Source organism: Pseudomonas sp. 22082 (assembly GCF_052046055.1).
Taxonomy (GTDB): domain Bacteria; phylum Pseudomonadota; class Gammaproteobacteria; order Pseudomonadales; family Pseudomonadaceae; genus Aquipseudomonas; species Aquipseudomonas pharyngis.
Genome location: NZ_JBQEQB010000006.1, coordinates 1 through 54,632, shown reverse-complemented (window position 1 = coordinate 54,632; position 54,632 = coordinate 1). Strand labels below are relative to the sequence as shown.

Annotated in this window: 59 protein-coding genes and 2 tRNA genes (1 of these 61 running past the window's edge); 32 read left to right on the top strand and 29 right to left on the bottom strand. The window is 60.9% G+C overall.

What is annotated here, in order from left to right; genetic code table 11:
• From ACTJK9_RS09035 to ntrC, 4 genes are all read left to right on the top strand, one after another.
• Window positions 1-444, top strand: partial view of a DUF4124 domain-containing protein gene (locus tag ACTJK9_RS09035; protein WP_085611165.1) — the 3' portion only. Its footprint begins 66 nt before the window's first position; only the last 444 of its 510 coding nucleotides appear in the window; its start codon lies off the left edge, out of view; its stop codon occupies window positions 442-444.
• On the top strand, window positions 441-1,064 hold the full coding sequence (locus ACTJK9_RS09030) for a DUF4124 domain-containing protein (protein WP_440813417.1): 624 nt from the start codon (window positions 441-443) through the stop codon (window positions 1,062-1,064). Before ACTJK9_RS09035 ends, ACTJK9_RS09030 begins: the two co-directional genes overlap by 4 nt.
• Window positions 1,065-1,294: 230 nt before the next feature.
• Window positions 1,295-2,380 carry a nitrogen regulation protein NR(II) gene (glnL, locus tag ACTJK9_RS09025; RefSeq protein WP_007952516.1) on the top strand — a complete coding sequence of 362 codons (1,086 nt, stop codon included), beginning with the start codon at window positions 1,295-1,297 and terminating at the stop codon, window positions 2,378-2,380.
• Window positions 2,377-3,813 (top strand): nitrogen regulation protein NR(I), encoded by a 1,437-nt coding sequence (ntrC, locus tag ACTJK9_RS09020; protein ID WP_007952518.1) that lies wholly within the window; start codon window positions 2,377-2,379, stop codon window positions 3,811-3,813. The genes glnL and ntrC overlap by 4 nt, the downstream gene beginning before the upstream one ends.
• 410 nt (window positions 3,814-4,223) lie before the next feature.
• Here the strand turns inward: ntrC and ACTJK9_RS09015 are convergent, their stop codons facing one another.
• Window positions 4,224-4,664: a hypothetical protein gene (locus ACTJK9_RS09015; RefSeq protein WP_440813414.1), complete on the bottom strand. Its 441-nt coding sequence runs from the start codon at window positions 4,662-4,664 to the stop codon at window positions 4,224-4,226.
• On the opposite strand from ACTJK9_RS09015, the gene ACTJK9_RS09010 reads away from it, so the two are divergent.
• Entirely contained in the window at window positions 4,663-5,118 is a 456-nt protein-coding gene (locus ACTJK9_RS09010) for a tRNA (cytidine(34)-2'-O)-methyltransferase (protein WP_007952520.1), read from the top strand. The two genes, ACTJK9_RS09015 and ACTJK9_RS09010, sit on opposite strands and share 2 nt — an antisense overlap.
• Window positions 5,119-5,236: 118 nt before the next feature.
• Here ACTJK9_RS09010 and secB read toward each other — a convergent pair whose 3' ends face one another.
• Genes secB through ACTJK9_RS08995 form a run of 3 tightly spaced genes read right to left on the bottom strand, consistent with a single transcriptional unit; the run spans window position 5,237 to window position 6,445 of the window.
• Window positions 5,237-5,722 (bottom strand): protein-export chaperone SecB, encoded by a 486-nt coding sequence (gene secB / locus ACTJK9_RS09005; protein WP_007909233.1) that lies wholly within the window; start codon window positions 5,720-5,722, stop codon window positions 5,237-5,239.
• Window positions 5,723-5,775: 53 nt separating this feature from the next.
• Complete coding sequence (grxC, locus tag ACTJK9_RS09000) at window positions 5,776-6,030, bottom strand: glutaredoxin 3 (RefSeq protein ID WP_007952522.1); 255 nt, start codon at window positions 6,028-6,030, stop codon at window positions 5,776-5,778.
• 1 nt (window position 6,031) lies between these two features.
• Window positions 6,032-6,445 (bottom strand): rhodanese-like domain-containing protein, encoded by a 414-nt coding sequence (locus tag ACTJK9_RS08995; protein ID WP_007952524.1) that lies wholly within the window; start codon window positions 6,443-6,445, stop codon window positions 6,032-6,034.
• A gap of 152 nt (window positions 6,446-6,597) precedes the next feature.
• Between ACTJK9_RS08995 and gpmI the strand changes: the two genes are divergently transcribed.
• The 5 genes from gpmI (at window position 6,598) to ACTJK9_RS08970 (ending at window position 13,167) form a co-directional block, all read left to right on the top strand.
• A complete protein-coding gene (gene gpmI, locus ACTJK9_RS08990) occupies window positions 6,598-8,124 on the top strand; it encodes a 2,3-bisphosphoglycerate-independent phosphoglycerate mutase (RefSeq protein WP_064592833.1) in 1,527 nt (508 codons plus the stop codon).
• A 136-nt stretch (window positions 8,125-8,260) separates the two neighbouring features.
• On the top strand, window positions 8,261-9,547 hold the full coding sequence (locus ACTJK9_RS08985) for a murein hydrolase activator EnvC family protein (protein WP_440813410.1): 1,287 nt from the start codon (window positions 8,261-8,263) through the stop codon (window positions 9,545-9,547).
• Window positions 9,548-9,578: 31 nt separating this feature from the next.
• The gene (locus ACTJK9_RS08980; protein WP_011332024.1) at window positions 9,579-10,898 is read left to right on the top strand and encodes a S41 family peptidase; all 1,320 of its coding nucleotides are present in this window, start codon (window positions 9,579-9,581) and stop codon (window positions 10,896-10,898) included.
• Between the two features lie 2 nt (window positions 10,899-10,900).
• On the top strand, window positions 10,901-11,677 hold the full coding sequence (locus ACTJK9_RS08975; RefSeq protein WP_085647987.1) for a divergent polysaccharide deacetylase family protein: 777 nt from the start codon (window positions 10,901-10,903) through the stop codon (window positions 11,675-11,677).
• Window positions 11,678-11,793: 116 nt separating this feature from the next.
• A complete protein-coding gene (locus tag ACTJK9_RS08970) occupies window positions 11,794-13,167 on the top strand; it encodes a Vps62-related protein (protein WP_440813407.1) in 1,374 nt (457 codons plus the stop codon).
• Here ACTJK9_RS08970 and ACTJK9_RS08965 read toward each other — a convergent pair.
• From ACTJK9_RS08965 to ACTJK9_RS08935, 7 genes are all read right to left on the bottom strand, one after another.
• Window positions 13,148-13,903 (bottom strand): substrate-binding periplasmic protein, encoded by a 756-nt coding sequence (locus ACTJK9_RS08965; protein WP_440813405.1) that lies wholly within the window; start codon window positions 13,901-13,903, stop codon window positions 13,148-13,150. The two genes, ACTJK9_RS08970 and ACTJK9_RS08965, sit on opposite strands and share 20 nt — an antisense overlap.
• Before the next feature lie 76 nt (window positions 13,904-13,979).
• Entirely contained in the window at window positions 13,980-14,750 is a 771-nt protein-coding gene (gene hisF / locus ACTJK9_RS08960) for an imidazole glycerol phosphate synthase subunit HisF (protein WP_007897430.1), read from the bottom strand.
• 9 nt (window positions 14,751-14,759) lie between these two features.
• On the bottom strand, window positions 14,760-15,497 hold the full coding sequence (gene hisA, locus ACTJK9_RS08955; RefSeq protein ID WP_440813403.1) for a 1-(5-phosphoribosyl)-5-[(5-phosphoribosylamino)methylideneamino]imidazole-4-carboxamide isomerase: 738 nt from the start codon (window positions 15,495-15,497) through the stop codon (window positions 14,760-14,762).
• A gap of 42 nt (window positions 15,498-15,539) precedes the next feature.
• Window positions 15,540-15,800 carry a DUF2164 domain-containing protein gene (locus tag ACTJK9_RS08950; RefSeq protein ID WP_011332018.1) on the bottom strand — a complete coding sequence of 87 codons (261 nt, stop codon included), beginning with the start codon at window positions 15,798-15,800 and terminating at the stop codon, window positions 15,540-15,542.
• Window positions 15,801-16,439, bottom strand: a complete 639-nt coding sequence (gene hisH, locus ACTJK9_RS08945; RefSeq protein WP_440813401.1) for an imidazole glycerol phosphate synthase subunit HisH — start codon at window positions 16,437-16,439, stop codon at window positions 15,801-15,803.
• Entirely contained in the window at window positions 16,439-17,032 is a 594-nt protein-coding gene (gene hisB, locus ACTJK9_RS08940) for an imidazoleglycerol-phosphate dehydratase HisB (protein ID WP_039764670.1), read from the bottom strand. The genes hisH and hisB overlap by 1 nt, the downstream gene beginning before the upstream one ends.
• A gap of 279 nt (window positions 17,033-17,311) precedes the next feature.
• On the bottom strand, window positions 17,312-18,976 hold the full coding sequence (locus ACTJK9_RS08935) for an OFA family MFS transporter (protein WP_039764668.1): 1,665 nt from the start codon (window positions 18,974-18,976) through the stop codon (window positions 17,312-17,314).
• A gap of 354 nt (window positions 18,977-19,330) precedes the next feature.
• Here ACTJK9_RS08935 and ACTJK9_RS08930 point away from each other — a divergent pair, with 354 nt between their 5' ends.
• The 5 genes from ACTJK9_RS08930 (at window position 19,331) to ACTJK9_RS08910 (ending at window position 23,541) form a co-directional block, all read left to right on the top strand.
• Window positions 19,331-21,553 carry an AsmA family protein gene (locus ACTJK9_RS08930; protein ID WP_440813399.1) on the top strand — a complete coding sequence of 741 codons (2,223 nt, stop codon included), beginning with the start codon at window positions 19,331-19,333 and terminating at the stop codon, window positions 21,551-21,553.
• A complete protein-coding gene (mutY, locus tag ACTJK9_RS08925) occupies window positions 21,550-22,617 on the top strand; it encodes an A/G-specific adenine glycosylase (protein WP_085611174.1) in 1,068 nt (355 codons plus the stop codon). Before ACTJK9_RS08930 ends, mutY begins: the two co-directional genes overlap by 4 nt.
• On the top strand, window positions 22,614-22,886 hold the full coding sequence (locus ACTJK9_RS08920; RefSeq protein WP_007952551.1) for an oxidative damage protection protein: 273 nt from the start codon (window positions 22,614-22,616) through the stop codon (window positions 22,884-22,886). Before mutY ends, ACTJK9_RS08920 begins: the two co-directional genes overlap by 4 nt.
• 104 nt (window positions 22,887-22,990) lie before the next feature.
• Window positions 22,991-23,066 (top strand) — tRNA-Phe (locus tag ACTJK9_RS08915).
• Between the two features lie 136 nt (window positions 23,067-23,202).
• Window positions 23,203-23,541 (top strand): hypothetical protein, encoded by a 339-nt coding sequence (locus ACTJK9_RS08910; RefSeq protein WP_221398504.1) that lies wholly within the window; start codon window positions 23,203-23,205, stop codon window positions 23,539-23,541.
• On the opposite strand, the gene ACTJK9_RS08905 is transcribed toward ACTJK9_RS08910, so the two are convergent.
• A complete protein-coding gene (locus ACTJK9_RS08905; RefSeq protein WP_440813394.1) occupies window positions 23,538-23,987 on the bottom strand; it encodes a carboxypeptidase regulatory-like domain-containing protein in 450 nt (149 codons plus the stop codon). The genes ACTJK9_RS08910 and ACTJK9_RS08905 overlap by 4 nt on opposite strands.
• 264 nt (window positions 23,988-24,251) lie before the next feature.
• Between ACTJK9_RS08905 and ACTJK9_RS08900 the strand changes: the two genes are divergently transcribed.
• Genes ACTJK9_RS08900 through ACTJK9_RS08890 form a run of 3 tightly spaced genes read left to right on the top strand, consistent with a single transcriptional unit; the run spans window position 24,252 to window position 26,095 of the window.
• Window positions 24,252-25,202, top strand: coding sequence for an alpha/beta hydrolase family protein (locus tag ACTJK9_RS08900; RefSeq protein WP_085611177.1), 951 nt, complete (start codon window positions 24,252-24,254; stop codon window positions 25,200-25,202).
• 20 nt (window positions 25,203-25,222) lie between these two features.
• A complete protein-coding gene (locus tag ACTJK9_RS08895) occupies window positions 25,223-25,636 on the top strand; it encodes a hypothetical protein (RefSeq protein WP_064592813.1) in 414 nt (137 codons plus the stop codon).
• A gap of 6 nt (window positions 25,637-25,642) precedes the next feature.
• Window positions 25,643-26,095: a hypothetical protein gene (locus ACTJK9_RS08890; protein ID WP_039764661.1), complete on the top strand. Its 453-nt coding sequence runs from the start codon at window positions 25,643-25,645 to the stop codon at window positions 26,093-26,095.
• A gap of 70 nt (window positions 26,096-26,165) precedes the next feature.
• On the opposite strand, the gene gabP is transcribed toward ACTJK9_RS08890, so the two are convergent.
• Window positions 26,166-27,557, bottom strand: coding sequence for a GABA permease (gabP, locus tag ACTJK9_RS08885; RefSeq protein ID WP_085611178.1), 1,392 nt, complete (start codon window positions 27,555-27,557; stop codon window positions 26,166-26,168).
• A gap of 552 nt (window positions 27,558-28,109) precedes the next feature.
• Between gabP and ACTJK9_RS08880 the strand changes: the two genes are divergently transcribed.
• The 7 genes from ACTJK9_RS08880 (at window position 28,110) to ACTJK9_RS08850 (ending at window position 33,631) form a co-directional block, all read left to right on the top strand.
• Window positions 28,110-28,883, top strand: a complete 774-nt coding sequence (locus ACTJK9_RS08880; RefSeq protein ID WP_007897462.1) for an ABC transporter ATP-binding protein — start codon at window positions 28,110-28,112, stop codon at window positions 28,881-28,883.
• Window positions 28,884-28,896: 13 nt separating this feature from the next.
• Window positions 28,897-29,643, top strand: a complete 747-nt coding sequence (locus tag ACTJK9_RS08875) for an ABC transporter substrate-binding protein (protein ID WP_064592811.1) — start codon at window positions 28,897-28,899, stop codon at window positions 29,641-29,643.
• A gap of 78 nt (window positions 29,644-29,721) precedes the next feature.
• A complete protein-coding gene (locus tag ACTJK9_RS08870; RefSeq protein ID WP_085611179.1) occupies window positions 29,722-30,417 on the top strand; it encodes an ABC transporter permease in 696 nt (231 codons plus the stop codon).
• Window positions 30,414-31,103, top strand: coding sequence for an ABC transporter permease (locus ACTJK9_RS08865; RefSeq protein WP_039764656.1), 690 nt, complete (start codon window positions 30,414-30,416; stop codon window positions 31,101-31,103). The genes ACTJK9_RS08870 and ACTJK9_RS08865 overlap by 4 nt, the downstream gene beginning before the upstream one ends.
• Window positions 31,084-32,319, top strand: a complete 1,236-nt coding sequence (locus tag ACTJK9_RS08860; RefSeq protein WP_440813388.1) for a methyltransferase — start codon at window positions 31,084-31,086, stop codon at window positions 32,317-32,319. Before ACTJK9_RS08865 ends, ACTJK9_RS08860 begins: the two co-directional genes overlap by 20 nt.
• Before the next feature lie 344 nt (window positions 32,320-32,663).
• Complete coding sequence (locus ACTJK9_RS08855) at window positions 32,664-33,479, top strand: FkbM family methyltransferase (RefSeq protein ID WP_440813385.1); 816 nt, start codon at window positions 32,664-32,666, stop codon at window positions 33,477-33,479.
• A gap of 76 nt (window positions 33,480-33,555) precedes the next feature.
• Window positions 33,556-33,631 (top strand) — tRNA-Thr (locus ACTJK9_RS08850).
• Window positions 33,632-33,760: 129 nt separating this feature from the next.
• On the opposite strand, the gene ACTJK9_RS08845 is transcribed toward ACTJK9_RS08850, so the two are convergent.
• Both ACTJK9_RS08845 and ACTJK9_RS08840 read right to left on the bottom strand, forming a co-directional pair.
• The gene (locus ACTJK9_RS08845) at window positions 33,761-34,186 is read right to left on the bottom strand and encodes a type II toxin-antitoxin system HicB family antitoxin (RefSeq protein WP_440813382.1); all 426 of its coding nucleotides are present in this window, start codon (window positions 34,184-34,186) and stop codon (window positions 33,761-33,763) included.
• 31 nt (window positions 34,187-34,217) lie between these two features.
• Window positions 34,218-34,400 carry a type II toxin-antitoxin system HicA family toxin gene (locus ACTJK9_RS08840; protein WP_027611238.1) on the bottom strand — a complete coding sequence of 61 codons (183 nt, stop codon included), beginning with the start codon at window positions 34,398-34,400 and terminating at the stop codon, window positions 34,218-34,220.
• 454 nt (window positions 34,401-34,854) lie between these two features.
• Here ACTJK9_RS08840 and ACTJK9_RS08835 point away from each other — a divergent pair, with 454 nt between their 5' ends.
• A complete protein-coding gene (locus tag ACTJK9_RS08835) occupies window positions 34,855-35,121 on the top strand; it encodes a DUF3077 domain-containing protein (protein WP_440813379.1) in 267 nt (88 codons plus the stop codon).
• A gap of 58 nt (window positions 35,122-35,179) precedes the next feature.
• Here ACTJK9_RS08835 and ACTJK9_RS08830 read toward each other — a convergent pair whose 3' ends face one another.
• From ACTJK9_RS08830 to ACTJK9_RS08820, 3 genes are read right to left on the bottom strand one after another with little or no spacing between them, the layout of a single operon-like run.
• Window positions 35,180-35,890, bottom strand: a complete 711-nt coding sequence (locus tag ACTJK9_RS08830) for an SDR family NAD(P)-dependent oxidoreductase (protein ID WP_085608639.1) — start codon at window positions 35,888-35,890, stop codon at window positions 35,180-35,182.
• A gap of 33 nt (window positions 35,891-35,923) precedes the next feature.
• Window positions 35,924-36,568, bottom strand: coding sequence for a DsbA family oxidoreductase (locus ACTJK9_RS08825; protein WP_440813376.1), 645 nt, complete (start codon window positions 36,566-36,568; stop codon window positions 35,924-35,926).
• Complete coding sequence (locus ACTJK9_RS08820; protein WP_007952610.1) at window positions 36,565-36,783, bottom strand: tautomerase family protein; 219 nt, start codon at window positions 36,781-36,783, stop codon at window positions 36,565-36,567. Before ACTJK9_RS08820 ends, ACTJK9_RS08825 begins: the two co-directional genes overlap by 4 nt.
• 670 nt (window positions 36,784-37,453) lie before the next feature.
• Here ACTJK9_RS08820 and ACTJK9_RS08815 point away from each other — a divergent pair.
• Entirely contained in the window at window positions 37,454-38,380 is a 927-nt protein-coding gene (locus tag ACTJK9_RS08815; RefSeq protein ID WP_085647967.1) for a LysR family transcriptional regulator, read from the top strand.
• On the opposite strand, the gene ACTJK9_RS08810 is transcribed toward ACTJK9_RS08815, so the two are convergent.
• From ACTJK9_RS08810 to ACTJK9_RS08770, 9 genes are all read right to left on the bottom strand, one after another.
• Entirely contained in the window at window positions 38,297-38,614 is a 318-nt protein-coding gene (locus ACTJK9_RS08810) for an AzlD domain-containing protein (RefSeq protein WP_007952614.1), read from the bottom strand. The genes ACTJK9_RS08815 and ACTJK9_RS08810 overlap by 84 nt on opposite strands.
• On the bottom strand, window positions 38,593-39,309 hold the full coding sequence (locus ACTJK9_RS08805; protein WP_074689485.1) for an AzlC family ABC transporter permease: 717 nt from the start codon (window positions 39,307-39,309) through the stop codon (window positions 38,593-38,595). Before ACTJK9_RS08805 ends, ACTJK9_RS08810 begins: the two co-directional genes overlap by 22 nt.
• Window positions 39,306-39,683, bottom strand: a complete 378-nt coding sequence (locus ACTJK9_RS08800; protein WP_007952618.1) for a GNAT family N-acetyltransferase — start codon at window positions 39,681-39,683, stop codon at window positions 39,306-39,308. Before ACTJK9_RS08800 ends, ACTJK9_RS08805 begins: the two co-directional genes overlap by 4 nt.
• A 79-nt stretch (window positions 39,684-39,762) precedes the next feature.
• A complete protein-coding gene (locus ACTJK9_RS08795; protein WP_011331995.1) occupies window positions 39,763-40,509 on the bottom strand; it encodes a 2OG-Fe dioxygenase family protein in 747 nt (248 codons plus the stop codon).
• A 232-nt stretch (window positions 40,510-40,741) separates the two neighbouring features.
• Complete coding sequence (locus tag ACTJK9_RS08790) at window positions 40,742-42,028, bottom strand: OprD family porin (RefSeq protein WP_064592776.1); 1,287 nt, start codon at window positions 42,026-42,028, stop codon at window positions 40,742-40,744.
• A 299-nt stretch (window positions 42,029-42,327) separates the two neighbouring features.
• Window positions 42,328-42,996, bottom strand: a complete 669-nt coding sequence (locus ACTJK9_RS08785; RefSeq protein ID WP_221398497.1) for a DsbA family protein — start codon at window positions 42,994-42,996, stop codon at window positions 42,328-42,330.
• Between the two features lie 243 nt (window positions 42,997-43,239).
• On the bottom strand, window positions 43,240-43,452 hold the full coding sequence (locus tag ACTJK9_RS08780) for a hypothetical protein (RefSeq protein WP_065257771.1): 213 nt from the start codon (window positions 43,450-43,452) through the stop codon (window positions 43,240-43,242).
• Window positions 43,453-43,697: 245 nt separating this feature from the next.
• Window positions 43,698-44,804 (bottom strand): agmatine deiminase, encoded by a 1,107-nt coding sequence (gene aguA / locus ACTJK9_RS08775; protein ID WP_007952634.1) that lies wholly within the window; start codon window positions 44,802-44,804, stop codon window positions 43,698-43,700.
• 177 nt (window positions 44,805-44,981) lie between these two features.
• On the bottom strand, window positions 44,982-47,894 hold the full coding sequence (locus ACTJK9_RS08770) for an aminotransferase (protein WP_440813371.1): 2,913 nt from the start codon (window positions 47,892-47,894) through the stop codon (window positions 44,982-44,984).
• A gap of 180 nt (window positions 47,895-48,074) precedes the next feature.
• Here ACTJK9_RS08770 and rfbC point away from each other — a divergent pair, with 180 nt between their 5' ends.
• From rfbC to ACTJK9_RS08750, 4 genes are all read left to right on the top strand, one after another.
• Window positions 48,075-48,620, top strand: coding sequence for a dTDP-4-dehydrorhamnose 3,5-epimerase (gene rfbC / locus ACTJK9_RS08765; RefSeq protein ID WP_221398496.1), 546 nt, complete (start codon window positions 48,075-48,077; stop codon window positions 48,618-48,620).
• A gap of 106 nt (window positions 48,621-48,726) precedes the next feature.
• Window positions 48,727-50,535 carry a sensor histidine kinase gene (locus tag ACTJK9_RS08760; RefSeq protein WP_440813368.1) on the top strand — a complete coding sequence of 603 codons (1,809 nt, stop codon included), beginning with the start codon at window positions 48,727-48,729 and terminating at the stop codon, window positions 50,533-50,535.
• The gene (locus ACTJK9_RS08755) at window positions 50,532-51,920 is read left to right on the top strand and encodes a sigma-54-dependent transcriptional regulator (RefSeq protein WP_074689475.1); all 1,389 of its coding nucleotides are present in this window, start codon (window positions 50,532-50,534) and stop codon (window positions 51,918-51,920) included. Before ACTJK9_RS08760 ends, ACTJK9_RS08755 begins: the two co-directional genes overlap by 4 nt.
• 40 nt (window positions 51,921-51,960) lie before the next feature.
• On the top strand, window positions 51,961-52,416 hold the full coding sequence (locus ACTJK9_RS08750; protein ID WP_085611190.1) for a thioesterase domain-containing protein: 456 nt from the start codon (window positions 51,961-51,963) through the stop codon (window positions 52,414-52,416).
• Window positions 52,417-52,429: 13 nt separating this feature from the next.
• Here the strand turns inward: ACTJK9_RS08750 and cysQ are convergent, their stop codons facing one another.
• Both cysQ and nudE read right to left on the bottom strand, forming a co-directional pair.
• A complete protein-coding gene (gene cysQ, locus ACTJK9_RS08745; RefSeq protein WP_085648154.1) occupies window positions 52,430-53,263 on the bottom strand; it encodes a 3'(2'),5'-bisphosphate nucleotidase CysQ in 834 nt (277 codons plus the stop codon).
• A 1-nt stretch (window position 53,264) separates the two neighbouring features.
• Window positions 53,265-53,834, bottom strand: a complete 570-nt coding sequence (nudE, locus tag ACTJK9_RS08740; RefSeq protein WP_064592763.1) for an ADP compounds hydrolase NudE — start codon at window positions 53,832-53,834, stop codon at window positions 53,265-53,267.
• 88 nt (window positions 53,835-53,922) lie between these two features.
• On the opposite strand from nudE, the gene yrfG reads away from it, so the two are divergent.
• Entirely contained in the window at window positions 53,923-54,585 is a 663-nt protein-coding gene (gene yrfG, locus ACTJK9_RS08735) for a GMP/IMP nucleotidase (RefSeq protein ID WP_440813365.1), read from the top strand.
• Window positions 54,586-54,632: the final 47 nt, after the last annotated feature.

Sequence of the window (54,632 nt, the reverse complement as noted above, 5' to 3'; positions counted from 1 at the left end):
TACACCGACGCCAGCGGCAACAGGGTGTACAGCGATCACGCGCCGGACGGCGTGCAGGCGCAGCCGGTGGAGTTGCCGCCACTCAACAGCGTCCAGCCCCAGGCACCGAGCCCGCCCTCTTCAGTCACCCCCAGTCCTGCGCCAGCACGCAATGCCTACGAAGCGCTGGAGCTGACCGGCCTGCCCACCGAAGAAGCCCTGCGCGCCAACAACGGCACCTTCACGGTCAGCGTGCTGATCAAGCCGCGCCTGCAACCGCCGCATCAATTGCGTCTGCTGCTGGATGATGCGCCTTATGGCCAACCGAGCAATGTACCGATCCTGCAACTGGTGAACGTTGACCGGGGCGAGCATCGGCTGGCGGTGCAGGTGATCAATGGCGAGGCGATCATTCAGCAGAGTCCGGCGGTGGTGTTCACCGTGCAGCGGGTGCACAGGCCATGATGCGAGGATTGATTGCCTTGTGCCTGTCGCTGATCGCGTTTGGCGCATCGGCCGAGGTGTTCACTTACGTCGACGCACAGGGCAATCGGGTCTACACCGATCAACCACGGGGCAACGCCAAGCGTGTGCCGCTGGCCACCAGCAATCGCATGGCCTCGAACCCGACCGCCGCTGCACCGGTCACGCCGTCGAAGCAATCAGCTGAGCCGCCGCTGCTCCACTACGACATGCTGCGGGTGCTGATCCCCGAGCCGGACGCGACCATTCGCAGCAGCGCCGGCGAACTGATCGTCAGCGTCACCAGCGAGCCGGGCCTGCAAAAAGGTCATCGGTATCGCCTGCTGCTGGATGGCCAGGCCGTCGGCGAACCCGGCCCAAGCCCGGTGTTCCCGCTGAGCAACATCGATCGTGGCAGCCACAACCTGTCGGTGGAGATCCTCGATGCTCAGGGTCGAACGGTGGAGAAAACCGCCAACCAGCCGTTCCACATGCAGCGCATTTCCCTGGCACAGAAGCGTCAGGTCAAACCCTGCGTCAGCGCCGACTACGGCGTGCGCCCGGAATGCCCGCTGAAAGACAAACCCGCCGAACCGAAAAATCCTTTCCTGCGTTTCTTCTGACGCCGTTCAGCTTTGCGCACTATATTGGTGCAATACATTGCACCGTACTCACATTCCAACCCATTTTGGTTCGAAAGTACCCGCCAGAGCGGTTTGACTGCCACGCAAACGAGCGTCAAACGCCCGTTTCAGGGGTTGAACGCTTCTTTTCGGAGCCTTGGTTTGGTTTTTGCATTTTCCTCGCATCAGCGCTGTATCCCTGCGCGCGCCATGCTCCAAAAGAGGTCCTCATGACCATCAGTGACGCACTGCATCGCTTGCTACTCGACAACCTGACCACCGCCACCATCCTGCTCGACAGCGAATTGCGCCTCGAGTACATGAACCCGGCGGCGGAGATGCTGCTGGCCATCAGCGGCCAGCGCAGCCATGGGCAGTTCATCAGCGAGCTGTTCACCGAGTCCACCGAGGCGCTCAATTCGTTGCGCCAGGCGGTGGAGCAGGCGCACCCGTTCACCAAGCGCGAAGCGATGCTCACTGCCCTCACCGGCCAGACCCTGACCGTGGATTACGCGGTGACGCCGATCCTCAGCAACGGCGCGACCCTGCTCCTGCTGGAGGTCCATCCCCGTGACCGCCTGTTGCGGATCACCAAGGAAGAGGCCCAGTTGTCGAAGCAGGAAACCAGCAAGATGCTGGTGCGCGGCCTGGCCCACGAGATCAAGAACCCGCTGGGCGGCATTCGTGGCGCCGCGCAACTGCTGGCCCGGGAACTGCCGGAAGACAGCCTGCGCGACTACACCAACGTGATCATCGAAGAGGCCGACCGCCTGCGCAATCTGGTCGACCGCATGCTCGGTTCGAACAAACTGCCGTCGCTGGCCCTGTGCAACGTCCACGAAGTGCTGGAGCGGGTCTGCCAACTGGTCGAGGCCGAAAGCCAGGGCTGCATCACGCTGGTGCGCGATTACGACCCGAGCATCCCCGATGTCCTGATCGACCGCGAACAAATGATTCAGGCGGTGCTGAACATCGTGCGCAACGCGATGCAGGCCATCAGCAGCCAGAACGAACTGCGCCTGGGCCGCATCAGCCTGCGCACCCGCGCCATGCGCCAGTTCACCATCGGCCACGTCCGTCATCGCCTGGTGACCAAGATCGAGATCATCGACAACGGTCCGGGCATTCCGGCGGAACTGCAGGAAACCATCTTCTTTCCCATGGTCAGCGGCCGTCCGGACGGTACCGGGCTCGGCCTGGCCATCACCCAGAACATCATCAGCCAGCACCAGGGCCTGATCGAGTGTGACAGCCATCCAGGCCACACCACGTTCTCGATCTTTCTGCCACTGGAACAAGGAGCCACATCGACATGAGCCGTAGTGAAACCGTGTGGATCGTCGATGACGACCGTTCTATCCGTTGGGTTCTGGAAAAAGCCCTGCAACAGGAAGGCATGACCACCCAGAGCTTCGACAGCGCCGATGGCGTGATGAGCCGCCTCGCGCGCCAACAGCCGGACGTGATCATCTCCGACATCCGCATGCCCGGCGCCAGTGGCCTGGACCTGCTGGCACGGATCCGCGAGCAGCACCCGCGGCTGCCGGTGATCATCATGACCGCTCATTCCGATCTGGACAGCGCTGTCGCCTCCTATCAGGGTGGCGCGTTCGAGTACCTGCCCAAGCCGTTCGACGTTGACGAGGCGGTTTCGCTGGTCAAACGCGCCAATCAGCATGCTCAGGAACAACAGGGCCTGGAAGTCGCCCCGACCCTGACCCGCACCCCGGAAATCATCGGCGAAGCGCCGGCGATGCAGGAAGTGTTTCGCGCCATCGGGCGCTTGAGCCACTCCAACATCACCGTGCTGATCAACGGCGAATCCGGCACCGGCAAAGAACTAGTGGCTCACGCCCTGCACCGCCACAGCCCGCGCGCGGCCTCGCCGTTCATCGCGCTGAACATGGCGGCGATCCCGAAAGACCTGATGGAATCCGAACTGTTCGGCCACGAGAAAGGCGCGTTCACCGGTGCGGCCAACCTGCGTCGCGGCCGTTTCGAACAGGCCGACGGCGGCACGCTGTTCCTCGATGAAATCGGCGACATGCCGGCGGACACCCAGACCCGACTGCTGCGGGTGCTGGCCGATGGCGAGTTTTATCGCGTCGGCGGGCATGTACCGGTCAAGGTCGATGTGCGGATCATCGCGGCGACCCACCAGAATCTGGAAACCCTGGTTCACGCCGGGAAATTCCGTGAAGACTTGTTCCACCGCCTCAACGTGATCCGCATCCACATCCCGCGCCTGTCGGACCGTCGCGAAGACATCCCGACCCTGGCCAAGCACTTCCTCAGCCGCGCCGCGCAAGAACTGGCGGTGGAGCCGAAGCTGCTGAAAAGCGAGACCGAGGAGTACCTGAAGAACCTGCCGTGGCCTGGCAACGTGCGCCAGCTGGAAAACACCTGCCGCTGGATCACCGTGATGGCGTCCGGGCGCGAGGTGCACATCAGCGATCTGCCGCCGGAACTGCTGAGCCTGCCGCAGGACTCGGCGCCGGTGACCAACTGGGAACAGGCGCTGCGCCAATGGGCCGATCAGGCCCTGGCACGCGGGCAGTCGAGCCTGCTCGACAGCGCGGTGCCGGCGTTCGAGCGAATCATGATCGAAACGGCTCTGAAGCACACCGCCGGGCGTCGTCGCGACGCTGCCGTGCTGCTGGGCTGGGGCCGGAACACCCTGACCCGCAAGATCAAGGAACTCGGCATGAAGGTCGATGGCGGGGATGATGACGAGGGCGATGAAGGCTGAGATTCAGCGCCAACCTGCACCGCCGCAAGGCACCGTGACCCTTAATCGGGCACGGTCACCGGTCCAGGCTTGCACTGTAAACAGCTGAAAATCCCAACCTGTAAAAAGACGAAGGCCCCGTACTACGGGGCCTTCGTCATTGTGCCGGGCTTTTTTGTTTCAAAACGAGAAAAACTGGCACGCCCCCTGCAGTAACTCCATCAGGTGATTCGATTCACCCACCCTTTCGGGGGCCTTGGTACAGGCAGGCCGGGGATTCCCCTCTTTACACCGGACTCATCGAGTCCACCCTTTTGGGGCCCTTGATACAGGCAGGTCAGGGGTTCCTTCTTTACACCGGCTCAGAACGCGATGCGATGAGCCCGCCCGTTTCGGGAACCTTGGTACAGGCAGGCCGGGGATTCCCTCTTTTATTGCTCCCGGAGATGGATCTCCAGCCGCCAGCGGTCATTGACCGCCTGGCCGGCCCAGTCGCCCTGCAGCGGCCGCGCCGCCACCAGCGTCAGCAACAATCCCCCGTCACTCAACCGCGTCCGCCAGTTCACGTCCTTGCCGTTGAACTTGAGCTGGCCTTTCTGCGCCTGGCCTTCGGCCTCGAACAACAGCGCAACGCTGCCATCGACGATCTCGCCATGCAGCTTCGGCTCGTTGTTGAACCAGACCGCCAGCCCGCCATCGATCACCTCGACCTGCTGCAAAACGGTCGGGTCAGGCGTGGTCAAACGGCCGATCATCATCCCGACCATCACACCGACGATCGCCAGTGAGGCCATCACCCGCGGGAATAGTTTCGAACGCGGATCCGCTTGCGGCGTAGAATGCGCGTCATCTTTACCTTCGGAGCCGTGCATGTTTCACGTCATCCTTTTTCAACCGGAAATTCCGCCGAACACCGGCAACGTTATCAGGCTGTGCGCCAACAGCGGCTGCCACCTGCATTTGATCGAACCGCTGGGCTTCGAGATGGACGACAAGCGCTTGCGCCGCGCCGGTCTCGACTACCACGAGTATGCCACTTTGCAGCGCCATGCCGACCTCGCCAGCTGCCTGGAAAGCCTCGGTCATCCACGGCTGTTCGCCTTCACCACCAAGGGTTCGCGGCCGTTTCACGATGCCGCGTTCGTCCCCGGCGATGCGTTCATCTTCGGCCCGGAAAGCCGTGGCCTGCCGCCGGAAGTGCTCGACGCCTTGCCCGGCGAACAGCGCCTGCGCCTGCCGATGCGCGAAGGCTGCCGCAGCCTGAACCTGTCCAACACCGTGGCAGTGGCCGTTTACGAAGCGTGGCGGCAGAACGACTTCAAATAACACCGCATAACAAATGTGGGAGCGGGCTTGCTCGCGAAGGGGCCNTTATGCCACCTGACACACCGCTTTCGCGAGCAAGCCCGCTCCCACATTGGACTTGCGTCAACGCTCAGATCATTTACTGAACGGTCGGAGTCTCGCCGGACTCCTGCATGCGCTGCAGCTCTTGCGCGTACAGGGCGTCGAAGTTCACCGGGGCCAGCATCAGGGCCGGGAACGAACCGCGGGTCACCAGGCTGTCCAGGGTTTCGCGAGCGTACGGGAACAGGATGTTCGGGCAGAACGCACCCAGGGTGTGGCTCATGGAAGCCGCGTCCAGGTTCTTGATCAGGAAGATACCGGCCTGTTGCACTTCAGCGATGAAGGCCACTTCTTCACCGTTTTTCACGGTGACGGACAGGGTCAGCACGACTTCGTAGAAATCACCTTCCAGGGCTTTCTGGCGGGTATTCAGATCCAGAGCGACCGCCGGATCCCACTGCTGGCGGAAGATCGCCGGGCTTTTCGGGGCTTCGAAGGACAGGTCGCGTACGTAGATGCGCTGCAAGGAGAATTGCGGTGCGGTTTCTTCTTCGCTGGCTGCAGTGTTCTGTTGGTCAGTCATCTCAGATCCTTTCTGATCTTGGGTCTTTTAGGGTTCTTTACGTGTGCAGCAGGTCAGGCCTTGAGCAGCGCGTCGAGCTTGCCGGCGCGCTCCAGGGCATACAAATCATCACATCCGCCGACGTGGGTGTCGCCGATCCAGATCTGCGGCACGGACGTGCGTCCGGCCTTCTGGGCCATGGCGGCGCGCACCTGCGGCTTGCCATCGACCTTGATCTCTTCGAAGGCCACGCCTTTGTTCGCGAGCAGGTACTTGGCGCGCGAGCAGTAAGGGCAGTAATCGCTGGAGTAGACGATGACGTCGCTCATGTCACTTCACCAACGGCAGGTTGTCGCCTTTCCAGCTGGAAATCCCGCCGGACAGCTTGGCGGCGGTGAAGCCGGCTTTCATCAGCTCGCGGGCGTGGGTGCCGGCGGTCTGGCCCAGGGCGTCGACCAGAATGATGGTCTTGGCCTTGTGTTTTTCCAGCTCGCCGATGCGGGCGGCCAGTTTGTCCTGGGGAATGTTCACCGCGCCAACGATGTGACCGGCGGCGTAGTCCTTGCTCGGACGGATGTCCACCACCACGCCGGCTTCCTTGTTGACTAGTGCGGTCAGCTCGCCCGTGCTCAGGCTTTTACCGCCGCCCTGCACCGTATGCGCCAGCAGCAAAGCCAGCAGTACGACGAAGATACCGACAAGAATGTAGTGGTTAGTGGCAAATTCAATCAGGTGAGCAACCATCGAAGGAGGTTCCAGGGCGTTAAAATGTCGGCCAGTATACACAGCCACTATGGTCGGCCAAACCCCGTCCGGCGGTGACGCCGCCGGAACTTCGCTTTAAACTCCAACTCCCTTTTCCATCGCCCTCTTCTTATTAGCCACGAGTGGATTCCATGACTACCACGCCTAAACCTTTGGTCCTGATGATTCTCGACGGCTTCGGTCACAGCGACAGCCCCGAATCCAACGCCGTCTATGCGGCCAAAAAGCCTGTGCTGGATCGCCTGTGGGCCACCGTGCCGAACGGCTTGATCTCGGGCAGCGGCATGGACGTCGGCCTGCCGGACGGCCAGATGGGCAACTCTGAAGTCGGCCACATGAACCTCGGCGCCGGGCGCGTGGTGTATCAGGACTTCACGCGCGTGACCAAAGCGATCCGCGACGGCGAGTTCTTCGAGAACCCGACCATCTGCGCCGCCGTGGACAAGGCCGTGGCTGCCGGCAAGGCCGTGCACTTCATGGGCCTGCTGTCGGATGGCGGCGTTCACAGCCACCAGGATCACCTGATCGCCATGGCCGAACTGGCCTTCAAGCGCGGCGCCGAAAAGATCTACCTGCACGCCTTCCTCGACGGCCGTGACACGCCGCCGAAAAGCGCCGCCTCGTCGATCGAACTGCTCGACGCGACCTTCCAGGCCCTCGGCAAGGGCCGCATCGCCAGCCTGATCGGCCGCTATTACGCCATGGACCGCGACAACCGCTGGGATCGCGTGGCCCAGGCCTACAATCTGATCGTTGACGGCAAGGGAGAATTCAACGCCGCCACCGCCCAGGAAGGTCTGGAAGCCGCTTACGCCCGTGGCGAGAGCGACGAATTCGTCAAAGCCACCAGCATCGGTGAGCCGGTGAAAGTCGAAGACGGCGATGCCGTGGTGTTCATGAACTTCCGCGCCGACCGCGCCCGCGAGCTGAGCCGCGTGTTTGTCGAAGACGGTTTCAAGGAATTCGAGCGCGCACGCCAGCCAAAAGTGCAGTACGTGGGCCTGACCCAATACGCCGCCAGCATCCCGGCCCCCGCAGCCTTTGCCCCCGGCAGCCTGGAAAACGTGCTCGGCGACTATCTGGCGAAAAACGGCAAGACCCAGCTGCGCATCGCCGAAACCGAGAAGTACGCCCACGTGACCTTCTTCTTCTCCGGCGGTCGCGAAGAGCCGTTCCCGGGCGAAGAGCGCATCCTGATCCCGTCGCCGAAAGTCGCTACCTACGACTTGCAGCCGGAAATGAGCGCGCCGGAAGTCACCGACCGTATCGTCGAGGCCATCGAGAACCAGCGCTACGACGTGATCGTGGTCAACTACGCCAACGGCGACATGGTCGGCCATAGCGGCGTGTTCGAAGCCGCAGTGAAAGCCGTGGAATGCCTGGACACTTGCGTCGGCCGCATCGTCGAAGCCCTGGAAAAGGTCGGCGGCGAAGCGCTGATCACCGCCGACCACGGCAACGTCGAGCAGATGGCCGACGAATCCACCGGCCAGGCGCACACCGCGCACACCACCGAACCGGTGCCGTTCATCTATGTCGGCAAGCGTGACCTGAAAGTCCGCGAAGGCGGCGTGCTGGCGGACGTGGCGCCGACCATGCTGAAACTGTTGGGCCTGGAAAAACCGGCGGAAATGACTGGCACTTCGATTCTGGTCTGATATCAAAAACGCCCTGTAATCAGCCTGAAACGGCTTTTTATGACGAACGCCTCAAAGCAGTTGGCTTTGAGGCGTTTTTTTTGCCGCGTCGGGCGGGCATACTAGGCCGTCCCTTACCCTGGTGCCGCCCGCCTCTATGCTTCGCGTCCTGATCGCCCTCGCTCTGACATGCCTGCTCCAACCGGCCTTCGCGGATGAGCGCGCGCAAACCCAACAGCAACTGGACGCCACGCGCCAGGACATTGCCGAGCTGAAAAAACTGCTGGGCAAGCTCCAGGAGGAAAAATCCGGGGTACAAAAGGAGCTCAAGGGCACCGAAACCGAGATGGGCAAGCTCGAGAAGCAGGTCGAAGCCCTGCAGAAAGAGCTCAAGAAGAGCGAGTCCGAGCTGCAGCGGCTCGATGCGGAGAAAAAAAAACTCCAGAGCGCGCGCACTGAACAGCAGCGACTGATCGCCATCCAGGCCCGCGCCGCCTACCAGAACGGTCGCCAGGAATACCTCAAGCTGCTGCTCAACCAGCAGAATCCCGAGAAATTCGCCCGCACCCTCACCTATTACGACTACCTGAGCCAGGCTCGCCTGGAACAGCTGAAGAGCTTCAACGAAACCTTGCGCCAATTGGCCAATGTCGAAAAGGACATCGGCGTGCAGCAGGCGCAGTTGCTGGCGCAGCAAAGCGATCTCGACACTCGGCGCGAAGCGCTCGACAAGGTCCGCAAGGAGCGCCAGCAGGCCCTTGCCAAACTCAATGACGACGTGAAAGCCCGGGACCAGAAACTGGCCGCCCGCGAGCAGGATCAGGCAGATCTGTCTAAAGTCCTTAAAACCATTGAAGAAACCCTGGCCCGCCAGGCTCGTGAGGCAGAAGAAGCGCGACAGAAAGCGCTCATCGCCCAGCAGGAAGCCGAAAAAAAGCGCTTGCGTGAGGCCGAGGCGGAAAACTCCGACGCCCCACGCAAACCTGCCAGATCGACACCCGGCGCCCTGGTATCCAGCGGCGGCGAGACCTTCGGTGGCCCTTTTGCATCAAGTCGGGGAAAACTTCCATGGCCGGTTGATGGTCGACTGCTGGCACGCTTCGGCGAAACCCGTGGCGACGATGCCCGCACCAAGTGGGACGGCGTGATGATCAGCGCCTCCGCCGGCAGCCAGGTGCATGCCGTACACGGCGGGCGCGTGGTGTTTGCCGACTGGCTGCGCGGCGCCGGGCTGCTGGTGATCCTCGATCACGGCAACGGTTTTCTGAGTCTTTACGGTCACAACCAGACGCTACTGAAGTCGGCAGGTGACGTGGTAAAAGCCGGTGAGTCCATCTCCACTGTGGGTAACAGTGGCGGCCAGGACACACCAGCGCTGTATTTCGCAATTCGTCAGCAGGGTCACCCGAGTGATCCGGCGCAATGGTGCCGTGCGCAAGGATAAGCACGCCATCTAATTCAGGAGTTCGTTCGACATGCTGCATTTGTCCCGCCTTACCTCGCTGGCCCTGACGATCGCCCTGGTGATCGGCGCGCCTCTGGCGTTTGCCGCTCAACCGGCTCCGGCCGTCGCTCCGGCAGGTACTGCCGCGACTTCCAAGGCGCCGTTGCCGCTGGAAGAGCTGCGCACCTTTGCCGAGGTCATGGACCGGATCAAGGCCGCCTATGTCGAGCCGGTGGACGACAAGACCCTGCTGGAAAACGCGATCAAGGGCATGCTCAGCAACCTCGATCCGCACTCCGCCTACCTCGGCCCTGAAGACTTCGCCGAGTTGCAGGAAAGCACTAGCGGTGAGTTCGGTGGTCTGGGCATCGAAGTCGGCGCCGAAGACGGCTTCATCAAGGTCGTGTCGCCAATCGACGACACCCCGGCGTCGAAGGCCGGCATCCAGGCCGGCGACTTCATCGTCAAGATCAACGGGGCGCCGACCCGCGGCCAGACCATGACCGAAGCCGTGGACAAGATGCGCGGCAAGATCGGCCAGAAGATCACCCTGACCCTGGTACGCGACGGCGGCACGCCGTTCGACGTGACCCTCGCCCGCGCGGTGATTCAGGTGAAGAGCGTCAAGGCACAGCTGCTCGAATCCGGCTATGGCCTGATCCGCATCACCCAGTTCCAGGTCAAGACCGGCGAGGAGGTCTCCAAGGCCCTGGCCAAGCTGCGCAAGGACAACGGCAAGAAGCTCAACGGCATCATCCTCGACCTGCGCAACAACCCGGGTGGTGTGCTGCAAGCGGCGGTGGAAGTGGTCGATCACTTCATCACCAAAGGCCTGATCGTCTACACCAAAGGCCGGATCGCCAACTCCGAACTGCGCTTCTCCGCCACCGGCAAGGACGAAAGCGAAGCGGTGCCGATGGTCGTGCTGATCAACGGTGGCAGTGCCTCGGCTTCGGAAATCGTCGCCGGCGCCCTGCAGGATCAGAAACGCGCCGTGGTCATGGGTACCACCAGTTTCGGCAAGGGCTCGGTGCAGACCGTGCTGCCGCTGAACAACGACCGCGCGCTGAAGATCACCACGGCGCTGTACTTCACGCCGAACGGCCGCTCGATCCAGGCCCAGGGCATCGTCCCGGACATCGAAGTGCGCCGCGCCAAGATCACCAACGAGGCGGACAGCGACTACTTCAAGGAAGCCGACCTGCAAGGTCATCTGGGCAACGGCAACGGCGGCGCGGACAAACCGACCGGCTCCGGCGGCAAGGCCAAGGCGATGCCGCAGGATGACGATTACCAGTTGGCCCAGGCCCTGAGCCTGCTCAAAGGCCTGAGCATCACGTCCGGCCGTTGAGGATGTCTTTGCGTTTCCTCTTTGTCCTGCTGTGCTGTCTGGCGGGTGCTGCTTACGCAGAACCTGCCAGACCCACACCTCAAAAAGCCTACCTGACGCTGATCATCGACGACCTGGGGCAGAACCTGCCCCGGGATCGCCGCGTGCTGGCCCTGCCCGGCCCGGTCACCACAGCGATCATGCCCGACACCCCGCACGCCACCGAATTCGCCCGCGAAGCCCATCGCGCCGGCAAGGTCGTGATCCTGCACATGCCGATGGACCCGGCCACCGGCCCGTTCGCCTGGCATCCCGAACTGCCCATCGAAGAACTCGAAAAACGGCTGAATGCCGCGTTCAAAATGGTCCCCTACACCGCCGGTATCAACAACCACATGGGCAGTCGCATGACCGCACAGCCGGTGGCCATGGCGTGGTTGATGGGCGAGTTGCAGCGCCGCCACAAGTTCTTCGTCGACAGCCGCACCAGCGCGCAGACTGTGGCAGCGCAGCAAGCGCAAAAGATCGATCTGGCGAGTGTTTCGCGGGATGTGTTTCTCGATGACGAGCGCACAGAAGCGGCGATCCTGACTCAATTGCAGACAGCGATCAGTCTGGCGCACAAGCAGGGTTCGGCCGTGATGATCGGGCACCCTTATCCACAGACGCTGGCAGTGCTGGAGCGGGAACTGCCGAAGCTGAAAGCCCAAGGCATCGAGTGGATCGACATCAAGCAGATGATCAGTGTGCGCAGCAATCGCGCCACGGCCGCGCATGGCAAAGACGGGATTTATCGGTAACAAACCGACACACGCCCATAAATAGTTACCGCCTGACGCCTGCCCTCTTTCCGGATAGTCAGACCTGCCACAGGTCGCAACTCTTTCGAGTTGCCATTCAATTATCAGGATTGACTATGACTACCAACGACAATGCTTCATTGCGAGACAGGCCAATGGAGCCGATCAGGCTCGACAACCTGCTGATCAACTTCACCAGCGAATTCAACCGTATCTGGAACAGCAACGGCACACGGGCCAGGCCCGCCACCTTCTGGCGCCCTGCGCCGGCCCCCGATCTTCTGCCGGGATACTTTCCGCTGGGAGACATCCTCATCCCCAACACCACCTCCATCAACGGCGAAATTGTCGCCGCAGTGGTCTGCGAGGCAACGTTACAAGACGACGGTAACACCAGGGGCAAAGCACTCAGCCGCCCCACCGACTTCGAACTTGTCTGGAAAGAATCCGGATCGGGAGCCGCCACGCGCACTTCAATCTGGCGCCCGATTGCGCCGCAAGGCTATGTCGCCCTGGGTATGACCTGCTCCAGCGATCACGGCAAACCCTCACTCAACGCCATCCGTTGCGTCAGGGCCGATCTGGTCGTTGCTGCCGACCTCGGTGATCTGCTCTGGGATGACAAAGGCAGTGGTGCAACGCTGAACTTCAGCGCCTGGAGCATTGATCCCCCGACCGCCGCGGCGGGCGAAATCTGCTTTGCGCCCGGTACCTTCATTGGCGCCCCGAGCCGCAACAAACCGACAACCGGCCCTTTCGCGTATGCATTACGGATACCGATTCCGGTTCAAGTGAGCGCACCTGCAGAAGCTCCAGTACTGACTGCACACATCAATCCCGAAAGCGCAGTGGCGAAGGTCACGCAGACTGCCCGCCTGCCATGGTTCGCAGTCAGGGATTACACTCAACCCAATGATGGATTTCACCATTCGCGTTACTACGATCTGAAAAGAACCGACCAATATGTGTTGGTCGGGTACGGCCGAAATGCCACGGAACAGGCTCAGTCGATCAAATGGAAAGCGCCAAGGGCGCAAAATGCCGCGGCCATGCGGTTATTCAATCGCCATACCGCCGTCGAATTCACCAAGGCCTGGCCGGCTGCGATGCTCAGTGATATCCGGGCAACAAAGTTTTCGGCGTGCCTGCCGCGGGATTTCACTCACACCGAAACGTCCTCCAGCGAGTGGAGCGAATCGGGCCCTCGGGTCATCATCGCCATGGCGGCGAAACTCAAATCGGTCGCGGTGTATCAGATGGAAAGTCGATACGAGCTGTTCCGGGAGGATGGCACTGAAGTCACCGTCCCGCTTGGTTACACCGATGACACCCGTCTTGTCATGAGTGAATACCCGCCAGAAGCCGTCGAGACAGCAACCCCGATGCCTGTCATGGCGGCAAACCCGTCGACGGAAACCATCACGAGCGGCGCCGGCGTTGTTGCACAATCGTCGCCGGGCTCGTCGACTGCTACAGATAGCGCCCCATGATTTCGTCGACCACGCCTTCCTTGCGCATCTGATCGAGCGCGGTTTGAAGCTTGGCAACGGCTTCGTCCGGTACGTCCTTGTTCAGTGCCAGATACAACTCGGCGCTGTTGAAGCGCAGTACGGTTTTCAGCCCGGTCACGCCATCCTGCCGCGCCAGATAGCGCCCGGCCGGGTCGCCGGTGGCCCACAGGTCGATCTGGCCGCTGACCAGTTTTCTGGCGTTGTCCTGATCACGCAGCACCACTGCCGGCTTCAACCCCTGCTTGGTCAGGGTCTCGGCAATCGCATCGCCCTTATAGGCGCCAATCTTGTATTTGCGCGCGTCGTTGAGGGTTTCGAGGGTGATCTTGCTGTCGGCCTTGGCCAGCATGACCCAGTCGTCCGGGCCGATCGGGCCGACCCACTTGAAGAGTTTTTCGCGATCCGGCAGCCGCGCCATGACGAACGCGCCGTAACCGGGATTCTCCAGCGCCAGCTTGTAGACCCGCTCCCAAGGGAAGCGCAGGGTCAGGCTGTAAGTGATGCCGGCACGCTTGAACATCTCGCGCACGATGTCCGTGGCGATGCCGTTGATATTTTCGTCCTGGGCGAAATTCTTGCCGTTCTTCGCCATGTTGTACGGCGGGAAGTTTTCGGTGAGGAGCACCAGATCGGTGTCGGGACTTTCTTCGGCGTGGCCGGTGTTGATCAACAACACAGAGGCACTGGCGAGGGCGAGAAGCAGGCGTTTGATCATGTCGGGCTACCGAAATCCATGGCGTGCCCAAGAGTGCCTTGGGTACGCCATGCTGTCCACTGGCCTGTATGGATGTTTAACGCATTACGATACCGCGGTGAGCCATGTAGGCCTTTGCTTCCTGAACGGTGTATTCGCCGAAGTGGAAAATACTCGCCGCCAGCACCGCGCTGGCGTGGCCTTCGAGGATGCCATCAGCCAGATGCTGCAGATTGCCGACGCCACCGGAAGCGATCACCGGAATCCCCAGCGCATCGCTGATGGCGCGAGTCACGCCGAGGTCGAAACCGTTTTTCATACCGTCCTGGTCCATGCTGGTCAGGAGGATTTCACCGGCACCCAGGCCTTCCATTTTCTTCGCCCACTCGACCGCGTCGAGGCCGGTCGGCTTGCGGCCGCCGTGGGTGAAGATCTCCCAGCGCGGGGTTTCGCCCGGGCCGGAGACCTTCTTCGCGTCGATGGCGACGACAATGCATTGCGAGCCGAAATGCTGCGCCGCTTCGCCGACGAATTCCGGGTTGAACACGGCAGCGGTGTTGATCGACACCTTGTCCGCACCGGCGTTGAGCAGGTTGCGGATATCCTGCACGGTCCGCACGCCGCCGCCGACGGTCAGCGGGATGAACACCTGGCTGGCCATGCGCTCGACGGTGTGCAGCGTGGTGTCACGGCCATCGACGCTGGCGGTGATGTCGAGAAAGGTAATCTCGTCGGCACCCTGCTCGTCGTAGCGACGGGCGATTTCCACCGGGTCGCCGGCGTCACGGATGTTTTCGAACTTCACACCTTTGACGACCCGGCCGTTGTCCACGTCCAGGCAAGGGATGATGCGTTTGGCCAGCGCCATGGTCAGTCCTCAGCCTTGGTACGAGTCGCAGAAAGCTTGCGCTTCAGCGACGTCGAGAGTGCCTTCGTAGATCGCCCGGCCGGTGATGGCACCGATGATGCCCGGTGCCTTGGCGTCGAGCAGCGACTTGATGTCACCCAGGTTGTGAATGCCGCCGGATGCGATCACCGGGATCTTCGTGGCAGCAGCCAGCGCAGCGGTGAACGGCACGTTGCAGCCCTGCATCATGCCGTCTTTGGCGATGTCGGTATAAACGATCGAGGACACGCCGTCGGCTTCGAACTGCCTGGCCAGGTCGATGACTTGCACGGTGCTGATTTCAGCCCAGCCATCGGTGGCGACAAAACCGTCTTTGGCATCGAGGCCGACAATGATCTTGCCCGGGAACGCACGGCAGGCTTCAGCAACGAACGCCGGATCCTTCACCGCTTTGGTACCGATGATCACGTAGCTGACGCCCGCCTTGACGTAGTGCTCGATGGTTTCCAGCGAACGGATGCCGCCGCCGATCTGGATCGGCAGGGTCGGGTAGCGCCTGGCGATCGCGGTCACCACGTCGCCGTTGACCGGCTGGCCTTCGAAAGCGCCGTTCAGGTCGACCAGATGCAGACGACGGCAACCGCCCTCCACCCACTTGGCAGCCATGCTCACCGGGTCATCGGAGAACACTGTGGAATCTTCCATGCGGCCCTGGCGCAGACGTACGCAGGCACCGTCTTTGAGATCGATAGCGGGAATAATCAGCATCTGGCAAACCTTCAAATTTGAATGTTCAGCTTGGCTCGGAAATCAGTTTTTCTCGAGCGCCCACAGGTCGCTTTCGATGCTTTCAAACCGCTCCTTGAGGTGGGTCTGCACATCGAAAATCGCCCTGTTGTAATAGTGCGGAGCAATTTCGCGGGTAAACAGCTCAAGAATTTCCGCCGCCTCGAACGAACCCAGGTCCAGTTCGAAACGATCCTCCATGAACCGCTGAATCTTGCGGTTGGCCTCGCTCTCCTGCTCGGGAGTGAGGGTCAGGATCGGCGGCTTGGATTTCTTGACGGCCATTTACCAGCGACCGTCCCACGCCGCGAAGTTCTGCAGCAATTGCAGGCCATGGGTATGGCTCTTCTCCGGGTGGAACTGCACGGCGAAACGCGAACCTTCGGCCAGCGCCGCAGCGAAATCGACGCCGTAATGACCGCTGCCGACCACCTGCCGTGCGTTGCCGGCGGCGATGTAGTAGCTGTGCACGAAGTAGAAACGCGCCAGGTCCGGAATGTTGTGCCACAGCGGATGATCCACCGCCTGCTTCACTTCGTTCCAGCCCATGTGCGGGACTTTCAGGTGCTCGCCGTCTTCATGCAAGTCTTTGCCGAAGAACTTCACCGCGCCCGGGAACAGGCCGATGCAGTCGACGCCGTCGTTTTCTTCGCTGGAGTCGAGCAAGGCTTGCATGCCGACGCAGATGCCGAGGAACGGACGGTCCTGGCTGACCTCACGTACCAGCGAATCGAAACCGAGGCGACGGATCTCCGCCATGCAATCGCGAATCGCACCGACACCGGGGAATACCACACGGTCAGCTTCGCGGATCACTGCCGCATCGCTGGTGATCAGCACCTTGCCGGCACCGACATGCTCGAGAGCCTTGGCCACCGAGTGCAGGTTGCCCATGCCGTAATCGATAACTGCAACCGTCTGCATTACAGGACGCCTTTGGTCGAAGGCATCTGGCCGGCCATGCGCTCGTCCAGCTCGACGGCCATGCGCAGTGCGCGGCCGAAAGCCTTGAACACGGTTTCGATCTGGTGGTGGGTGTTGGTGCCGCGCAGGTTGTCGATGTGCAGGCTGACCAGCGCGTGGTTGACGAAGCCCTGGAAGAATTCCTGGAACAGGTCGACGTCGAAGCCGCCAACGGTGGCGCGGGTGTACGGCACGTGCATCTGCAGGCCCGGACGGCCGGAGAAGTCGATCACCACGCGCGACAGCGCCTCATCAAGCGGCACGTAGGCGTGGCCGTAGCGACGGATGCCTTTCTTGTCGCCAATGGCTTGCGCGAAGGCCTGGCCGAGGGTGATACCGACGTCTTCCACCGTATGGTGGTCGTCGATATGCAGATCGCCCTTGCATTGGATATCCAGGTCGATCAACCCGTGACGGGCGATCTGATCCAGCATGTGCTCAAGAAAAGGAACACCGATATCGAATCGGGCCTTTCCGGTGCCATCAAGGTTGATCGAGGCTTTGATCTGGGTTTCCAGAGTGTCGCGCTCGACAGACGCCTTACGTTCGGCCATCACCAGCTCCGCAAAATCATTGGGCGAAAAAGGCAGCCATTATAGGGGCGCGGGGCAGAAACAGAAACACGATAGGTGGAATGACTGACGGATAGAACCCCGTGCTGTCGGGGATAGACATGTCCATACAAGCCATTTCGGACAGCCCAAAACAACTGTGGGAGCGAGCCTGCTCGCGATGAGGGTCGTACATNCGACTGTCAGACCGCTATCGCGAGCAGGCTCGCTCCCACAGGATTTGGCGCTGACCTGAAGATTTTCAGGCCAGCGCTTGGCTACTTAGTGGAACAGAACCGCCGTCTTCTGCAGGGTCACCCACACACCCCACGCCAACGGAATCCCCACCACCAGCCACGCAGCGATCGCCAACGGCTTGCTGCCCGGCGCGGCTTTCCACTCCAGCACGGTGCTGCCGTCAGCACCCTTGTCGTGGCCCAGCGCCTGTTCGGCCGCCAGTTCGGCGTCGGTCATGAAGTACTTGTCGGCCACCGGGCGTACCAGCAGGTTGCACAGGAAACCCAGCACCAGCAGGCCGGCGAGGATGTACAGGGTGATGTCGTAAGCGGCGGCGCGTTCAACGCCGATGCTCAGCTGATACTCACGCAGGTAGTTCACCAGCACCGGACCCAGCACGCCAGCGGCAGCCCAGGCCGTCAGCAGACGACCGTGGATCGCGCCGACCATTTGCGTACCGAACAGGTCGGCCAGATACGCCGGAACGGTGGCGAAACCACCGCCGTACATCGACAGGATGATGCAGAACGCCGCCACGAACAGCGCAACGTTGCCCAGGTGACCGAGGTTCGGGATCAGCGCGTACAGCGCAAAACCCAGTGCGAAGAACACGAAGTAAGTGTTCTTGCGGCCCAGGTAGTCCGAGAACGAGGCCCAGAAGAAACGACCGCCGATGTTGAACAGGCTCAGCAGACCGGTGAAACCGGCCGCAATTGCAGCGATGGAAGCCAGTTGACCGGCGTCCAGCTGACCGAACGGCAGATCGTTACCCAGCAGCTTGCCGCCGAACACTTCCTGCAACAGTGGCGAAGCCATGCCGAGGATGCCGATACCGGCGGACACGTTCAGGCACAGCACCAGCCACACCAGACGGAATTGCGGGGTTTTCCACGCCACGTTCACGTGAACGTGACGGTGGGTGATCATCGCGTTCGACGCTTTCTTCGCCGGCGCGGTCCAGCCTTCAGGCTTCCAGCCGGTTGGCGGTACGCGGTACGCCAGCGCGCCACCGATCATGAACACGAAGTAGATCGCGGCCATGGCCACGAAGCTCTGCCACACGCCGACACCGGTTGGCGAAGCGAAGTGACTCATCAGAGCGGTCGCCAGTGGCGCACCGACCATCGCGCCACCGCCAAAACCCATGATCGCCATGCCGGTCGCCATGCCGCGCTTGTCCGGGAACCACTTGATCAGGGTCGACACCGGCGAGATGTAGCCCAGGCCCAGACCGATACCGCCGATCACGCCGGAGCCGATCCACATCAGCCAGATCTGGTGGGTATAGATACCCAGCGCAGAAATCAGCAGACCGCCGCACCAGCAAAGTGCCGATACAACACCGGCCTTGCGAGGACCTGCATGTTCGAGCCAGCCGCCCCAGATCGCTGCCGAGCAGCCGAGGAAGATGAAGAACAGGGTGTAGATCCAGCCGAGCATGGAGATCGGCCAGTCGCATTGCGACGAGAAGACTTGTGCGATGAAGCTCATGTCCGGTGCGCAAGCCACCGGAGCAGTGACGCCCAGCGCCTTGGACAGCGGCAACCAGAACACCGAGAAGCCGTAGGCCATGCCGATGCACAGGTGAATGGCCAGAGCGGCCGGCGGGACCAGCCAACGGTTGAAACCGGGCTTGGCGATGATGCGTTCCTTGGACAGGAACCCGGGCTGATCGGCTTTGAAGCCGTCCGCCGTAATGGTCGTGCTCATTGTGTATCCCCCAATTATTAGTATGGTTCGCCAGCCACTGCCCACCCCGGCCTTTATGCACGCAGGCATGACCGTTTTTTGCGGGTGAAGCTCCTTGAAAGCGCGACGTTAAGTCGCAGATGGGCGGACGAACGGGCGAAGGTTACCATTTGCACGTGACAGAAAAACCAAACTGATATCACCTTTTTCATGTCATCTGATCTCAGGACGCCCGGGAACCCCGATGCCGATCGTTGTCGAAGCGCTGTATATCGCGGTTCAGCAGCCTTGACGGGGCACCGCGACAGCGAGGGTTGATGCAGCGCTATACTCCCCGGCTAAATTACGAATTCGACTACTTACAAGGACTCGCCCATGAAAGCGTTCGGCAAAATCCTGGGTCTGGTACTTCTCGGGCTGTTGCTGATCATTGTGGCGGCGGGCTTCGCCCTGACCCACCTGTTTGATCCCAACGACTACAAGGACGAGATCCGCCAGATAGCCCGCGACAAGGCTCACATCGAGCTGACGCTCAATGGCGATATCGGCTGGAGCCTGTTCCCGTGGCTCGGCCTGGAACTGCACGAGGCCAGCGTCGCGACCCTGGCCAAGCCTGCAGAACCGTTCGCCGACCTGCAGATGCTCGGCCTGTCCGTGCGCGTGCTGCCGCTGCTGCGCCGCGAGGTGCAAATGAGCGACGTGCGCGTCGAAGGCCTGAACCTGCGCCTGAACCGTGACAAGAATGGTCACGGCAACTGGGAAGACATCGGCAAGGTGCCGGCTCCCGCCGGAAGCACACCACCAGCGACCGCCGGGGAAGCCTCTCCAGCAACACCGGCCCCGGTGGAAAAACCGGCCCAGCCGATTCGCCTCGACATCGACAGCCTGACCGTCAACAACGCCCGCGTGGAATACAACGACGAGCTGACCGGCAAGCAATTCAGCGCCGAAAGCATCCAGTTGAGCACCGGCGCTGTTCACGATTCGACCAACATCCCGGTCAAGGCCACCGCGTTCCTCGGCACCAACCAGCCAGTGCTGCGGGTGCGCACCGAGCTCAACGGCGAGCTGCGCTTCGAGCGCGCCCTGCAACGCTACAAGTTCGAAGACCTGAAGCTGTCCGGCGAAGTCGCCGGCGATCCGTTGCAGGGCAAGACCGTGACCTTCGCCGCCCAAGGGCAATTGCTGCTGGACAAGGCCGCCAACGTCGCCGAATGGACCGGCATCAAGCTTTCGGTCAATCAGCTGCGTGCCTTGGGCGAGTTAAAGGCCAATGACCTGGACAAGACGCCACAGATCAGCGGCGGAATTTCCATTGCCCAGTTCGATCTGGCGAAATTCGTCGACAGCATCGGCCAGACCCTGCCAGCCATGGCCGAAGGCAGCCTGAGCAAGGTTGAACTGGTCAGCCGTGTCGCCGCGACGCCGACCAGCCTGGCGCTGGACAACATCAACCTGAAACTCGACGACAGCAGCTTCAGCGGCCGCATCGCCGTCGAAGATTTCGCCAAGCAATCGCTGCGGGCGGTCCTCAAGGCCGACACCTTCAACGTCGACCGCTACCTGCCGCCGAAATCGGAAAAAGCCAACACCGCTACCCAGGTCCGTCAGGCCGAAGTCGCCAGCACCGAAGCCGATGCGATGGCCGGGGCCGGCAGCACCCCGCTGCCGGAAAAACCGAGCAAAAGCGCCTGGAGCACCGAGCGCCTGCTCCCTGTTGAGCGCCTGAGCAAGCTCGACGTCAACGCCGACCTGACCTTCGGCCAGCTGACCCTCGACAAGTTACCGATCCAGAACGCCGCACTGAAAGCCACCGGCCAGGGCGGCCTGCTGACCCTGGAGAACCTGCGCGGCGAGCTGTACAACGGCGACTTCGAAGCCAAGGGCACACTGGACGTGCGCCAGACGGCGCCGGTGCTGAACCTGCAAACCCGGATCAACCGGGTGCCGGTGGAGAAAATCCTCGAAAGCCAGGGCAAGAATCCTCCGGTCAAAGGTCTGGTCAATCTCACCAGCACCGTTACCGGCAGCGGCAACAGCCAGCAGGCGCTGATCGAAACCCTCAACGGTAACGCCAGTTTCGTGATCAACAACGGCGTGCTGCTCAACGCCAACCTTGAGCAGCAACTGTGCAAAGGCATCGCCACCCTCAACCGTAAATCCCTGAGCGGCGAACCGCGCGGCAAGGACACACCGTTCCAGGAGCTCAAGGGCAACCTCACGTTCCGCAACGGGGTGGCCAGCAACCCGGACCTGAAAGTGCGCATCCCCGGCATGAGCGTCAACGGTGATGGCGATATCGACCTCAAGGTGCTGGGCATGGACTACCGCGTCGGCATCATCGTCGAAGGCGATACCAGCGCCATGCCGGATCCGGCCTGCCAGGTCGGCGACAAATTCGTCGGCATCGAATGGCCGCTGCGTTGCCGAGGCCCGCTGGAGCTGGGTGCCAAGGCCTGCCGCGTGGACAACGAACGCATGGGCCAGGTCGCGAGCAAACTGGCCGGCGACAAGATCAGCGAAAAAATTGACGAGAAACTGGGCGACAAAGTCAGCCCGGAACTGAAAAACGCATTGAAGGGGCTGTTCAAGCGATGAGAGCGGAGCAGTTTTCCACGGCGGTGCTGGAGTGGTTCGACCGCCACGGCCGCCATGATTTGCCCTGGCAACAGAACATCAACCCGTACCGGGTGTGGGTGTCCGAGATCATGTTGCAGCAGACCCAGGTCAGCACCGTGCTCAATTACTTCGACCGCTTCATGGCCGCCCTGCCGACGGTCGAAGCCCTGGCCGAAGCGCCGGAAGACGAAGTGCTGCACCTGTGGACCGGGCTCGGTTACTACACCCGCGCGCGCAATCTGCAGAAGACCGCGAAGATCGTCGTCGGCCAGTACGGCGGCGAGTTTCCCCGGGATGTCGAGAAACTCACCGAGCTGCCGGGTATCGGCCTGTCCACCGCCGGCGCGATCGCCAGCATCAGCATGGGCCTGCGCGCGCCGATCCTCGACGGCAACGTCAAACGGGTGCTGGCGCGTTTTACCGCGCAGGAGGGTTACCCCGGCGAGCCGAAGGTCGCCAAGCAACTGTGGGCCAACGCCGAGCGCTTCACGCCGCAGGATCGGGTCAACGCCTACACCCAGGCGATGATGGACCTGGGCGCCACGCTCTGCACCCGCAGCAAACCGAGCTGCCTGCTGTGTCCGCTGAAAAACGGCTGTGAAGCGCACATGCTGGGGCTGGAAACGCGCTACCCGATCCCCAAGCCGCGCAAGGCCATCCCGCAGAAACGCACGCTGATGCCGCTGCTGGCCAACGAGGACGGCGCGATTCTGCTTTATCGCCGCCCGTCCAGCGGATTGTGGGGCGGTTTGTGGAGCCTGCCGGAACTCGACGACCTCGACGACCTGCAACACCTCGCCGCGCAACACTCGCTGGAACTGGGCGAGCAGCAGGCACTGCCGAGCCTTGTCCACACCTTCAGCCACTTCCAGCTGTCCATCGAACCCTGGCTGGTTCAGGTGCAGGAAGCCGGCGGTCACGTGGCCGAGACCGACTGGCTCTGGTATAACCTCGCCACCCCGCCGCGCCTGGGCCTCGCCGCCCCGGTCAAGACCTTGCTCGAACGCGCGGCCGCCGTCTTGAATGCAGGAGAGTCGACATGACCCGCACCGTAATGTGCCGCAAGTACAAAGAACAACTCGAAGGTCTGGAGCGCCCACCGTACCCGGGCGCCAAGGGCCAGGATATTTTCGAACACGTCTCGGCCAAGGCCTGGGCTGACTGGCAGAAACACCAGACCCTGCTGATCAACGAAAAACGCCTGAACATGATGAACGCCGAAGACCGCAAATTTCTTCAGGGCGAAATGGACAAGTACTTCTCCGGCGAGGAATACGCTCAGGCCGAAGGCTACGTTCCGCCCGCAGAGTAAACCCCGCGAAATCGGGGGGCGGATCGTAAGCGACGGAATTAATTTAAGAAATTTTAAAAAAGTGTTTGACGTAAATCCGAAAAACCCTTTTAATGCGCCCCGTTGCCCAGATAGCTCAGTCGGTAGAGCAGGGGATTGAAAATCCCCGTGTCGGCGGTTCGATTCCGTCTCTGGGCACCAAATACCGAAAACCCTGAATCGCAAGATTCAGGGTTTTTTTATGCCTGCGATTTGATCACGGCCCGATTCCGCCCTTCTTGCAGGCCGGAATTGGCGATACGTTGCTCAACCCTTACGGAAGAGGGTCATCACCGCGATGAACCAGAAAAGAACCCGCGTCCCCCTGCCCCATCCTGCGCCACCCGTAAAACGCACCGACTGGCTGATGATTGCTCTCGGCATCGTACTGACCCTCTGCGTAGGCCTGATCACTTATGAAACGGTGAACGGCCTGATTCAGGGACGCATCAGCAACATGGCGCGGGGGAAACACTTCGCCGTGTATTCACAGGCCGAACAGTCCTTCGACTTCTGGTTCACTGTTGCCACGCACTGCCTCTTCGCACTCTTCCTGTCGGGCGCTGCCTGGCTTCTGATCTGGATGGGACGCACCGCGACGGTCACGCCACCCGGGCGTGACCGTCGGCGACGTTAGCTGTTGTCGTTCCAGTGGAACACCAGATTGCGCGCAGCACCGCCGCCTACTTCCGCCACATCCCGACGCGTTTCACCCTTGCGGGTGGCGACGACCGTGTACTTGCCTGGCGGTAGCTGAACGTACACCAATGGCCCGGTTTGATTGAGCGTCAGCACGGTTTGACCGGGGGCTTTCTGGATCGCCACGTCGACATCGGCGGTATATTCGTTTTGCGTACCGACAGCGAAGGTCATGTGCAGGTTGTAGCCCGCGGATTGCTGAATGGCTTTCGACTCATCTTCACCAATCCCGCCGGCCAGATAACGAACACCGTTTTGCTCCTGCTGCTGAACCTGCACGGCGGAACTGTCGATCGGAGCCAGACTCGCAGCCTGCGCCATGATCGGAAACAGCAGCACCGCAGCAGCGGCAACGGGCAGCACGAATGAAAGAACGCGTTTCATGAGGACGACTCCCGGGCTCTCGCGGAACCCAATCGTTACCTCTTTTTAGATTTTGTCTTGCGGGGTGGGTTTTAGAACGATTGGGAGTTGCGGTTGATACGAAAAGGACTACAGAAAATTCCACCAACGATTCGCGCCGCATTGCGTCTCGAATCAGCAATTGCCTGATGAACCCGCGAATTGGGTACTCACTGCGTTCCAATTCGTTGCATACCCACCCGCTTGAAGTTCATCCTCGACCCGTCCCCGAAAGTCTGAATCGCCATGAACCTCCAAAGCGTGCCACTGCCACTCGGTCAGCTGTCAGCAGAAAGCGAGCCTTTCCAAGAGCCCGCCGCCGACGGCTATCTGCTCGGCGGTTTCACCTGGCGTCACGCGTCACCGGATCCACAACGCCCCGTGGTCATCATCAACGCCGCCACGTCCGTGCGCTGCCGCCACTACTCGCGCTTCGCGGCGTATCTGTTCGCCAATGGGTTCGACGTGATCATTTTCGACTACCGCGGCATTGGTGAATCGCGGCCAAAGTCGATGAGGCATTTGCAGGCTTCGTGGACGGATTGGGGCGCGCTGGATTTCGAGGCGATGCTCAAACGCGCGCAGCGAGAGTTTCCCGGTCAGCCGATCGATGTGGTCGGGCACAGCTTCGGCGGCTGCGCAGCAGGCCTGGGGGCGTCCGGGAAGATAATCCGACGACTGGTGACCGTCGGCGCGCAGTTCGCTTACTGGCGCGATTACGCGCCCGAGCATCGCTGGCGGATGTTCGGCAAATGGCATCTGCTGATGCCGCTGGTCACGCTGTTCTGTGGATATTTTCCGGGCAAGCGACTTGGCTGGCTGGAAGACACGCCCGCCGGCGTAGTGCGCGACTGGAGCACACCTGCCGCACGTTATGAGCGGCGTCCGAGCGGTAGAACGATCCGCAACCTGCCCTTCGCCAACGTCCGGGCCAAAGCCCTGGCAATCAGCATCAGTGACGATCCCTACGGCACGATTCCCGCCATCGAACGCCTGCTGGCTTACTTCCACAATGCGCAAAAGACCCACCTGCGAATCGAGCCGCAGGACATCGGCGAACAGCAAGTCGGACATTTCGCCTTTTTTCGCAGCGCATACCAAGCCACACTATGGCCCATCGCTCTGACCTGGCTGCAGACCGGCGAACTGGCCTCCGACACACCGGGGCGCAAGATCCCACGCAGCCAAGCCCTTTAACGCACCACGGAACACACACCATGGCTTCCGCCAACAAGCAGCAAAAACGCGCCGCCCGGGCCAAGACCAAGGCCAAGCAGAACCGCACCAAACGTGCGGAAGCGCCGGTCGAGCTGGACCCGAACGACGACCGCATCGATTTTGAGTCGGTGGACCTGACCGAACTGTTCAAGAAAATGATCGACGCCGAAAAGATCAGCCAGCAGGCCCTGTGCACCGCGTTCCTCGAAGACCCGCTGCTGGAGCTGGTGTACGAGCAGGAAGGCGAAGAAGGCGCGATGGACTTCATCCTCGCCGCGCTGATCGAGTACCGCCAGTGGGCCACCGAGACTGACGAGGCTGGCGCTCTGGCGTGGATCGAATCGCCGGATTTCCAGAAAGACTATGTGGCCGCGTCCGACGCAATCGCCGCACAAACCCAACAGAAAAACTGAGTTCCCATGGCATCCCTGAACAAGCAACAGAAACGCGCCAAACGCGCCAAGGCCAAAGCCAAGCAGATCCGCATGGTCGGTCGCAAACCCCTGGCGCAGGACGATGACCTCGGTCACCTGGCCGAGCCGATCCCGGAATACACCCTGGCGATGTTCAGCAAGATGCGCGACGCCGAAGCCGTCAGCCGCAACGAAATGCTGCTGACGCTGCTGCGTGAGCTGGCGTTCATCATCGTCGACCATCCTGAACTGCTGGACATGGAAAATGCCGAGAACGAAGGCATGGCCGCCACTCACCTGGCCGCCGACATGCTGATCGACTACCGCATGTGGGCCGATGGCATGGATCGCGAGACCGCCCAGGCCTGGCTGAGCGAACCGCAGTTCATCAGCGATTTCGGGATTGCGCTGGACACCTACGGTCAGTCGGTGGAAGCGCAGGAAGAGAAGAGCGAATAAACCGCTCGCAGTAACAAAAACGGCCGCTTGTCATCACTGACAGCGGCCGTTTTGCGTTACGCGTTGCGGATCAGTTCAGCACCGCGGCGCCACGCTTTTCCAGATTGCGGCGGCGGGCCACCAGCAGACCGGCCGCGACCACCAGCAGGCTGAGCAGGCCGGTCGCGAGGATTTCCACGCGATGGGCATCCTGGAACAGCATGATGGTCAGGGCCGCCACGATGAACACGATCACCGCGTAGGTCAGGCCCGGGAACAGCCACATGCTGAAGACGATTTTCTCGCCGCGAGCCATGCGCTGTTTACGCATGCGCAGTTGCGAAATCGCGATCACCAGGTACACCAGCAGCGCGATCGCGCCGGAGCTGGCCAGCAGGAACTCGAACACCGCCGCCGGGGCTACGTAGTTGGCGAAAGTGCACAGGAACGCCGCGCCAGTGGACAGCATTACCGCCCAGTAAGGGGTGCCGCTTTTGTTGGTGCGGGTCGCCATGGCCGGGGCATCGCCGCGCTTGCCGAGGGAGAACAGCATGCGCGAAGAGGTGTACAGCGCCGAGTTCAGGCAGCTGGTTACAGCGACCAGAACCACGATGTCGACGATCATCTTGGCGTTCGGGATGCCCATGCGCTCAAGCACGGTCTGGTAGGAACCGACGCTGGCCAGAACCGGATCGTTCCATGGCACCAGGGCCACGACGATGAAGATCGAAACGAGGTAGAACAAGCCGATCCGCCAGATCACCGAGTTGGTGGCCTTGGAGATCTGCTTGCCAGGGTTCTTCGATTCCGCGGCCGCGATGGTCACGATCTCGGTACCCATGAAGGAGAACATGGTGGTCAGGATCGCGCCCAGCACCGCGCCCATGCCGTTCGGCAGGAAGCCCTGGGTGTCGAAGATGTGCGAAACGCCGCTGACCTGGCTGTTCGGCAGGAAGCCGAAAATGGCCGCGACGCCAAGAATGATGAAACCGATGATCGCCACGACTTTGAGCAGGGCGAACCAGAATTCGAACTCACCGTAATTTTTCACGCTGAACAGGTTGGTCACGGTCAGCAGCATGGTGATGATCAGGGCGAAGGCCCAGATTTCCACACCCGGGAACCAGGCGTGCAGGATGGTTGCGGCGGCGTTGGCTTCCAGCGGAATCACCAAAACCCAGAACCACCAGTACAGCCAGCCGATGGTGAAACCGGCCCAGTGACCGATAGCGCGGTCGGCGTAAGTCGAGAACGAGCCAGTGTCAGGCGAGGCAACCGCCATTTCGCCGAGCATGCGCATCACCAACACAACCAGCGCGCCAGCAGCGGCGTAAGCCAGTAGAACAGCGGGACCGGCAGCGGCGATGGCGTGGCCGGAGCCGACGAACAGACCTGCACCGATCACCCCGGCGATCGACAGCATGGTCACATGACGCGGTTTGAGCCCCTGTTCGAGGCCATTGGAGCTTTGGGTACTGCTCATTGGAACTACCTTTGCGAGGAAAGCGATTGCGTCCGGCCCGTCTGGCGTTCCTTCTCGTAAAAAGAATCCAACGGGGCGTTCCGGATTCTGCACGCAATAAATGCGCCAAAATGTTTCAAACTCTTCTGCCGTGCGGTTTTCCGCGCGACCGGACAGTCATCGCAAGTCCTTGAGAATAATGGCCTTTCGCCAAAGCGTTACCCTGCGACTCACTTTTCAAACGAACGAGCGCACCAGAAACACACTGAAAAAGTGCGGGATGCACAATAAAAGGGCGAATGAGGAACGATCGGCCGGATAGCGCTTCCAACACCCCGCCAAAGGTGGCAACATCGCGCCTTTTTTTACGCGACACCCACGGGAATCCACGTTCAAACACCCGTTCGGTTGTTGATGGGGCGACAGTCTGCTGCGCCGATGCGACAACCTGCCACACGCCATCCGTTTACCGCTCGTAGCGCTGTTGGCTGCCATTGAAACGCTATGCTAGCTTGGCCGCCTCGCCAGGAAGGCCAACCAACAGCAGGAGCGCAACATATATGAGGAACGCACATGGCTGAGGCCACGCCCGCGCTTGAAATCCGCAACTTGCACAAACGCTACGGACAGCTTGAGGTGCTCAAAGGCATCTCGCTGACCGCCCGCGACGGCGATGTGATCTCGATCCTGGGTTCCTCCGGTTCCGGCAAGTCCACGTTCCTGCGTTGCATCAACCTGTTGGAAAACCCGCATCAGGGCCAGATCCTGGTGGCCGGGGAAGAACTCAAGCTCAAGGCCGCCAAGAATGGCGAACTGGTTGCCGCAGACGGCAAGCAGATCAACCGCCTGCGCTCCGAGATTGGTTTTGTGTTTCAAAACTTTAATCTGTGGCCGCACATGAGCGTGCTCGACAACATCATCGAAGCCCCGCGCCGCGTGCTCGGCCAGAGCAAGGCCGAAGCCATCGAAGTCGCCGAAGCGCTGCTGGCCAAGGTCGGCATCGCCGACAAGCGCCACGCCTATCCGGCGCAACTGTCCGGCGGCCAGCAACAGCGCGCGGCGATTGCCCGCACGCTGGCGATGCAGCCCAAGGTGATCCTGTTCGACGAGCCCACCTCCGCCCTTGACCCGGAAATGGTCCAGGAAGTACTTAATGTCATCCGCGCATTGGCCGAAGAAGGCCGCACCATGCTGCTCGTGACCCACGAGATGGGCTTTGCCCGTCAGGTCTCCAGCGAAGTGGTGTTCCTCCACCAGGGCCTGGTAGAAGAGCAAGGATCGCCACAGCAGGTGTTCGAAAACCCGCTTTCGGCGCGCTGCAAACAATTCATGTCCAGCAACCGCTAACGGAGCTACCCGCATGCAGAACTACAAAAAGGTCTTCCTGGCCGCCGCCGTCACCCTCGCGTTCAGCGCCGGTGCCATGGCCGAGACCCTGAAGATGGGCATCGAAGCGGCTTACCCGCCGTTCAACAACAAAGACGCCAGCGGTAACGTCGTCGGCTTCGACAAAGACATCGGCGACGCCCTGTGCGCCAAGATGAAAGTTGAATGCTCCGTCGTCACTTCGGACTGGGACGGCATCATCCCGGCCCTGAACGCCAAGAAGTTCGATTTCCTGATCTCCTCGATGTCGATCACCGACGAGCGCAAGCAAGCGGTGGATTTCACCGACCCGTACTACTCCAACAAGCTGCAGTTCATCGCGCCGAAGGATAAAGAGTTCAAGACCGACAAGGACTCCCTGAAAGGCAAAGTGATCGGCGCCCAGCGCGCGACCCTCGCCGGCACCTTCATGGAAGACAACATGCCGGGCGTCGAAGTGAAACTCTACGACACCCAGGAAAACGCCTACCTCGACCTGACCTCCGGTCGTCTGGACGGCATCCTCGCCGACAAATACGTCAACTACGAGTGGCTGAAAAGCGACGCCGGCAAAGCCTATGAATTCAAGGGCGATCCGGTGGAAGAAAGCGACAAGATCGGTATCGCTGTACGTAAAGGCGACCCGATCCGCGAGAAGCTGAACGCTGCGCTGAAGGAAATCGTTGCCGACGGCACCTACAAGAAGATCAACGACAAGTACTTCCCGTTCAGCATCTACTGATCCTGACCTGCCGGATCGGCGCCGTCACATGACGGTGCCGATCCCCGGCCTTGCCTGCCGCGATTTGAAAAGAAATCCATGATTATCGACCTCTACGGATTCGGCCCGGCGCTCTTCGCCGGCGCGCTGATGACCGTCAAACTGGCACTTTCGGCCCTGTGCCTGGGGCTGGTGCTCGGTCTGCTCGGCGCCTTGGCCAAGACTTCCCCGTACAAGCCGTTGCAATGGCTTGGCGGAACCTATTCGACCCTGGTGCGCGGCGTCCCGGAATTGCTCTGGGTGCTGTTGATCTACTTCGGTACGGTCAACGCCATGCGCGCGCTCGGTGAGTTTATCGGCAATCCCGGACTGGAACTCAGCGCCTTCGCCGCCGGCGTCATTGCGCTGGGCCTGTGCTTCGGCGCCTACGCCACGGAAGTGTTTCGCGGCGCGATCCTCGCCATTCCCAAAGGCCACCGCGAGGCTGGCGTGGCCCTGGGCCTGTCGAAATGGCGGATCTTCACCAAACTGATCATGCCGCAGATGTGGCGCATCGCCCTGCCCGGCCTGGGCAACCTGTTCATGATCCTGATGAAAGACACCGCGCTGGTGTCGGTCATTGGCCTGGAAGAAATCATGCGTCACGCGCAGATCGGCGTGACCGTGTCCAAGCAGCCATTCACCTTCTATATGGTGGCGGCGCTCATGTACCTGTGCCTGACCGTGCTGGCGATGATCGGCATGCATCTGCTGGAAAAACGCGCCGCACGCGGCTTCGCGAGGAGCGCTCAATGAATTGGGAAGTCATCATCAAGTGGCTGCCGAAGCTGGCTCAGGGCGCGACGCTGACCCTGGAGCTGGTGGCCATCGCGGTGATCGCCGGTTTGCTGCTGGCGATTCCGCTGGGCATCGCCCGTTCTTCGAAGCTGTGGTACGTGCGCGCTGTGCCCTACGCCTACATCTTCTTTTTCCGAGGCACGCCGTTGCTGGTTCAACTGTTCCTGGTCTACTACGGCCTGGCGCAGTTCGACGCGGTGCGTAACAGCTCGATGTGGCCGTACCTGCGCGATCCATTCTGGTGCGCCACTGCGACCATGACCCTGCACACCGCGGCGTACATCGCCGAAATCCTGCGCGGGGCGATCCAGGCGATTCCGCCGGGCGAGATCGAAGCGGCGCGGGCGCTGGGCATGTCCCGGCCGAAAGCGTTGTTCTACATCATCCTGCCGCGTGCCGCGCGCATCGGCCTGCCGGCCTACAGCAATGAAGTGATCCTGATGCTCAAGGCCAGCGCTCTGGCCAGCACCGTGACTCTGCTGGAACTCACTGGCATGGCGCGCACGATCATTGCCCGCACCTACCTGCCGGTGGAGATTTTCTTCGCGGCTGGCGTGTTCTATCTGGTGATGGCTTACGTGCTGGTTCGCGGCTTCAAGCTACTGGAACGCTGGCTGCGCGTCGATGCGTGCCAGGGGCGCTGATTCTTCCGACGTGTTGACGGGCGAGGCCCTGCTCGCCCGTTTCACGGCACTGGATACATTTCTCACAGCGCATCAGGCGCTATGGAAGCCCCGCCCGTTCACTCATCTGCAGCTGCCGTGGGAAGCGTCCTACCCTGAATTGTCCTCGTGGCTACGCGGACGTTCGCTGGAAGATGCGGAAAACGCGCATAACCAGCCTGCCGAACTCTTGGATGCGCCGGAGCCGTTCGCTTCATTGGCGGCGTTGTCGCTTGAATTGAGTACGGTCGGTGAGCTGCCTGCACATTCGCTGAAAGCCGCCGGGCACCGTCTGAATGTCGATGTGCCGGGGCGCAAATGGCAGCAGATCGAAGCCTTCGCCAGCCGCTTGTCGTTTGCCGCGCAACCGAAGCACTGGCTGGATTGGTGTTCGGGCAAAGGCCATTTGGGTCGGCGTCTGCTCGGCACTGGCCAGCAACTCACCTGTCTGGAATACGACTCGGAGTTGGTCGCCAGCGGCCAGGCACTGAGTCAGCGTCATCACCTGCATGCGCTGCATGTCGAGCAGGATGTGCTCGCGGCGAACACCGCGTCATTGCTGCACGCCGAGCACACGCCTGTCGCCCTGCATGCTTGTGGCGATCTGCATGTACGCCTGATGCAATTGGCCTCCGCCGCTGGCTGTCGACAACTGGCAATTGCACCGTGCTGTTACAACCGGATCAGTCGCACTGAATATCAGGCGTTGTCCTCCGCAGGTTCATGCTCCGCCCTACAGCTCTCGCTGGAAGATCTGTCCCTGCCGATGAGCGAAACCGTCACCGCCGGTGCCCGCGTCCGACGTCAGCGTGACACCTCCATGGCCCGCCGACTGGCTTTCGATCTGTTGCAACGGCAAGTGCGTGGCGTCGACGAATACTTGCCGACGCCGTCCCTGCCGAGCGCCTGGCTGGACAAACCGTTCGCTGATTACTGCCGCGATCTGGCAGCGCTGAAAGAGTTATCCACAATCGGCTCGCCAGATTGGGTGGCACTGGAAGCGGCAGGCTGGCAGCGATTGGCCGAAGTTCGCAACCTGGAACTGCTGCGTGGACTGTTCCGACGGCCGCTGGAGCTTTGGCTGAATCTGGATCGGGCACTTTTCCTCATCGAACAGGGATACGTCGTACGTCTCGGCACCTTCTGCGAAGCGCCGCTCACACCGCGCAATTTCCTGTTGCTGGCCGAACGCGTTTAATCTTCCACAGCCTGTGGATAACTCTGTTGATGGAATTATCGTGGATCCAATATCCACGGCTGTTTCAGGCCACTAACAGCGCTGGTCATTTTTTGTTCATATGAATAAAAAACCGGCAAAACAGGGATTTGCGATTCAAATGAGAACCCGTCCACAAAATCCCCTCTAAGCCCGTCCTCTTCAAAGCCTGTTGTGCATAAGCCCTCGACCAAAAGGACATAACCGCCGAATCGCGGACGCCGGCAATGGACAATTGCACCGGCCATCTGCCCTTGCTATACAGACCTGTGCCGTGCAGGTAGCGCACGCCCGAACAAGAAAAATCTGACCGACAGGAAGCGACCGTGACGTTCATTTCTTACGCACAGAATTTCGAGGACGTACGCCTCTGGCGCGCCCTGCAGTATTTTGAAAACGGTTTTTATATCGACGTCGGCGCCAACGACCCTATCCACGATTCGGTCACCAAAGCTTTTTATGATCGCGGCTGGCAGGGCATCAACGTCGAACCGATGCAGAACTACCACGACGCACTTCGCCAGCATCGCCCCCGCGACACCACGCTGCAATGCGTGGCCAGCGACCAGCCGGGCGAACTGACTTTCTACGGCATTGCCGACACCGGCCTGTCCACCGCTGACCCGGTCGTTGCGCAAGAACGCAAAAACCTCGGCATGGACGTGCAAAGCTTCACTGTCAACGCACGCACACTGACCTCGATCTGCGAAGAACACGCCGCCGAGCGGCCAATCCACTTCCTGAAAATCGACGTCGAGGGTCACGAAGAGACCGTCCTGCGCGGCATGGACTTCAGCCGCTTCCGCCCCTGGATCATCCTCATCGAAACCCCATGGGAGCGCGACCACACCTGGGAACACCTGGTGACCGACGCCGGCTATACCAACGTCCTGTTCGACGGCCTCAACAGCTTCTTCCTCGCCAACGAACACATCAACCTCAAACCCGCGTTCGACCTGCCACCGTGCAACCTCGACAACTTCCAGCTGTGCAAAGGCCACAACCTCGCCCACCCGGTAAACCCGGCCCTGGAAACCGCCCTGCAACGCGCCGAACAAGCCGAGGCCCAGTTGCACGCCATGCAAAACAGCCGCGCCTGGCGCGCTGTACAAAAACTGCGCAACGTCCTGCGCCGGGCGTGATTCGCAGACGGCGCAAAAATAGTCTGAATTCAGGGGTTTACAGAAGCACCCGAGTCGCTATAATCGTCGCCCACACGCCGGTATAGCTCAGATGGTAGAGCAACTGACTTGTAATCAGTAGGTCCCGGGTTCGATTCCTGGTGCCGGCACCATACAAAACGAAGCCCCTGCAGAAATGCAGGGGCTTTGTTGTTTCTGGGGTTTGTGTTTTCCGCCCCAAATGAAAAAGCCCCCACAGTTATTGCTGCCGGGGGCTTTTCTCCATCATTCGATTGTGAAACCTACGCAGCCTCAACCGAAAGTAAAATCCGCCGTCCAAGCTGCTGCAACGCACGCTCAACATTCTCAATCTTGGAGTGATGCAGGAAATCGACTAACCGATCTACCTGGGGTCGTTGCACACCCAAGCGCCGTGCCAGTTCAGCCTTGCTCACCCCAGACTCGAGAAGGGTATTCCACAACCCGACCTTTGCGGCAGTCAGTGCAGGCAGACGCAAAACAGCGTCACTTTCCTGCTCTCCCGCATCACCTGTCGGAATCAACCGGCGATCATCAACGTAAATCGACAAGGCCGTCTCCATTGCATCTATGGCGCCGTCGAGCGCTTCCTTGAGGGTGTCGCCAGCGGCGTGCATCTCTGGAATTTCTGCGCAGGACAACCAGACACTGTTCGGCTCCTCGTGGACTTCCAACGCATATTCGAACATCACGTTTCCTCTCATGGGGTACAACTAGGTCTCAATCCTTGAGGCCCAGTTGTTTGATTATCGATTTTCTCAACCCTTCGCCTATCTCCTTGGCTCCGTGGTCGGGAAAGACAGTTGATTTGCCATTCAAGGAAACCTTGAAATGACTACCCTTGCCGGTTTGGAACTCGACGCCTTGGGCTTTCAACCATCGCCGAAACTCGCTGTACTTCATGTGCATCACTCGCTGTTTCGGTCGAGCAAATGTGCAACATATTTGTTACGCATGCAACATAACTGTTGCACCACACATCTGGAACATCGCTAACCCGCCACCACCTGGCCACGATTGCGCTCTCCCCTTCCCTCAAGCTACCGTCAAACCCGTCGCTGCCAATTCAGCGACCGGGCCTGAGAACCCGCGTAAGATGCAGGCGCACCAGCGCCCCAACCCACGTTTGCCGGCGTTTTTTTGTGCCTGCATTCCGTGCAATGGCGGCTGTGCGTGGGAGGCTTTCGAGCCTGCCGGGTTCCTGTATCTCCGGTTTCTCAGCCTGCGCATAGCTGCCACCCTTTCGCCTGAGAACGAAGTGGCAGCGCTCATTTGATACAGGGAGTTTCACAAATGATTAGCATCGATCCGTCCAAAGTCTGCCCTTTCCACCAACCAGCCAACGGTAGGTGAAGCCATGACCAACCTCCACGATCTGAAAACCCTCGGCCTCACCCATTTTTCCTTCCAATCCAACCACGCACTCTTCCACACCAACTCCGGCGTTCCGGTCGTCACCGCCCTCTCCCACGCATCCCACCTGCTGCACATTTCCAAACTGCTCACGTCAGATACCTCTGCCGCCAACGATCCAGAACTCCACGCCTGCGCCTCGCAATATTTGCAGGAGTTGAGCAAGGCGCTGGTCGATGACACGGTCAAAGTGTTGAGTCCAGATCCATAAATCGTCGCCCATAAAAAAGCCCTCGCATCGCGGCGAGGGCTTTGTGTTACCGGATCAATCAGTGCCCAGCGCTTTGCCCACCATCCACATGCAGAATCTCGCCGGTCACAAAATTCGCGTTATCGAGATACACCACCGCCTGCGCAATGTCGTCGATCTCGCCCATGTGCCCAACCGGGTGCAGCGCACCCAGTGCCGCGTGGGTTTCCTCGCCGTGCATCGGTGTCTTGATGATGCCCGGCGAGACCGCGTTCACCCGGATTCCGCGCTTGGCGTATTCGATAGCCAGGGATTTGGTGGCGGCGTTGAGGCCGCCCTTGGTCAGCGAAGCGAGGACCGAGGGCACGCCGTCGATGGCGTGGTCGACCAGGCTGGTGGTGATGTTGACCACGTGGCCCTTGCCCTGTTTTTCCATCTCGGCGATGGCCAGTTGGGTGATGTAGAAGAAGCCGTTGAGGTTGACCGACAGCACCGCGGCGTAGTCTTCCGGGGTGTAGGCGGTGAACGGTTTGGCGACGAAGATGCCGGCGTTGTTGACCAGGGTGTCGATGCGGCCGAAGCGTGCCACGCCTTCGCTGATCACGCGTTGAGCGGTGGCCGGATCGCCGATGTCGCCGGCGATGGTCAGGATCTGCGGATCGTTCGACGGTTTGATCGAGCGCGAAGTGGCTACGATGTTGTAGCCCAGCTCACGGAAGGCCTTGACCATGCCTTCGCCCAGACCTTGGGAAGCACCGGTGATAACGACGGTTTTTTTCGAGTTGCTCATGATGAAATCCTCAATCAATAAGTAGGTGTTGAATCAGGCGGTAGCCAGTTGTTTCAGCATTTGTTCGTAGTACTCGACCGATTGCGAACCGGACACCAGGTGCTTGCCGTTCAGGATCAGCGCGGGCACCGAGTTGATCCCGTGTTGTCGGTAGAACGCCTGCAGTTGCCGCACTTCGCTGGCGAATTCGTCGTTGGAGAGCACCTTGCGGGCTCTCGCTGCATCCAGTCCCGCTTCGGTCGCCAGACGGATCAGCGTCGGGTGATCGTTGGGGTTGTCGCCGTCGCGGAAGTAAGCGCGCAGCAGGATCTTTTTCAGCGCGACCTGCCGCCCTTCCTGCGCCGCCCACATCAGCAATCGATGAGCGTCGAAGGTGTTGTGAAAGTGCGTGCGTTTCTCCAGGTCGAACTCGAAACCGATGGCTTTGCCGCGTTCGATCTGCATCTTCTTGCCGGCGGCGACGTCTTCGGCGGTGCGGCCGTATTTGCGCATCAGGTGCTGCACGGCCGGTTCGCCTTCGGCGGGCATGTCCGGGTTGAGTTCGAAGGGCTTGTAGGTCAACTCCACCGACACCTCGCCGGCCAGATTGCCGATCGCCTGCTCCAGCGCTGTCGCCCCGAGTGCGCACCAAGGGCAAACCACGTCGGAGACGAAATCGATGGTCACGGTCGGGGTCATGACTGGCCCCGTTCCGCCAGTTGTCGGCGGTATTCGGTGGTGGTGATGCCGGCGTAGCCCCAGTTATCGGTGTCGACTTCTTCGATCACGATGTGGGTCAGGTCCGGGCGCTTGTTGAGGACGCGTTCCAGGGTTTCGGTGATTTCGGCGATCACCTGAGCTTTCTGCTCACGGGTAACACCGTCGCGGGTGATGCGTACGCTGACAAATGGCATGACGACTACTCCAGTGACCTGCCCTCGGGATGATGGTCAGGTGTTGGAGCTCAATGTAGGCGTGTGCCGGGAGGGGAAAAAGTAGGGGTGGGGTACTTCATTTGTGATGCGGTGTAATGAATTGATACACCCATCTCGCTACCGTTTACCCATTGAAGTCGTAGGTTGACACATCTGATTCAGTGGCCGAGAATCGGCCCCAAGAGCGCGAAACCGACTGCCATCAGGTGGCGATAGTCGGCGTTAGGAACCTCGTTGATGACCTGAAAATCAGCGTTCGGGTGAGACCTCTTCTCCCCTGCTTGAGGGAGCACAATTTCGAGTGACTTCGACAAAAAAGCCGACAGTGATGTCGGCTTTTTTGTGGGCGCTTTTTGAACTTCCTTTGAGATATACCTGCAATTGCTGACATAACGCGCCGACCCTGTCAGTCGTTTCTCTTGATAAATCCCCGCAGACGCACCCAAACCGTGCACTTTTTTTGACCCCAATCACCCCCACGTCACCAAAAACCCCGATCCTGTGTCAGCCTCCAGCCATCGGCGGGGACATCGATTCGCTACTAATTGCGCGACAACTATGCTCAGGTACAGGAATATAGCCGGCAAATGGCGCCGTTCAGGCTGTCACGTACACAACAATACCCAGCCCACTTCAGAGGGCATTACCCATGGATAGCAGAACCTTACGCAACCTCATGCGCATCGTGCAGACCGGCTCGTTGTCGGCCGCAGCCGAGCATTCGTGCCTGACTGTGCAGGCCCTGGCCGCACAGTTGAACAAGGTCGAAGAGCAGTTCGGTTTCCGCTTGTTTAGACGATCCAACAAGGGGCTGACGCTGACGCCGCAAGGCACCGAGCTGACGCCCTATATGGACAGAGTGCTGATTGCCACGCGGCAGATGGAAGAGAAAGTCGAAGCGTTGAAGGTACCGGGACAGCGCACTTTGAAAGTGGCGTTGAACACCACGCTGGACCCGGATTTCAACCGGCGATTGATCGGGCGCCTGATCGAGGTGTTTCCCGACTACCAGATGGAATTCAGCTACGCCGAGTCGATGGAAAACCTCAGCAAGCTGAAGAACGAGGACTTTGACCTTGCGGTGCTGATAGGCCCGCAGCGTCCGGGTCTGCCGAGCATTGTCCTGCCTGAAGTACAGGTGCAGGTGGTCGGCGCGCACTGTGGTCAGGAGAACGATCCGCTGACCTTGCTTGGCAACAAGTTTCAGGTGCGTCCCGCAGAAGATTGTCCGTATTCCCACAGCTTTTTGCGTTTTCTCGACGCCGGGCTGGGCAATCACGAGAACAGTCAGCGGACGATCTACTCCTGCAGCGAAACGCTGACCTTGTCGCTCATCACCCAGATGGACGCGGTCGGCATGGTCTCCCGCGAGGCCGCGCAGAAGAACGGCCTGACGATCTTCCCCGGGTTCGAGGATTTCCTCGAAGTGCGCCTGGCGGTGAACAACCCGGATCTGTCCGGCCAGGCGTTGAACGACGTGGTCGATCTGCCGCTACATGAACGAGCCGAGCGCAATGTACGCAGCCGTCCCAACCGCCACACTGAGAAAGAGGTTTTTGCTGAAATACGCACATAACAGCGTCGGAATCGCGGCATAAAATTCCGGGCGATCGAGCTGTATGTGCTGATCCTTGATCAACAAGGGTGTCAGGCTGATCGCAGCGACGATCGCCACCGGCAGGTATTCCAGCGCGCGGGCGACGAAGGGCGGCCAGTGCTCGGTATTGACCTGCAGCGGCAAGGCCCGTGGCAGGAAGGTCACGGCCATCATCAGCGCGACCACCAGGATCAGGAACGTTTGGTCAGGCATACACCCACTCCGCAGCCCACAAACGTGGCGATGAAAACGTTGAACGGCGAACTGCCCACCAGGCTCAGTGCGCCCATGCAGACGACTGCAGCCATAGCGGCGATGAGTTTATTGCGGGTGTTGCACAGCGAGACCAGCACGTAGAGCATCATCGCGGTCAGCGCGTAATCGAGCTGGTATTTGATCAGATGCGAGGCGTACTGTGCGCAGAGGGCGCCGAGCAATCCGCCGATCACCCAAGAGGTGTGGCAGAACAGGTTGAAGCCGATCAGATAGCGAACGTTCACCGGTGCCCCGGTGCCCAGTTTGACGCTGTGAAAGGCGAACGACTCATCGGTCAGCCCGCCGGCATAGCACCAGCGTTCCATGCGGCTCAGGCCCAGCGCCCGCAGGGCTTTCGCCATGTAGACCGACATCAACATGTGCCGCGCGTTGATCAGAAACGTGGTCAGCACGATGGTGGTCAGTGACGCACCGCTGCTGATCAGCGCCAGCGCCGCAAACTGCGAAGCCCCGGCATACACGAACAGACACATCGCCACCGGCAGCCACAGTGGCAGCCCGGCATTGACCGCCATCAGCCCGAACACGAACGACACGGTAAAGTAACCAGCGACCACCGGGCTGGCTTCGGCAAAGGTGCGCGATGGCTGACGGTCGACCATCAGCGGCGCACTGCCGGATGTTTCATTCATAGATCCCTCTCAAATGTCCGCTCGCCGTGAGGTTCGCAAAAACCCTGGGCCGTCCAGAAACGCTTGCCCGCGAGGTTAGCATCATCGACGAACAGGAACATCCGCAGCACTCCGACCCGTTTCATGTCGGCCGACGCCGCTTCCACCAGCCGCTGGCCCACGCCCTGGCTGCGATAGCGCAGGCTGACCGCCAGATGGTTGATCGTGCCACGACTGCCGAGCATGCCGCCCAGCACCGCGCCGACGATCTCGCCTTCGACGTCGAAGGCGAGATAGGCCGTGGTGGTTTTCTGGATCAACACGCCGCGCAGGCATTTGGCGTCCTGCCATTCACAGAACGACACTTCGTCGAACTGGCGGAAGAAACGCTCCATGCGCTGCGCGTCCTTGGCCGTCGCGCGCCGCAGCACCACCGGCGTCGAGCATTCGACGCCGTCGATTGGGGTGATCTGATTAGCGAACAATGTCGAAAGCGGTCCCGGGCCGCGAGAAGGAAATCGCCAGGATCTGCCGGTACGCCATGGCGTGGGAGTGGGTGTTGCGTGCCGGTGTCACGTAGTGACGCATGTCACGGTCGAGGAAATAGGTGGTGTCGAGGATTTCCTGGTAAGTGGTCGACGCCAGTTGCTGCTCGTGGATGTCGTACAGACGACTCTCCGCGCCCTCGACGTTATTGCGCCCCCAAAAGTGCACGCCGCTGAACGGGTAACCGTCGCAATGAATCCCTTCCGGAGTGATTTCCAGTTGTTTGCCGGGCTTGATCTCGATGCGGATCTGATGGATCTGGCACTGCCAGATTTCATCGTGCAGCTCTTCCGGCAACACGCTTTTGTACACTTCGAAATCGGTGTCGATCAGGCTGCGCATCACCGGCGAGCTGATGACTTCGTCCGAGAAGTCCTGGAAGTGCCGTACCACGCCGCCCACATAGCTGTTGTTGGCCTTGGACTGCACGTACGCGCGATGTTCCAGTTGCTTCAGTTCGCGAGTCTTGGGGTTGTACTCAAAGTCGCTGTAACGACGGTAACGCATGCCGGCTTCGGCCTGACCGTAGTAACTGTCAGGCTCCATGTTTTCCCAACTTTTGGTCAGTCTGACGAAGTCGGCGAAATGACCGTAGAGATTGAAGTCAGCACCCTGCACATTGGCGTACTTGTCGCGCCGTAGCGATTCGCCCACTTCTCTGGTTAAAACGATCATTACCAAATTCTCCGCTGCATTGAGCGGCCTAATCTATTAGGTGGAGAATTTGCGTCCATGAGAAAGAATTTCAGGCATTTAAAGCCCTGTTTGAAACGCGATTTGAAACGGCTTGAAAGTGCATTTCAAATGACAAAAACACGGGTTTTTATGCTGTTTTTTCAAAAAGCGTCAAAAAAAAACCCCGAACCAGTCGGGGTTTTTCTGTCGCGTTTTGCGGGTCAACCGATCATCAGAAGATATTGATCGGGTAATCCACGAATACACGCAGTTCGTTGCCGCTGACGTTGTATTCGCTGGATTTCTGCGAAACACGCAGGATCGAGCTACGCAGCTTGATGCTCAGGTCTTTGGCCGGGCCACTTTGCACGACGTACTTGAACTGGTTGAAGATCTCACGCTCGGTGCCGCCTTCGCTGGTGGACGTGGTGATGTTGTCGCCACGCACGTACGCGAAGTTGTAGCTCAGACCCGGTACGCCGAATGCGCTGAAGTCCAGGCCGTAGCCCAACTGCCAGCTGCGCTCGTCTTCAGCGTTGAAGTCGGACCAGTAGGAGTTGGCCAGGTAGATGGTGTTGCCACCGTCACCCACGCGACCCTGACCTTTCTGATAACCGCCGTAGGCGTAACCCAGGTTGCTGTCGCCGGTGGAGCGCTGGTGCGCCACGGTGAACGAGTGCGGGCCGGTGGCGAAGGTCGCTGCCAGGCTCCAGATCTTGTTGTCGTCGCCGGTCACACCGTTTTCGCGGACGTAGGAGTTGTCCAGCTTGGTGCGGTAACCGTTGAAGTCCAGGGTCAGGGACTGATCCTTGTCGATCGGGAACACGTAGTTGGCGTTCACGTATTGCTTCTTCAGCACGTCTTCGACGTCGGAAGCGTACAGCGCTGCCTTGAACTGTTCGGTGAACTGGTAGCTACCGCCCAACACGTTGATCGACTTCAGACCACCGCTGTCACGGCCTTCAGCGCTCTTGCGCGATTCGGCGGTGAAACGGCCGGCGTTCAGCTCCAGGCCTTTGATCTCTTTGGAAGTGATCAAAGTACCGGTGTAGCTTTCCGGCAGCAGACGCACGTTGTCGTAGCTCAGCACCGGCAGGGCCGGCATCTGGTCACCGTAAGTCAGTACGGTGTTGGAGATACGGAATTTTACCGCTGCGCCACCCTTCGACAGGTCGTCAGCCGCGTTGCCGCTGTCACCCTGTTTGAAGAAGTCGATACCACCGGCACCGCTGCGGCCCTTGCCGCCATCCAGGCGCAGTGCGTACAGACCGAAGGCATCCACACCCACACCCACGGTGCCTTGAGTGAAACCGGACGAGAACGTACCGATGGCCGCTTGGCCCCATTCGGCTTTGTCCTGGTTGCCATCTTTGTAGTCACGATTGATGTAGGCATTGCGCAGCAGCACTTTGAGGCTGCTGTCTTCAACAAAACCCTTGGACTCGGCCTGGTCGTTAGCCATGGCCGAAGTGGCACTCAACATCCCCAGTGCGATCAAACTGATTCGCTTGTTCAACATTTTGTTTTCCTTATTACGGGTTGAAACGCGCTGTGTCGAACGGCTGAAACGGCGCTTATTGCACTCTTTTATTCACCCCGAAACAAAAAGACCCGCTCAAGACAATGTCATGGCGGGCCTGCTCCTGATTTTGAGTCATGGCGGTTAGCCACAGGCGTTGGGCCGAATCGTAGCCGCGCCCTCAACAATGTGTCAATTTCAAGAATCGTCTTTAAATAGGCGAAAAACGTCTAAAAAAAGTAAATTTTGCGGTGGCTTCGTGCAGGGAAACGCCTGTAATCAGGGATTTTAATGCCGGGTCACGTACACCCGTCGAGGCCACAGACCGGCAAGGCATGCGCCGCTGTCGCAGGCGTAAACGACTCACTCAACCATTGAGCGAAGGCCTGCGGTTTACCGAGCCACGGGCCGATATCCACCACTGTGAACTGACCATCCTGCTCCAGTGCGAGAGTCGGAAAACCCTGCCCGCCGAGTTTCGCCAACAGAGCGCGGCTGTTCTTCATATGTTGCTCGGTGTCGACGGACTGCTTGGCGTTCAAGAAAGTAGCGGCGTCGTAACCCTGCTGCACCGCGTATTCCAACAGCACACTTTCGTCGGCAATTCGGCGCCCCTCGACATAGTGCGCCGTCTGCAAACGCCCCAGCAGTTCCAGGCCACGGCCGTCGATTTTCTCCGCTGCCAGCACAGCGGCAATCGGCGGTGCCGAATCAAACACCGCGGTGTGATCGCGCAACAGGCCTTCGAAATAGGCTTCGCCAAACGGCTGACCGGTGTATTCGGCGATCCGCCGGTCATGAGGCATTACGTAATTGCGCAGTTGCGGCGAAACGCTCTGGCGGTTGGCACCGGTCATCATGCCGCCGGCGTGGACGATCACCGGCAGCACTTGTTGCGCGGCCTGCACCAGCGGTTTGGCGCCATAGCACCAGCCGCACAACGGGTCGTAAATGTAGTGAAGGGTCATCGGAAAGCTCCGGCTGGAAGGTGGGGAAATGATGTCGGCACATTAGTCCCTCGGTCGTTGCGGAAAAACGCCGGAATGGCTTTCAGTGTGTTTCGGCAATCGGTCAAATCGAGACCGGCAGCCGCCACTACCGGATCAGGCAGACAACCTGGTGGTCACCAGCACCTACAGCTTCTGATATCGCGCTCATAAAAAAAGCGCTGCCATCCCGGCAGCGCTTTTTACAATCCCTGTTTGTTCTTCTTATCCTTCCATCACATCCCACAATGCGTCCAGTTCGGCCTCGCTGAACAGGCCAGCGGGGTAACGCTCGATCATCATCCGGCGCGGATCAGGTTCCCTGATCTGACGCGTTCCATTGGACTTCAACCAGTGCGCGACAATCTGGAGCGACTCACTATTTACAGCCATGGGATGCAACGTCCGCTCGCTGATTACGTTCACTTCGGCGTTCATTTCAGCGCTCTCTCCCCGTTCATGAGCGGCTAAGTTATCCAAGGTATATGACAGAACTGTTGAAGTTCTCCCCCCTCCCTAGTGCGCCATGAGCGATACAAGAGCTATGCCAATGTCTGGCAATTGTCGACCAGCGGACATAAAGAAACCCGCAGTCCTGACGGGCTGCGGGTTTCTCTTCAAGCGTGGGCAACAAATGACTGCCTGGTCGATTTTCCAATCAACTCAAGCTGTTACATCCGCACTCACTCTTTGTGCGGCGCGGGCTGCTGTTGGGTAAGGCAGTGAATATTGCCGCCTCCCAGTAACAGTTCGCGCCCCGGCACCATCACCACTTCGTGTTGCGGGAACAGGTTCTGCAGGATCTCCCGGGCCGGAGCGTCCATCGGGTCGTCGAAGCTTGGCGCGATGATCCCGCCGTTGACGATCAGGAAGTTCACGTAGGAACCGGCCAGGCGCACGCTCGGGTTGCGTTCCTGAGTACCGTCCACCGGGTCCACGCCCGCGCATTCTTCCTCGGTGGCAAACAGCGGCCCCGGAATCGGCATCTTGTGCACCGTGAACGGGCGGCCTTTGGCGTCGGTGCTGCTTTCCAGCACTTTCATCGCGGCCTGGCAGCGCGGGTAGTTCGGATCCTGCGGATCGTCGGTCCAGGCCAGCAGCACTTCGCCCGGACGCACGTAGCAGCAGAAGTTATCCACATGGCCGTCGGTTTCGTCGTTGAACAGGCCATCCGGCAGCCAGATGATCTTGTCCACCGACAGGTTTTCACTGAGCACCGCTTCGATTTCTTCGCGGCCCAGGTGCGGGTTGCGATTGCGGTTGAGCAGGCATTCTTCGGTGGTGATCAGGGTGCCTTCGCCGTCTACGTGAATCGAGCCGCCTTCGAGCACAAAGCCTTCGGTGCGGTAGCGCGGGCTGCGCTCGATTTCGAGGATCTTGCCGCCGACCTGGGAATCACGGTTCCACGGCGAATACAGGCCACCGTCAAAGCCGCCCCAGGCGTTGAAATCCCAGTTCACACCGCGCACTTCGCCGCTGTTGTTGATCACGAAAGTCGGACCACTGTCACGAACCCAGGCGTCATCGCTGGACATCTCGACCACGCGGATATTCGGCACGTCGAGGCGAGCGCGAGCGTTTTCGTACTGGCCGGCGGACACCGCCACGGTTACCGGTTCGAAACGCGCGATGGCCTTGGCCACGGCGGCGTGAGCGGCCTGCGCTGGTTTGCCGCCCAGACGCCAGTTGTCCGGACGTTCGGGCCAGATCATCCAGGTCTGGGTTTGCGGTGCCCATTCGGCCGGCATGTAGAAGCCATCGGCGCGTGGTGTGCTTTTCAATGTGGTCATGTCGATCAGACTCCAGGGAACCGTCGAGGGTTTTCAACACGCCGTACAGGTTGGACGACGGACTATGGCGACTTTATAAACGATAAATATCGGCATTAGAAGCCAATAATAAAAAACAATCTGAATTAACCCCTTCAAATACCGATACAAATCGGTATTTGAAGATTGCGGATCGCCTCAAAGCCCTTCTTCAAGCACCTTCGCCAGCATGTCGACAAAGAAATCCACGCTCTGACGCGAGGTGACCATCGGCGGTTTGATCTTCAAAACGTTCAGGTAATCGCCGGTCGGCTGCATGAAGATCCCCAGCTCGCGCAGGCGATCACACAACAGGGTGGTTTCCTCGGTTGCCGGCTCCAGGGTTTCCCGATTGCGGATCAGCTCGACCCCCAGATAGAACCCCGAACCGTGCACTGCGCCGACCAACGGATATTGATCGATCAGCGCTTCCAGCCGCGCCTTGAAGTGGGCGCCGACCACCTGGGCGTTTTCCCAGAGCTTTTCTTCTTCCATGACATCGAGCACCGCCATGCCGATCTGGCAGCTCACCGGACTGCCGCCGGCGGACGAGAAGAAATAGCCCTCGGCCTCCAGCGCCTCGGCGATTTCCCGGCGGGTGATCACCGCGCCCAGCGGCTGGCCGTTGCCCATGCCTTTGGCCATGGTGATGATGTCCGGCACCACGCCTTGCTCTTCGAAACCCCAGAAAAAATGGCCCATACGGCCGTAACCGACCTGCACCTCATCGGCGATGCACACGCCGCCACGGGCGCGCACCAATTCATAGACCTTTTTCAGATAACCCGGCGGCAGCGAAATCCCGCCCGCATTGCCGTAGACCGGCTCGCAGATGAACCCGGCCAGTTGCCGTTTCTGCTCATCGATCTTCGCCAGATGATGCTCGACGCTGCGCACATAATCCGGCGCCGAATCCGCGCCGCGAAACTCGCCGCGATAGGTGTTCGGAGCGGTCACCGCATGCACCCAGTCCGGGCGACTGCTCAGGGCTTGCGGGTTATCGGCAATCGAGGTCGAGACCGCGTCTGCGCCGACCGTCCAGCCGTGATAGGCCTCCAGCACGCTGATCATGTCGCGGCCACCGCTGGCGGCCCACGCCAGGCGGATCGCCAGGTCATTGGCCTCGCTGCCGCTGTTGACCAGGAACACCCGATCCATGCCCTCCGGCGCCAGCTTCAGCAAGCGTTCGGAGAACTCGGCGACCGCCGCATAGTTGAACCGTGAATTGGTGTTAAGCAGCGACCACTGCCGGCTCGCCACCGCCGCCATGCGCGGGTGACCGTGGCCGAGCACCGCGACGTTGTTGAGCATGTCGAGGTAGGAGCGGCCCTGCATGTCGATCAGGTGATTGCGCCAGCCGCGCTCAATGCGCGGCGGGTCGACGTAATAGTGCTTCTGGGTGCGGGCGAAACTGGCGTCGCGGCGCGCCAGCAGGGTTGCTGCGTCCAGCTCGGGTTCGGCGTCGCAGGCCAGACCCAGCAGCGCGGCCGGTGATGGGGAAAGTGCTTGCCAAGCAGCCGCACGGCTCGGCGTGCAGAACAGCGGCGCCTCAAGCTGTGCGCCGCGAATCAATTGCACGATCAACGGACCGTCCACCGAACCCAGCACCTGACCTTTCACCAGCGCAGCGCCGCTGTGCAACGAAGGTTTCACGCCCCACAGACGCAGGCTAAGTTGCGGGCCGTCGAGTCGCAGTGCGCCGTCGGCCGACAGGTGCAGTACGCCAGCGAACGGCGCCTCCACCGTCGAACCTTGGGGTACATGCAATTCGACGTGCAGCGGGAAAGTCTCTGGCTCATCGGCGCTGTCGGGCCGGGTGCGCGACAACCGATATTGCCCGTATCGACTGGCCGCCAGACCATGGATGACAGCGGCCTCGTTCAACAGACGCTGATCGATGCCAGGCTGCTCCCAGTTCCCCGCCTCGAAGTGCGCGCTCAACACACCCAGGTCGATCAACGCGAATTCGCGCCCGACCAGATCGGGCAACAGCGGCGCAAAACCTTCACTGTCGATGGCCGGCAATGTCTGGCCGACCGCCGTAAGAATCGCCGCCTCCATCAATGCCAGCGGCACCGAGGTGGCGACCCGGAAGATTTCCCATTCGTGGGTCAGGTTGTCGCGGCTGTAGGTGTTGCCCGGATCGATGCCGACCTGTTGTTCGCCACTGAGCACCAGCACCGCCGCCCGCGCCACGATCAGCGGCCACAGCGCCAGCAGTTCTTCGTGCTGCAGCGGATTGACCGCGTGATAGGCCTGCACCGCCGGCAGAATCACCAACGGATCGCCGGCGGCGTGATGCAGCAGCGCGGCGCAGGTGACCGACAGATCGGTGATGCGCCAGGTGCGCACCAGGTCGCCGAAATCAATAACGCCCTGCAACTGCCAGTGCCGCCGGGCATCCCGTTGCCAGACCACGTTGTCGTCGGTGATGTCCATGTGGATCGCCTGCACCGGCAGCTTCTCCACCAGCGGCTGCAAACGAAGTCTGGCCTGTTCGGCAGCCTCGGCGATCAGCGCGCGCTGGCGTTCGTCTTCGATGACCGGCAGCAGGTGCTCGATCAGTGCGCTGGCGTGGCGCGCGTCCCATTGCAGCGTGCGCTCGAGTCCCGGATGGTCGAACCCGGCCAGGGCCAGATCCATTTCGCCGCAGAGCCGGCCGAACCCGGCAACAACTTCGTGGCCAAGATGATCGAGAGCCGTCAGTGGCTGGCCCTCGATGTAATCGAGCAGCCGCACATGCACCGATTCGCCCTCGACGTCCAGGGTCAGCAGGTCTTGGCCGTCACTGGCCGAGATGACCCGGGGAACGTGGACATCGCAGTGTTCAGCCAGATATTTCAGGCCCGCGTGCTGGGCTTGCAGCTCGACCAGCGAATAATCGCCCCGGCAGATCTTCAGCACGAACCGCCCACGCTCGCTGTCGACCCGGTAATTGAGATCCTGCTGGCTGCCCAGGGCCTGCAACGTACCGTTCAAGCCGTAATGCTGCGCCAGCAGATGCCGTGCCTGCTCCAGCGAAACCTGAGGGCTGGGCAAACTGGCGCGATGAATCAACGTGGCGAACGACATGGAGCGACCCCTGAAATTTTATTAGGCGCCTATATCGCCATTGCTTCAGGCGATAAGCAACCCCCAGACCATCCGTCCCCTGACAGGTTGCGAAGCAGGGGGATTTGCATGCCCCTCTCGCACCCACCGGCACTTTGCGCAAGAATGTCGGCCATTCAAACCTGCCACTGGAATATCCCCATGAATGTAATCCCCACTGACCTGCCTGGTGTCCTGATCATCGAACCCAAGGTGTTTGGTGATGAGCGCGGGTTCTTTTACGAAAGTTTCAATGCCAAGGCCTTTCAGGACGCCACCGGCCTCGACACGCAGTTTGTCCAGGACAACCATTCGCGCTCGCAGAAAGGCGTGCTGCGCGGGCTGCATTACCAGTTGGAAAATACTCAGGGCAAACTGGTCCGCGTTACCGCTGGCGAAGTCCTCGATGTCGCCGTGGATATCCGTCGCAGCTCGCCGCATTTCGGCAAGTGGGTGGCCGTGCGCCTGTCCGCCGACAATCATCGCCAACTGTGGGTACCGGAAGGTTTCGCCCACGGTTTCGTGGTGCTGAGCGAGTTCGCCGAATTCCTCTACAAGACCACCAACTACTACAACCCGTCCTCCGAGCGCAGCATTCGCTGGGACGATCCGGATCTGGGCATCGACTGGCAACTCGACGAAGCGCCAAAATTGTCGGCCAAGGATCAGGCGGCCGCCTTCCTCAAGGACGCCGACGTCTTTTCCTGAAGTCCTGTGTGAATCTTCAGCGCCGCTGCACACCCGGCCACGGGTGCGCAGACTGCGCCGGCAAGCCTAGGCATAATGCGCCTGTACCCACAGGCGCCCGATGCTCATGACTCCGACCCTTCCCCGTCGCCCCCGCTGGCGCAGTCTTGCCCTGCTGGCTCTGTGCCTGGCACCGCTGCTGTGGCCGCTGGAACACTTGGCCGAGCGCTATTACCGCAGCGAACTGGCCGGTCAGAATCGCCAGACCCTCGACCTCTACGTCGCCAACCTGTTGGGCACGCTGCATCGCTATGAAGTGCTGCCGCAAATCCTCGGCGACCTGCCCGCCCTGCGCGCGGTGCTCGGGGCGCCGGACGACGGCGTGACCCAAGGCAACGCCAACCGCCTGTTGAAGAATATCGCCGCACAGACCGGCGCCGAAGTCATGTACCTGATGGACACCAGCGGCCAGACGCTCGCGGCGTCCAACTGGGACAAACACGACAGCTTCGTCGGGCGCAATTTCTCATTCCGGCCGTACTTCAGCGAAGCCATGGCCGGACGCCTCGGGCGCTTCTTCGGGTTGGGCACTACCTCTGCCAAGCGCGGCTACTTCTTCGCCGCCGCCGTGCGCAACGGCGAAAAAATCATCGGCGTGCTGGTGATCAAGGTTGACCTCGACCACACCGAAAGCCTGTGGGGCAAAACCCCGGAACAACTGCTGGTGACCGACCACAACGGCGTGGTCATCCTCACCTCGCGCCCGGAATGGCGCTTTCGCGCGACCCGCACCCTGAGTGATACCGAGCGCGCGGCGATCACCGCAATCCAGCCCTACCCTACCCGCGAGCCACGCCCGCTGAACCTGAGCCCGACCGCGTGGCTGCCACAGACTCAGGAGATCGCGGAAACCGGCTGGAGCGTGAGCATTCTTGCCCCGCGTACCTTGATCGACCGACCGGTACGCACGGTCGTGGCGATCGGCGGCGCCACCTTGCTGGTGGTGATGCTGTTGCTGGGCCTGATGATGCAGCGTCGTCGTCATTACCTGGAACGGATCGCCTTCGAAGCCAAGGCCCGACGGGAACTCGAAGGCCGGGTTGCCGAGCGCACGAGTGATCTCGAAGGGCTCAACCGCCGACTGAAACAGGAAGTACTTGAACGCGAACAGGCCCAGCAGGAACTGGTGCGCGCCCAGGACGATCTGGTACAGGCTGGCAAGCTGTCGGCGCTGGGGACGATGTCGGCGAGCATCAGCCACGAACTCAACCAGCCGCTGGCGGCGATCCGCAGCTACGCCGAAAACGCCGAAGTGCTGCTCGACCATGAACGCACCGAAGACGCACGAGGCAACCTCAAACTGATCAGCGAGCTGACCGGGCGCATGGCCTCGATCATCGCCCACCTGCGCGCCTTCGCCCGGCGTGACCGCCACGCCCCGGAAAGCGTGGCCCTGCAACCGGCGCTGGACGACGCACTTGCCTTGCTGGCCAAACGTCGCCGGAGCATGGATGTCGAACTGATCCGCGACCTGCCGGCCGCCACCCTTTGGGTCGAGGCCGGGGAAACCCGTCTACGCCAGGTACTGGGCAACCTGCTGGCCAACGCCCTCGACGCCCTGACCGAAAAAGGCCCGCCGCGCAAATTGTGGCTGAGTGCCGAATCCACCGACGAAGGCGTCAATCTGTACATTCGCGACAATGGCCCGGGTTTCTGCATGGAAGCCCTGGGCCGCGCCAGCGAACCGTTTTACACGACCAAGACCCGCACTCAGGGTCTCGGTCTGGGGTTGGCCATTTGCGAAACCCTGATGCGCGCCTTCGGCGGTGAACTGTCGTTCGCCAACCACAAGCAAGGGGGCGCCCTGATCACCCTGCGGCTGCGCGCTGGCGCGCCCGGGGTCAGCCTGCAACCGTCCGAGGATCGAAGCGCATGACCATCGACAACCGCATTCAGGTGGTGCTGATCGACGACGATCCACACCTGCGTCAGGCCCTTGGCCAGACTCTGGATCTGGCCGGCCTGAAAATTCTTCCGCTGTCCGAGGCCAAGGGTCTGGCCGCGCAACTGGAACGCGACTGGCCGGGCGTGGTGGTCAGCGACATCCGCATGCCCGGCATGGATGGACTGGAACTGTTGAGCGAGTTGCATGCTCAGGATCCCGAGTTGCCGGTGCTGCTGATCACTGGCCACGGCGATGTGCCGCTGGCCGTACAAGCCATGCGCGCGGGTGCCTACGACTTTCTGGAAAAGCCCTTCGCCAGCGACGCCCTGCTCGACAGCGTGCGCCGCGCCCTGGCCCTGCGGCGTCTGGTGCTGGACAACCGCAGCCTGCGCATGGCCCTGAGTGATCGCAACGAGTTGAGCGCGCGGCTGGTCGGTCAGTCGGCGCCGATGTCGCGCCTGCGCGAGCAAATCGGCGCGCTGGCGGCGACCAAAGCCGACGTCTTGATCCTCGGCGAAACCGGCGCCGGCAAGGAAGTCGTCGCCCGCGCCCTGCATGACCTGTCGAGCCGGCGCAACGGCCCGTTCGTGGCGATCAACGCCGGGGCGCTGGCCGAGTCGGTGGTCGAGAGCGAACTGTTCGGCCATGAACCCGGCGCCTTCACCGGCGCGCAAAAGCGCCGGATCGGCAAGTTCGAATTCGCCAATGGCGGCACGCTGTTCCTAGACGAAATCGAAAGCATGAGCATGGACGTGCAGGTCAAACTGCTGCGCATGCTGCAGGAGCGCGTGGTCGAACGGCTGGGCGGCAATCAGTTGATCCCGCTGGACATCCGCGTCATCGCCGCGACCAAGGAAGACCTGCGTCAGGCCGCCGATCAGGGACGCTTCCGTGCCGACCTGTATTACCGCCTCAACGTGGCACCGCTGCGCATTCCGCCACTGCGTGAACGGGGCGAGGACGCGCTGATGCTATTCCAGCATTACGCCGACGAAGCCAGCGCCCGCCACGGTCTACCACCGCATGAACTGCAACCGGCGCAACGGGCGTTGCTGCTGCGCCATTCATGGCCGGGCAACGTGCGGGAATTGCAGAACGCGGCAGAGCGTTTTGCCCTCGGCCTGGAACTGGCACTGGACAACACGCAACCCGATGGCAGCCCCGGCACCACCGTCGAAATCACGGCGGGAGGGCTCAGCGAACAAGTGGAAAATTTTGAGAAATCCCTCATCGCCGCCGAACTGGCCCGCTCTCACAGTTCCGTGCGCAGTCTCGCCGAAGCCCTGGGCATTCCGCGCAAAACCCTGCACGACAAACTGCGCAAGCACGGGCTGAATTTCGCTGGCAGCGGCGGCCATTCCGACGAATCCGAATGAAGCACGCTCAATTCACTTTTCTGCCGCAAGAGGTCCGGGCATGAAGCACGACAGTCGTTATCTGGAATCCGTTCTTCACCACGACATCCCGCTGACCCGGGACATGGGCCTCAAGGTGCTCGACTGGCAGGAACAGCAACTACGCCTGCACTTGCCGCTGGACGCCAACGTCAATCACAAGAGCACCATGTTCGGCGGCAGCCTGTATTGCGGCGCGGTGCTGGCCGGTTGGGGCTGGCTGCATCTGCGATTGAAGGAAGAAGGCATCACCGACGGCCACATCGTGATCCAGGAGGGGCAGATCAGTTATCCACTGCCGGTGACCGGTGATGCCATTGCGATTTGCCCGTCACCGAGCGCAGCGCAGTGGAAGAAATTTCTGACAATGTATCAGCGCTACGGGCGGGCGCGACTGACGCTGCACACGCGGGTCGTCAATGCCGGGAGCGATGAGGATGCAGTGACGTTCAGCGGGCAGTACGTCCTGCACCGCTGAAGACTGAACACGCTTACGAGCGGGCGAGTTCGAGCAGCTTCGCCCGCCATGCGGCTTTCGCCGGCAACGCCAGGAAGAAACTGTTCAACAAAGACTCCCGAGCTGGGTAACAGAACGCTGCGCCACTCAGGTCGAGCACTTCACCGCCCGCCCCTTCCAGAACGCCCTGCGCCGCCGCCGTGTCCCATTGCGAAGTCGGCGCCAGTCGCGGGTAACAATCCGCCGCACCTTCGGCCAGCAGACAGAATTTCAGCGAACTGCCGATGTTGGCCAGCTGCAACTCGCCAAGGCTGGCGCTCAAACCGGCCAGCAAGCGTTCCTGCTCCGGACTCGAATGACGGCGGCTGGCAACCACGGTGAACGCTTCGCCAGGCCCCGGTACGTCACGAACCTGAATCGCCACCGGCGTGCCGCCCGTGTCGCCGCGCCAGGCACCGAGCCCCGCACCGCCGACGTAGAACCGCCCAGTGGTCGGCATCGACACCACACCGAACACCACCCGGCCGTTTTCGATCAACGCAATGTTGACGGTGAATTCTTCGCTGCCGCTGATGAACTCCTTGGTGCCATCCAGCGGGTCCACCAACCACCAGCGCTGCCAGCCTGCGCGCACGCTTTGCGGGATGTTGGCGTCCTCTTCGGACAGCACCGGAATGCTCGGGTCCAGCGCCGTCAGGCCCGCCACGATCACGTGGTGAGCGGCCATGTCCGCCGCCGTCACCGGCGAATCATCGGACTTGGCGGTGACCGCCACATCGGCACGCCAGAACGGCAGGATCGCCTCACCGGCTCGCAGGGCCAGTTCAACCACCGGCGTCATCAACGGATGGGGAAAATTCATCGATATCTCACTCATGACTGAAAAATCCGCGCTGGGTCAGCAGATCGCGGGTCAGGTACAGCGCCGCCAGGGCGCGGCCCTCACTGAAATTCGGATTCTGCGCCAGTGCCGACAGCTGTCGCAGATTGACTTTGTCTACACGCATCGGCTCGGGTTCGTCGCCTTCGAGACGCTCTTCGTACAGGTCGGTGGCCAGCACCACCTGGATTTTCTGGCTCATGTAACCGGGGGATAACGACAACTCGGTCAGATGCTCCAGCTGTCGCGCGCCATAACCGGCTTCTTCCTTGAGCTCGCGTTCGGCGGCAGCCAGCACATCTTCGCCGGGCTCGATCAGGCCTTTGGGCAGCGACAGTTCATATTCGTCGGTACCGCCGCAGTATTCTTCGACCAGCACCGCGTGCTCGGCATCGAGCATCGCCACGATCATCACCGCGCCATAGCCGGCGCCCTTGCCGACCAGTCGCTCGTAGGTGCGTTCCACGCCATTGGAGAAACGCAGCTTCAGCTCTTCGACGCAGAACAGCCGGCTGGTGGCGACGATCTCGCGGGCGAGTACGGTGGGTTTCTGGCGCATGCAAAGCTCCTTGGCGTGAACGCGCTACTATAACGCGGCTTTTCCGATTGTTTGCGTCGGATATCTTTCTACCGTTCGAGACGTTGCCATGCCTTCATTACCGTGGTCCGACATCGATATCGTTCTGCTCGACATGGACGGCACGTTGCTGGACCTGCACTTCGACAACCACTTCTGGCTCGAACACCTGCCGCAGCGCTACGCCGAACTGCATGGCGTGAGCCGGGCCATGGCGGAAATGGAATTGCAGCCGTTGTTCGAGCGCCATGCCGGTCAGTTGCAATGGTACTGCCTGGACTTCTGGAGCGCCGAACTGAAGCTGTCAGTTCGCGAACTGAAACGGGAAACCGCCCACCTGATCGCCCTGCGCCCGGACGCCGACACTTTTCTGGAGGCGATCAAGCGAGCCGGCAAACGCGTGGTGATGATCACCAACGCCCACCGCGATTCACTGTCGCTGAAACTGGAACGCATCGAACTGGCGCCGTACTTCGAGCGGCTGATCAGCTCCCACGATTACGGTTTCCCCAAGGAAGACCCGCAATTCTGGGACGCCTTGCAGGCCGACATCGGTTTTGACCCGGCGCGTAGTCTGTTCATCGACGACACCTTGCCGATCCTGCGCAGTGCACGGAATTTCGGCGTGGCGCATCTGTTGGCCGTGAAAGAGCCGGACAGCCGCAAAGGGCCGAAGGACACCGGGGAGTTCGCGGCGGTCGAGGATTATCGGGATTTGATTGCGGGCCTGTAGACCGCATCGTCCCCATCGCGAGCAGGCTCGCTCCCACAACTGAAATG

Coding starts and splice junctions, on each gene's coding strand:
- ACTJK9_RS09030 (WP_440813417.1), top strand. CDS start 441: ATGATGCGAGGATTGATTGCCTTGTGCCTGTCGCTGATCGCGTTTGGC.
- glnL (WP_007952516.1), top strand. CDS start 1,295: ATGACCATCAGTGACGCACTGCATCGCTTGCTACTCGACAACCTGACC.
- ntrC (WP_007952518.1), top strand. CDS start 2,377: ATGAGCCGTAGTGAAACCGTGTGGATCGTCGATGACGACCGTTCTATC.
- ACTJK9_RS09010 (WP_007952520.1), top strand. CDS start 4,663: ATGTTTCACGTCATCCTTTTTCAACCGGAAATTCCGCCGAACACCGGC.
- ACTJK9_RS09015 (WP_440813414.1), bottom strand. CDS start 4,664: ATGCACGGCTCCGAAGGTAAAGATGACGCGCATTCTACGCCGCAAGCG.
- secB (WP_007909233.1), bottom strand. CDS start 5,722: ATGACTGACCAACAGAACACTGCAGCCAGCGAAGAAGAAACCGCACCG.
- grxC (WP_007952522.1), bottom strand. CDS start 6,030: ATGAGCGACGTCATCGTCTACTCCAGCGATTACTGCCCTTACTGCTCG.
- ACTJK9_RS08995 (WP_007952524.1), bottom strand. CDS start 6,445: ATGGTTGCTCACCTGATTGAATTTGCCACTAACCACTACATTCTTGTC.
- gpmI (WP_064592833.1), top strand. CDS start 6,598: ATGACTACCACGCCTAAACCTTTGGTCCTGATGATTCTCGACGGCTTC.
- ACTJK9_RS08985 (WP_440813410.1), top strand. CDS start 8,261: ATGCTTCGCGTCCTGATCGCCCTCGCTCTGACATGCCTGCTCCAACCG.
- ACTJK9_RS08980 (WP_011332024.1), top strand. CDS start 9,579: ATGCTGCATTTGTCCCGCCTTACCTCGCTGGCCCTGACGATCGCCCTG.
- ACTJK9_RS08975 (WP_085647987.1), top strand. CDS start 10,901: ATGTCTTTGCGTTTCCTCTTTGTCCTGCTGTGCTGTCTGGCGGGTGCT.
- ACTJK9_RS08970 (WP_440813407.1), top strand. CDS start 11,794: ATGACTACCAACGACAATGCTTCATTGCGAGACAGGCCAATGGAGCCG.
- ACTJK9_RS08965 (WP_440813405.1), bottom strand. CDS start 13,903: ATGATCAAACGCCTGCTTCTCGCCCTCGCCAGTGCCTCTGTGTTGTTG.
- hisF (WP_007897430.1), bottom strand. CDS start 14,750: ATGGCGCTGGCCAAACGCATCATCCCTTGCCTGGACGTGGACAACGGC.
- hisA (WP_440813403.1), bottom strand. CDS start 15,497: ATGCTGATTATTCCCGCTATCGATCTCAAAGACGGTGCCTGCGTACGT.
- ACTJK9_RS08950 (WP_011332018.1), bottom strand. CDS start 15,800: ATGGCCGTCAAGAAATCCAAGCCGCCGATCCTGACCCTCACTCCCGAG.
- hisH (WP_440813401.1), bottom strand. CDS start 16,439: ATGCAGACGGTTGCAGTTATCGATTACGGCATGGGCAACCTGCACTCG.
- hisB (WP_039764670.1), bottom strand. CDS start 17,032: ATGGCCGAACGTAAGGCGTCTGTCGAGCGCGACACTCTGGAAACCCAG.
- ACTJK9_RS08935 (WP_039764668.1), bottom strand. CDS start 18,976: ATGAGCACGACCATTACGGCGGACGGCTTCAAAGCCGATCAGCCCGGG.
- ACTJK9_RS08930 (WP_440813399.1), top strand. CDS start 19,331: ATGAAAGCGTTCGGCAAAATCCTGGGTCTGGTACTTCTCGGGCTGTTG.
- mutY (WP_085611174.1), top strand. CDS start 21,550: ATGAGAGCGGAGCAGTTTTCCACGGCGGTGCTGGAGTGGTTCGACCGC.
- ACTJK9_RS08920 (WP_007952551.1), top strand. CDS start 22,614: ATGACCCGCACCGTAATGTGCCGCAAGTACAAAGAACAACTCGAAGGT.
- ACTJK9_RS08910 (WP_221398504.1), top strand. CDS start 23,203: ATGAACCAGAAAAGAACCCGCGTCCCCCTGCCCCATCCTGCGCCACCC.
- ACTJK9_RS08905 (WP_440813394.1), bottom strand. CDS start 23,987: ATGAAACGCGTTCTTTCATTCGTGCTGCCCGTTGCCGCTGCTGCGGTG.
- ACTJK9_RS08900 (WP_085611177.1), top strand. CDS start 24,252: ATGAACCTCCAAAGCGTGCCACTGCCACTCGGTCAGCTGTCAGCAGAA.
- ACTJK9_RS08895 (WP_064592813.1), top strand. CDS start 25,223: ATGGCTTCCGCCAACAAGCAGCAAAAACGCGCCGCCCGGGCCAAGACC.
- ACTJK9_RS08890 (WP_039764661.1), top strand. CDS start 25,643: ATGGCATCCCTGAACAAGCAACAGAAACGCGCCAAACGCGCCAAGGCC.
- gabP (WP_085611178.1), bottom strand. CDS start 27,557: ATGAGCAGTACCCAAAGCTCCAATGGCCTCGAACAGGGGCTCAAACCG.
- ACTJK9_RS08880 (WP_007897462.1), top strand. CDS start 28,110: ATGGCTGAGGCCACGCCCGCGCTTGAAATCCGCAACTTGCACAAACGC.
- ACTJK9_RS08875 (WP_064592811.1), top strand. CDS start 28,897: ATGCAGAACTACAAAAAGGTCTTCCTGGCCGCCGCCGTCACCCTCGCG.
- ACTJK9_RS08870 (WP_085611179.1), top strand. CDS start 29,722: ATGATTATCGACCTCTACGGATTCGGCCCGGCGCTCTTCGCCGGCGCG.
- ACTJK9_RS08865 (WP_039764656.1), top strand. CDS start 30,414: ATGAATTGGGAAGTCATCATCAAGTGGCTGCCGAAGCTGGCTCAGGGC.
- ACTJK9_RS08860 (WP_440813388.1), top strand. CDS start 31,084: ATGCGTGCCAGGGGCGCTGATTCTTCCGACGTGTTGACGGGCGAGGCC.
- ACTJK9_RS08845 (WP_440813382.1), bottom strand. CDS start 34,186: ATGTTCGAATATGCGTTGGAAGTCCACGAGGAGCCGAACAGTGTCTGG.
- ACTJK9_RS08840 (WP_027611238.1), bottom strand. CDS start 34,400: ATGAAGTACAGCGAGTTTCGGCGATGGTTGAAAGCCCAAGGCGTCGAG.
- ACTJK9_RS08835 (WP_440813379.1), top strand. CDS start 34,855: ATGACCAACCTCCACGATCTGAAAACCCTCGGCCTCACCCATTTTTCC.
- ACTJK9_RS08830 (WP_085608639.1), bottom strand. CDS start 35,890: ATGAGCAACTCGAAAAAAACCGTCGTTATCACCGGTGCTTCCCAAGGT.
- ACTJK9_RS08825 (WP_440813376.1), bottom strand. CDS start 36,568: ATGACCCCGACCGTGACCATCGATTTCGTCTCCGACGTGGTTTGCCCT.
- ACTJK9_RS08820 (WP_007952610.1), bottom strand. CDS start 36,783: ATGCCATTTGTCAGCGTACGCATCACCCGCGACGGTGTTACCCGTGAG.
- ACTJK9_RS08815 (WP_085647967.1), top strand. CDS start 37,454: ATGGATAGCAGAACCTTACGCAACCTCATGCGCATCGTGCAGACCGGC.
- ACTJK9_RS08810 (WP_007952614.1), bottom strand. CDS start 38,614: ATGCCTGACCAAACGTTCCTGATCCTGGTGGTCGCGCTGATGATGGCC.
- ACTJK9_RS08805 (WP_074689485.1), bottom strand. CDS start 39,309: ATGAATGAAACATCCGGCAGTGCGCCGCTGATGGTCGACCGTCAGCCA.
- ACTJK9_RS08800 (WP_007952618.1), bottom strand. CDS start 39,683: ATGGAGCGTTTCTTCCGCCAGTTCGACGAAGTGTCGTTCTGTGAATGG.
- ACTJK9_RS08795 (WP_011331995.1), bottom strand. CDS start 40,509: ATGATCGTTTTAACCAGAGAAGTGGGCGAATCGCTACGGCGCGACAAG.
- ACTJK9_RS08790 (WP_064592776.1), bottom strand. CDS start 42,028: ATGTTGAACAAGCGAATCAGTTTGATCGCACTGGGGATGTTGAGTGCC.
- ACTJK9_RS08785 (WP_221398497.1), bottom strand. CDS start 42,996: ATGACCCTTCACTACATTTACGACCCGTTGTGCGGCTGGTGCTATGGC.
- ACTJK9_RS08780 (WP_065257771.1), bottom strand. CDS start 43,452: ATGAACGCCGAAGTGAACGTAATCAGCGAGCGGACGTTGCATCCCATG.
- aguA (WP_007952634.1), bottom strand. CDS start 44,804: ATGACCACATTGAAAAGCACACCACGCGCCGATGGCTTCTACATGCCG.
- ACTJK9_RS08770 (WP_440813371.1), bottom strand. CDS start 47,894: ATGTCGTTCGCCACGTTGATTCATCGCGCCAGTTTGCCCAGCCCTCAG.
- rfbC (WP_221398496.1), top strand. CDS start 48,075: ATGAATGTAATCCCCACTGACCTGCCTGGTGTCCTGATCATCGAACCC.
- ACTJK9_RS08760 (WP_440813368.1), top strand. CDS start 48,727: ATGACTCCGACCCTTCCCCGTCGCCCCCGCTGGCGCAGTCTTGCCCTG.
- ACTJK9_RS08755 (WP_074689475.1), top strand. CDS start 50,532: ATGACCATCGACAACCGCATTCAGGTGGTGCTGATCGACGACGATCCA.
- ACTJK9_RS08750 (WP_085611190.1), top strand. CDS start 51,961: ATGAAGCACGACAGTCGTTATCTGGAATCCGTTCTTCACCACGACATC.
- nudE (WP_064592763.1), bottom strand. CDS start 53,834: ATGCGCCAGAAACCCACCGTACTCGCCCGCGAGATCGTCGCCACCAGC.
- yrfG (WP_440813365.1), top strand. CDS start 53,923: ATGCCTTCATTACCGTGGTCCGACATCGATATCGTTCTGCTCGACATG.